A 57671-nucleotide genomic window follows, 5' to 3' on the forward strand; every position below is an offset into this window, starting at 1 on the left:
GACTTTGCTCAGATGCGTTTCCATTGCAGCGCGGGCATCAGCTTCCGATCCCGCCTCAATAGCTTCGACAATCAGGCGATGTTCGACATTCGAAGCTTCGCGGCGGCCAGACATCAGGTTGACGAGTTCAGATTGCTGGATCAGCGCCTCGCGGGCATCAGCGACAATCTTGGAGAAGACCGTGTTTCCGGAAGCCTCGGCAATCGCGCAGTGAAATTCGGAATCGAGCAATTCCCATTTCTGTGGGTCCGTCTGGCGGTCCATCTTGTCGCAAAGTTCAAGCAGGTTGGCGAGTTGTTCGGCGCTGCGTCGTAAGGCTGCCCAGCCTGCCGCCGGCACTTCGATGAACGGGCGTGCCTCGATCAGATCACGCGCGGAATAGCCGCCATAATTCAGTTCGCTCGCGGGGGAAGCATTCAGGACGTAGGTGCCACTACCTGTTCGGGTCTGGGTGAGGCCCAGTGTCTGTAGTGACCGCAGCGCCTCGCGCACGATTGGGCGGCTGACACCGAACCGGCCAGCGAGTTGAGTTTCAGAGGGCAGGCGGGTGCCCACGGCAAGGCGACCGGATGTGATGGCCGAGCGAATATCGTCGAATACAACTTCAGCCGCATTCTTTCGTGTGACCGGATGTGTGTCCGATAACCAGTCGGCCAATTCGCTCATGTCCGAACCTCCGTCAATTGCTTCGCTCCTGTCAAGCAGCTAGGCAATTTTCAGAAGGATATCAATCCCAAAGCGGTTCAAAAAGGCAGATCAAGAGACACAAAAAACTGCGCTCCGGCTGGAGCGCAGGGCTTTCCTATTGGAACTTATCAGGCCGCTGTGGCGGCCGTGTTCAACTTGTTGGCCGACAGGATGCTGATGAACGCTGCACCATAAGCTGTGAGCGGCGCCATCTTGGCAAGCGCGCTCGCAATGGCGTCATGGTGGCTCAGCTCTTCCTCGGAATCGTGGCGGAAGGATACGCAAACAGTTTCGCCATCTTCACCGATGAATTCTACCTGATAGGAATTTTCCTTGCCGCATCTTTTGACCAGAGCATCGACAATTTGCATGCAATCATTCTCCTTCCGAGCCGCATGAACGCTCTGGAATGAAGATGGTTCCATAAAATTTTATCTTTTTGTCCAATCTCAGTTCCGGCTTGACAGGCGGGCTGCACCCAGTGCCGCTGCGAACGCAATGGCAAGCATGACAAAGGTGAATTCGGCAACCGCAGACCATCCATCCGCAACCCAGAAATAGCCGCCCGCTGCACCGGCAACACTGGAGCCGAGATAGTAGGCGAGCAGATAGAGCGATGACGCATGTCCCTTTGTGTGGAGTGCCAGTCGACCGACCAGAGCGCTGGCGACCGAATGGCTGACGAAGAAGCCGACTGTCACGAGGATGATACCCACAATGATGACAGGCAGCGGTGCAAAGAGGGTCAGAAGACAGCCCGCAGCCTGTATGGCAAGCCCGATGGGAAGCACGGTGAAATAGCCGAGCCTGTCGCCCATTCTGCCAGCAAGCCATGAAGCTGCAATGCCGAACAGATAGACCGTGAAAATGGCGCCGAGCGCTGTCTGGCTGAGGCTATAAGGCGCCGTCACGAGGCGGAAACCGATATAGTTATAGATGGTGACGAATGAACCCATCACGAGAAAGCCAATGGCAAAGAGCAGTGGCAAGGCCGGGTTGCGGATGTGGCCGATCCATGCGCCGAGGTGAAACCGTGCATTGAAGCCCGGACGCGGAATGAAGTTCTGCGATGCGGGCAGCAGAAAGAGGAAACCGATGGATGCGGCAAGTCCTAGCAGCCCCATGCCTGCCAGACCGACGCGCCAGGAGAAATACTCTGCGAGCGTTCCGGCAATGACACGGCCCGCCATGCCGCCGAATGCATTGCCAGCAATATAAAGCCCCATTGAAGCGCCAAGGCCGCGCGGGTCGATTTCTTCCGCCAGATAGGTCATGGCGACCGCAGGCACACCGCCAAGCAGCAGGCCCTGCAGGGCACGGATGACGAGCAGCATATGCCAGTCCGGCACCAATGCACTGACTATCGTGCAAAGTGCTGAGCCGAGGAGCGAGACGAACATCAGTGTCCTGCGTCCGAAGCGCTCAGATACGACGGCAGCACCGAAAATTGCAAAGGCGAGAAAGCCTGTCGAAACGGAAAGCGATAAGGAACTGGCCGCGGGCGTGATGTTAAAATCATGCGCGAAAAGCGGCATGAGCGGCTGGACACAGTAAAGCAGGGAGAAGGTTGCAAAGCCGGACAGGAAGAGTGCAATGCTCGCATTGCGAAATGCCGGTGTGCCCTTGACGAGATAATGCTTTTGTTCGGTTGCCGTGGGAGCTGAAACGAGCTTGAGCTGGCTTTCCGGTGTTCTTACGCTGTCGAGGCTGCGTTCTGCGAGGCGTGACATGACTTTGCCTTTTCAAATCCTCCCGCTTTTTGATCTAGTCAAATGCCCGTCATTTGTCCAATATATGGAAGTGACGATTGCAATAGCTTTTGGATATAGCGATGGAACTACGTCATCTGCGTTATTTTCTGGCCGTGGCCGAAGAGGGCAATTTTACCCGCGCGGCTGCGAAGCTCGGTATCGGTCAGCCGCCGCTCAGCCAGCAGATACGCGACCTCGAGAACGAGATCGGGGTGGCGCTGTTTCATCGCGTGCCGCATGGAGCCGAACTGACGGCAGCCGGCACGGCTTTTCTTGGTGAAGCGAAGGCCTCCCTTGCCGCCGCCGAGAAGGCGAAGCTTGTAGCGCAGGGCACGGCGCGTGGAGAAACCGGCAGGCTCGCGCTGGGTTTCACTGCATCGTCCGCGTTCAACCCGACCGTCAGCGGTACAATCCGCAAGTTTCGGGCCAGATGGCCCGATGTCCGGCTGACCCTGACGGAGATGAACAGTCATCTTTTGATGGAAAAGCTGGTCAGGGGAGAGGTGGACGCTGCCTTCATCCGGCCCGGATTGGAAAATTCCAAGGACGTACGCATGAAGCGGCTGGCTGATGAGCCGATGCTGATCGCCCTGCCGAGCCATCATCCGCTTGCCGTTCATCCCAAGCTGCCGATTTCAGCTCTGGCAAATGAGGCATTCGTGCTTTTCCCGCGCATTGTGGGGCTTAGCCTTTACGACGATGTGGTTGAGGCTTGCCGGAATGCGGGCTTTGAAATGATCGTCGCGCAGGAAGCGCCGCAGATGCCATCCGTCGTCAATCTGGTCGCAGCCGATCTGGGCGTCTCGATTGTTCCAACCGCCATTGCGCAGATCAAGCTGGCCGGGGTGACTTATCGTCCAATCGAAGGCGAGCCTCTTCTGGCGCGGTTGGGGCTGGTTTCGATGAAGAACAACCGGTCGCCGCTCATCGATAATCTTACTAGCCTGTTACCGGATCAGTGATCTTCCGTATCGTCGTCGGAAGCGATAGGTTGCCGTCTGTGTCGGCGTTGACCGTCATTTTTGGACATGTATGATGGTTGTCGCGGCGACGTACCTGGGAGGGGACGCTGCTTTTCCATCCTTAAGATAACCGTTCACGAGGGCTCTGACGCCCACAAGCCGAACGGTCGAATTTTGCCCTATCCCGTCCGATTGGAGATTTTCGTGAAAAGACTTCTGATTACCGGTGCTGCGGGCGGACTCGGGCGCGTAATGCGAGATAAACTGGCCGGCAAAGCCGAGCTGCTGCGCCTGTCCGACGTTGCCGATCTCGGCAAAGCCAAACTCAATGAAGAGCTGGTTCAATGTGACCTCGGCGATATGGATGCAGTCATGCGTCTTGTCGAAGGTTGCGACGGTATTCTGCATCTCGGTGGTATTTCGACCGAGGCGTCTTTCAGCAAGATACTCAACGCAAATATCGTCGGGATGTACAATCTGTATGAAGCCGCGCGGGCGCATGGCCGTCCGCGTATCATTTTTGCCAGCTCAAACCATACGATCGGTTTCTATAGACAGGACGAATATATCGACGCAAAGGCGCCCACACGTCCAGACGGTCTTTACGGCATTTCAAAATGCTTCGGCGAGTCCATTGCCAGCATGTATCATGACAAGTTCGGTCAGGAGACGGCAATCGTTCGTATCGGCTCCTGTTTTGAGGAGCCGCGCAATCATCGCATGCTTTCGACCTGGATGTCATATGACGATTTCGCCGGTCTGATTGACTGTGTTTTCCGGGCGCCGATGCTGGGATGTCCCGTTATCTGGGGTGTTTCGAACAACGATTCGGTGTGGTGGGACAACAACCATGCCCGTTTTCTCGGCTGGCACCCCAAGGACAATGCGGAACGTTTCCGGGTCGAGCTGGAGAAGACAACGCCGCGGCCAGCGCCGGATTCAGCACTCGCGGTCTATCAGGGCGGTACATTTGTCGATGAACCGATCCATCAGGATGATTGATCGGAACCTTTCTGTTTAACGGCAGAAGTCTTGTAAGGTCAGGGCTCCTCCGGTTTGATAACACCTTGGAGTGCATATTTTGCTTTACGTACCTCAAAACGAAAGCTAAGCTTTTTATCGTGACGCTTTGGGAGGAGTTCACGTGCAGCCAGAACTATCGGCAAAGAGCATATTAAAGACGCAAAAAATGCGGCAGTTCGCTGTGGGCGGTTGCGCATGAGTGCGCCAGATAAAGATGACGGGCCAGCACTGTTGGAAGCTGTGTCGCTTTCCAAATCATTCGGTCCTGTTCAGGTTCTGAAAAATATCGATTTGCGCATTTTCGGCGGCGAAGTCCATGCGATCATCGGCGAGAATGGAGCCGGGAAATCGACGCTGATGAAGTTGCTTGCAGGCAATGAGCGTCCTACGAGCGGAGAAATCCGCATCGACGGCAAGCCGGTTACTTTCTCGGGGCCAGTGGAGGCCGAAGCGCAGGGCATTGTGCTGGTGCATCAGGAAATTCTCCTCGCACCCGATCTGACCGTCGCGCAGAACATCTATCTTGGTCGCGAGCTTAACCGTGGACTGGTTGTCGATGATAAATCGATGCGCGAAGGTGCGCGCAAGGCCATTCGTGATCTGGGCGCCGATATCGATCCGGATGCGGTTGTAGGCTCCCTGTCGATTGCGCAGCGCCAGTTGGTGCAGATCGCCCGCGTGTTGCTGGTGCCGCATCGTGTGGTGATTTTTGACGAACCGACCGCTTCGCTGACACCGTTCGAGACGGAAGCGCTGCTGAAAGTCATTCGCGACATTCGCGCAAAGGGCGTCGCTGTTCTCTATATTTCGCACCGCCTGCCGGAAGTGAAGGAAATATCCGATCGTGTGACCGTGCTTCGCGATGGCAAGCTTGTTTCAGCACATCTGTCTTCGGAATTGCAGCCATCGGACATGGCCCGGCTGATGGTCGGTCGTGACGTTTCAAAGCTTTATCCTGACCGCGCAAGCCAGCATGACAACGCTGCCATTCTCGAAGTCGATAACTTTAGCGTACCCGGCTACGTGCAGAATGCGAGCTTCCATCTCAACCGGGGCGAGATACTCGGCTTTGCCGGTCTGGTCGGCGCCGGACGCACGGAGCTGATGGAAGGGATCGTCGGTCTGCGACCCGGTAAGGGGGATGCACGCCACAATGGCAAGCCGGTTCATTTCCGCAATGCGCATGAAAGCCAGAAGGCGGGGATCGTTTATCTCAGCGAGGACCGGAAGGGCAAAGGGCTGCTTCTGTCCAAGGACCTGGGCGTCAATCTCACGCTAGCGTCATTGAAGAAATTCGTGAGCGGTTTGCAGATCGACCGCAACCGGGAACGCTCCGCGCTCGATGATGCGATCCGCGAGTTCGATATTCGCACGGGCCGCAAGGACATTCTGGCAGGTCAGCTTTCGGGGGGAAACCAGCAGAAGCTTTTGCTTGCCAAGATGATGATGCTCGATCCGTCCATCGTCATCATCGATGAACCGACACGCGGCATCGATGTCGGCACGAAGGAACAGATTTATCAGTTCATCGCCAATCTGGCCGATGAGGGGAAATCGATCATCGTGGTTTCGTCGGAAATGCCGGAACTGATCGGTATCTGCGACCGCATCGTCGTGATGCGGGAAGGGCGGATTGCCGGTGAGGTGACAGGCGACCGCATGACGGAACATGACATCGTCGTGCTTGCAACCGGCGTTGAAGCCGAAAATGCCGCATAAAAACAATAAAGTGGGAAGTAGATGACACAGGTTGCGACCGATAAAAGCTCAGTGGCGAGGACATCCAAGGATTGGGATTTAAGGGCAATTGCCCCGTTCATCGCGCTCGCCCTGCTGCTTGTTCTGGGCACGATTGCCAACCCGAACTTCATCAGCATCGACAATCTTCTCAATGTCGCAACGCGTAGCGCTTTTATCGCCATTATCGCGCTTGGTGCCACCTATGTGATTTCATCCGGCGGGCTCGACCTGTCCGTGGGCGCAATGGTGGCGTTCGTCGCCAGTATCATGATCCTGTTCATGAATAGTGGGGTGATTGCCGATCCGGTGATGATGCTGATTGCGGCCGTGATGCTGGCGCTGATTGTCGGTGCAGCCTGTGGCCTGTTGAATGGCCTGATAACGACGGTTGGCGGCATCGAGCCATTTATCGCCACGCTCGGCACTATGGGCATCTATCGTGGTCTCACCACATGGTTGTCGCAAGGTGGCGCGATCACCTTGCGCAATCCGGACATTCAGGCGCTTTATCGCCCGGCCTATTTTGGTTCCATTCTTGGCGTGCCGGTGCCGGTTATCGTGATTTTCGTGACGGCAGCGCTTGCGGCATTCGTCCTTTATCGGACCCGCTATGGCCGCCATGTCATTGCAGTCGGATCGAACGAGGATGTAGCACGCTATTCCGGCATTTCCGTCAAGAAAGTGCGTACTATCGCCTTCATCATTCAGGGCCTTTGCGTCGCTGTGGCCGTGCTTCTTTATGTGCCGCGTCTGGGTTCTACCTCGGCCACGACCGGCCTGATGTGGGAACTGCAGGCGATTACCGCCGTCGTTGTTGGCGGAACAGCTTTGCGCGGCGGCGTGGGCCGTATCTGGGGCACGATCTGCGGCGCATTCATTCTGGAGATCATCGGAAACATCATGATCCTGTCGAACTTCGTCAGTGAGTATCTGCTCGGGGCAATTCAGGGCGCGATTATCATCATCGCCATGCTTGTGCAGCGTTCGCTTTCGCGAAGATAGGTCTAATGCATGTCTCCCAAAAGTGGGAACCGGTTTTGGGATGAAGACATGCATGAAAACAAAAGCTTAAAGCGTGTCATACGAGTACGATAAAATGCGACGCGCTTTAAGGATTGGCGGAATTGTTGGGGCGATTCCAGCCAGAGAGGAATGAGAGCCCCGTGTTTACTGGGAGGAAGACTATGCGAGGGAATTTGATGAAGCTTGCTTTCGCCGCCTTGACGGCGGGTGCGCTTGCCTTTGGCAGCGCAGCAAGCGCACAGGACAAGAAAGTGACGATCGGCGTTTCGATCCCGGCGGCCGATCATGGCTGGACGGCAGGCGTCGTCTATCATGCCGAACGCGTGGCGAAGCTTCTGATGGCTGAGCATCCGGGCCTCAACGTCATCGTCAAGACGTCGCCCGATGCGGCATCGCAGGCCAATGCGTTGCAGGATCTGGCCGTTCAGGGCCTCGACGGGCTGGTTGTTCTGCCGACCGATCCCGATCCGCTCGTCAACGCCATCAAGGAAATCAAGGACAAGGGAACCTTTGTCGCTCTGGTCGACCGCGCACCAAGCAGCAACGACAATTCCATCCGCGATCTCTACGTGGCCGGTAACAACCCGGCGCTTGGACAGGTGGCCGGTGAATATATCAAGAAGACCACGCCCGATGCCCAGGTCGTCGTCATTCGCGGCCTGCCGATCCCGATCGATCAGCAGCGTCAGGACGGTTTCGACAAGGGCATTGAAGGCTCTAACGTGAAGGTTCTGGATCGCCAGTATGGTAACTGGAACCGCGACGATGCTTTCCGTGTCATGCAGGACTTCCTGACCAAATATCCGAAGATTGATGTGGTCTGGGCACAGGATGACGACATGCTTGTCGGCGTTCTCGAAGCCATCAAGCAGGCCAACCGCAGCGACATCCAGTATGTTGTGGGCGGTGCAGGCTCCAAGGATATGATCAAGAAGGTGATGGATGGCGACAAGCTTGTGCCGGTTGATGTGCTCTATCCGCCAGCAATGGTTTCAACTGCCATGGAACTCGCCGCCGGTCATTTCTATGACCAGATTCCTGTGAGCGGCAGCTACATCCTCGATGCAACGCTCGTCACCAAGGACAATGCGAAGGATTTCTATTTCCCGGATTCGCCGTTCTAAGGTGCTTGAATACCGTGCGCCTGTCTGGGCAGGCGCACGGTTTTTCTTTTCATTCCCGATATGCAGCGCGAAGCGCGCTCTCAAATTGCTCGATGCCGGTTGATGGCGGGGTCCGGGCAGATTCAGGAGAAATTTGATGAAGACAATCAAAGGCCCCGGGATTTTTCTTGGGCAGTTTGCAGGCGATGAAGCGCCGTTCAACACATGGGATGGCATCACCAAATGGGCTGCCGAAAAAGGCTATGCCGGGGTGCAGGTTCCCACATGGGCGAGCCAGCTGATCGATCTGAGGCAAGCTTCTGAATCGAAGGATTATTGCGACGAATTCGCCGGGGTGGCTCGCCAGAACGGTGTCGAAGTCACGGAGCTTTCGACCCACTTGCAGGGCCAGCTCGTTGCTGTGCATCCCGCCTATGATGAAGCTTTCGACGGTTTCGCAGTACCGGAAGTACGCGGCAATCCCAAGGCGCGTCAGGCTTGGGCGGTCGAGCAGGTAAAGATGGCGATCCGCGCCTCGCGCAATCTCGGCATCGGCGCGCATGCAACCTTCTCCGGCGCGCTGGCCTGGCCGTTTGTCTACCCGTGGCCGCAGCGTCCTGCTGGTCTGGTGGAAACAGCATTTGGGGAACTCGCCCGACGCTGGAAGCCGATCCTCGATCACGCTGACGAACACGGCGTCGATATATGCTATGAAATCCATCCCGGCGAAGACCTGCACGATGGTGTGACCTTCGAGATGTTTCTGGAGCAGGTCAAAAATCACCCGCGGGCCAACATGCTTTACGACCCGTCGCATTATGTCCTGCAGTGCCTCGATTATCTCGACAATATCGACATCTACAAGGACCGCATCAAGATGTTCCACGTCAAGGATGCGGAATTCAATCCGACCGGGCGGCAGGGTGTCTATGGCGGCTATCAGGGCTGGGTCAACCGTGCAGGCCGCTTCCGCTCGCTCGGTGACGGGCAGGTGGATTTTGGCGCGGTATTCTCCAAGATGGCCGCAAATGACTTTGACGGTTGGGCCGTTGTCGAATGGGAATGCGCGCTGAAGCATCCTGAAGATGGAGCGCGTGAAGGCGCGGAGTTTGTCAAGGCGCACATCATCCGCGTCACCGACAAGGCATTTGACGATTTCGCATCCGGCGGCACCGATGACGCCGCCAATCGCCGTATGCTTGGATTATGAGGACGCAATGACCATCGAAGCTAAAACTACGGAAACTGCTGCTCCCCGTATCCGCCTCGGCATGGTGGGCGGTGGGGCTGGCGCGTTTATCGGCGGCGTGCACCGCATGGCGGCGCGGCTCGACAACCGGTTCGAACTGGTGGCAGGCGCTTTGTCGTCATCAGCGGAAAAGGCGCAGGCCTCGGGGCGCGAACTGGGGCTGGCCGAAGACCGCATCTATTCCAGCTACAAGGACATGGCTATTCGTGAGGCTCGGCTGAAAAACGGCATTGAAGCCGTTTCCATCGTAACGCCGAACCACGTTCACTATGAAGCTGCCAAGGAGTTTCTGCGGCGCGGCATTCACGTCATCTGCGACAAGCCGCTGACCTCGACGCTTGCCGATGCGAAGAAGTTGAAAAAGGTCGCCGATGAAAGCGGTGCCTTGTTTGTTCTGACGCATAATTACACGGGCTATCCGATGGTGCGGCAGGCGCGCGAGATGATCGCCAATGGCGATCTTGGCGATCTTCGTGTCGTACAGGTGGAATATGCGCAGGACTGGCTGACCGAAGCGGTTGAGGCAACCGGTGCCAAGGGCGCTGTCTGGCGCACCGATCCGGCGCAATCGGGACTAGGCGGCGCGACCGGCGATATTGGCACGCACGCCTTCAATCTCGCCTCCTTCGTGACCGGCCTGGCGCTCGACAGCCTTGCGGCTGATCTCGACAGTTTTGTCGAGGGACGTCGCCTGGACGACAATGCGCATGTGATGCTCCGTTTTGCGGGCGGTGCCAAGGGCATGCTCTGGTGCAGCCAGGTTGCGCCCGGCAATGAAAATGCGCTGCGCCTGCGCGTCTATGGCACAAAGGGCGGCATTGAATGGGCGCAGGAGGACCCGAACTATCTCTGGTTCACGCCTTTTGGCGAGCAAAAGCGGCTCATCACGCGGGGCGGTGCCGGTACTGGCTCTGCGAGCGCACGCGTGACCCGCGTGCCGGCTGGGCATCCTGAAGGTTATCTGGAAGCTTTTGCTACGATCTATTCGGAAGCGGCCAATGCCATCGAAGCTCATCGCAACGGCAAAAAGCCGGATAGCGCCGTGATTTATCCAACCGTCGATGACGGATTGAAGGGCGTTGCTTTCATCGATGCCTGCGTGCGCTCGTCACAGAAAAACGGCGGCTGGGTCAAGCTTTAGAAATTGACATGGATTAAAAGAAAGGGCGCCAATGGCGCCCTTTTTTGTATCCGTCGATTTAATGGCTTCAAACGTAGCGATTGACGACGTTTTCGAGATACTCTTGGCGGCCGGATTTCGGCTGCGGATTGATGTCCTTCGTTTCGACTTCAGCTGTGATCTGGTCCAGCGAGAGGCCAGTCAAAAGCTTCTTGCCGAAATCGCCGTTCCAGCCTGCATAACGCTCATCGAGCGGCTTGGACAAGGCGCCGTCTTCAAGCATTGCGGCGGCTGCTTTCAGCCCGCGTGCACAGCAGTCCATGCCACCGATATGGCCGATCAGCAGGTCTTGCGGATCGAGCGACTGACGGCGCAGCTTGGCGTCGAAATTCGTGCCGCCGGTGGTGAAGCCGCCTGCCAGCAGGACCTGATAATAGGCGAGCGCCATTTCCGGCACATTGTTCGGGAACTGGTCCGTATCCCAGCCTGACTGATAGTCATTGCGGTTCATGTCGATGGAACCGAAAATGCCAAGTGCACGGGCAAGCGCCAGTTCATGCTCGAACGAATGACCGGCGAGAATGGCGTGGCCCTGCTCAATATTGACCTTCACTTCGCTTTCGAGGCCGTAACGCTTCAGGAAGCCATAAACCGTCGCGACGTCGTAATCATATTGATGCTTGGTCGGCTCCTGCGGCTTCGGTTCGATCAGGATCGTGCCCTTGAAACCGATCTTATGCTTGTATTCGACCACCAGATTGAGGAACCGTCCCATCTGGTCAAGTTCGCGTCCAAGATCGGTGTTGAGCAGCGTTTCATAGCCTTCGCGACCACCCCAGAGCACGTAGTTCTCACCACCGAGCCGTTTCGTTGCGTCGATGCAGCTTTTTACGGTCGCTGCGGCAAAGGCGAACACATCTGGATCGGGATTGGTTGCGGCCCCGCCCATATAGCGGCGGTTGGAAAAGAGATTGGCTGTGCCCCAGAGCAGCTTTACGCCGGTTTCGGCCTGCTTCTTCTCGAAAATATCGACGATTTCGTTGAGATATCGTGTGTTTTCCGCAAAGTTGCGTCCTTCGGGCCGCACATCGGCATCGTGGAAGCAATAATAGGGCGCGCCAAGCAGGGAGAAGAACTCGAAAGCCACGTCAGCTTTGAGCTTTGCCGCATCCAGCTCGTTGGAATACCAGGGACGGTCGAAGGTGCGTCCGCCGAACGGGTCGCCACCCTCCCAGGCAAAGCTGTGCCAGTAGGCGACTGCAAAGCGCAGATGGTCTTCCATGCGCTTGCCCAGCACGATTTCATCCGGATTATAGTGGCGAAATGCCAGCGGGCTATCACTGTCCGGCCCCTCATATTTAACCTTTTGAATGTCGCCGAAAAATCCGGTGCTCATTGTGTCCTCCCGTTCGAATGTCGTCATGTCTGATTGTTTGCGGCAGCGTCACGAACCGGCGAGGGCGTGCAGTGCCGGATAAAGGGCGTGATAGCGCTGATAGGCTTCCTCATAGGCAGGGAGCAGGGCGGCTTCCGGCTCTATCGTGCGCTCCGTACGCGGTGGCGTGCAGACGGCAAATGGATCGACGCCGGTTGCCGCAATGAGGCCCAGTCGTGCGGCACCATAAGCGCCGCCGAAGTCGCCTTCTTCCGGCAAGGCAATCGGTACATTCAACGCGGTCGCGATTGCCTTCAGCCAATAGGTGGAGCGCGAGCCACCGCCGACGGCGGTCAGCGACTTGATATCGGTGCCAGCCGATTGCAGCGCGGCGAGATTGTCACGGATAGCGAAGGCGACGCCTTCCAGAACGGCTTGCGTTAATGCGCGCTGATCGGATTCATGCTCAAGGCCTGAAAATACGCCGCGTATCTTCGCATCGTTATACGGGGTGCGTTCGCCCGAGAGATAGGGCAGGAATGTCGCGCTGCCCGGTGCATTCAGCGTGTCGCCGAGTGCCTTATCGAGTTCATGTGCCGTTTTGCCGACAAGCCGTGCATACCAGTCAAGCGCGCTTGCTGCGGACAGGATGACACCCATCTGGTGCCATGTGCCGGGCAAGGCATGACAGAAGGCATGAACCGCACTTTCAGGCTTCGGCTGATAGGCACCATTTGCGGCAAAGAGCACGCCTGATGTGCCGAGCGAAACGAAGGCATGGCCCGGCTTAACTGTGCCCATGCCGCAGGCCGAGGCGGCATTGTCGCCAGCACCGCCCGCCACGACCGGCTGACCGGCAATGCCCCATTCGGCGGCAAGTCCGGCCCGCAGCCGTCCGGTTGCGTCCGTGCCTTCGGCAAGGCGCGGCATCTGGCTCTCATCGAGGTTGGTCTTGTCCAGAAGCTCGCGCGACCAATGGCGTGCACCGGTATCCAGCCAGCTCGTGCCTGCCGAATCCGACATGTCGGAGACATATTCCCCGGTCAGCCAGAGGCGAAGGTAGTCCTTCGGCAGCAGCACCTTGCGGATGCGCGCAAAAATATCCGGTTCGTTATTGGCAACCCAGACCAGCTTCGGTGCGGTAAAACCGGGAAAGACAATATTGCCGGTGATGGCGCGAAACGCCGGATCGGCATCGAGTTTGGCCGCTTCGCGATAGCTGCGCGTATCGTTCCAGAGGATGCAGGGGTGCAATACCTGATCCTGTTCGTCCAGCAGGGTAGCGCCATGCATCTGGCCGGAAAGGCCGATACCGGCAATCGCTGAAAACTCTTTCGGATGGGCCGCGCGTAGGCCATCAATTGCAGTGCGGCAGGCCTTGATCCACTGTGCCGGGTCCTGTTCGCTCCAGCCCGGATGGGGGCGGGACACGTCCAGTTCGCCATGGGCCGAACCGATCACCGTCTGCGCGTCGTCGATCAACAGCGCCTTGACACCGGATGTTCCTAGATCGAGCCCGAGATACATATTTGCTCCTGTTGGAAAGGCGTTGTGGCCCGCGCGTCAGTCGAAATGCGGCAGGTTGTCTTTAAGGAAAATTTCGATGCGGATGTGTTCCTGTCCCGGAACGATCGCCAGACGATCCGCAGATGCTTTGAGAACCCGGATGGCGCTGCGGATTTCATGGCCCGCATCCTGCGCCAGCACCGCATGGATAATGCCATCTGTCAGCGCTTTTGAGGTCACGCTGTCGCGTTCATGCGCGATGACGAGCGGTCGATTGGATGTATGCTCAGCCAACGCCTTCACAAGACCGCTGTTGCCAGCGCCGAGGCTATAAATCCCGGCAATGTCGCTGCGCTCGTCAAGCAGCTTGCCGACAAGCTGTTCCACACGCGATCCTTCATCGAAGCCTTCCAGAACGGGCAATATCTCGCGGCCCGGAAAGTCTGCTTTCATGGCTGCCGTAAAACCGTCGAAACGTTCCTGATGATCGCGGACTTTCAACGAACCGGCGACCACCGCAAGAGCCCCCTCCGTTCCGTTGGCAAAGAGCCCCAGAAGCCGCGCTGCCGTGCGTCCGGCTGCGCCGTTATCGACGCCGACATAATGCGTTCGTGTGGAATGCCCAAGGTCGGATACGAGCGTGACGGCGTGAATGCCTTGCTCACCCAATCGGGCGCAGGCTTCGCGCACGGGATCGGTGTCGACTGCCACGAATGCAACGCCGTCGGGCTTGCGTGAGGCACATTCGTCCAGTGCTGCGACAAGTGCTGCTTCATCGAAGGCCGGAACGAGTACGACATTGACCAGCACACGCTCAGCCAAAGCCCGTTCTGTCGCGGATTGCAGTTCCGCGCGCAGGCTCAGCATGAAGGTATTTTCATTGTCCGGCAAAATAAAATCGAACTGATAAAGCCGTCCGCGCGCGAGGTTGGCAGCACCCACATCGCGCACATAGCCGAGCGTGTTCATCGCTTCCATAACCCGGTCGCGCGTCTTCGCTCTCACGCCCGGACGTTCGTTCAGCACACGGTCTACCGTGGCAAGGCTGACGCCCGCTGTTCTGGCTATATCATGGACTGTAGGTTTCATCCTCGCTCCTCGATGCGGACCATAAGATCAAAAATGAGGTACGTAAATCAAAAAATGCTTGCTATTCATTTTTCTTCACGTATCAATGGTTCCCGAGGATGGGGCAGTGTGTCTTTTGCACGCTGTCCCGATGGAGTGATCTTGGCGCAAAGCGCCTTTGGGAGGATCAGCCATTCAAGGAATAAGCAGCTCTGAAGAGGGCTGTTTTGTTGTGCCGAACTCCGGGGGCGGAATACGTTCGGGGGCGCGGTTTGGTATCAGCCGGTAGCACGCCGGTGTTGTTTGGAGGAGATTTGCATGAAACGTCGTAATTTTCTGACCGGCGCGCTGGTTGCCGCGGCTTTGGGCATTGGCGCCATGGCGTCCACGCCGGTCTATGCTTCGCCGGAAAACCCGGTCATTGGCTTTTCCATCGACGACCTTCGCGTCGAGCGCTGGGCGCGTGATCGCGACTATTTCATTGAAGCGGCAGAAAAGCTGGGCGCCAAGGTCAATGTACAGTCGGCTGACGGCAACGAGGAAAAGCAGGTCAAGCAGGTTGAAAACCTGATTGCGCAGGGTGTTGACGCCATCGTCATCGTGCCGATGAACTCCAAGGTTTTCGATGCGGTTGTGGCTGATGCCAAGGCATCCGGCATCAAGGTTCTGTCCTATGACCGTCTGATCCTCAATGCGGATATCGATGCCTATATCTCGTTCGACAATGAGCGCGTCGGCTTCATGCAGGCTGAAGCCGTTCTGAAGGCCAAGCCGGAAGGCAATTATTATCTCCTTGGCGGCTCGCCGACGGATAACAACGCCAAGCTTCTCCGTGCCGGACAGGAAAAGGCTCTGAAAGAAGCTATCGATTCAGGCAAGGTGAAGGTCATCGGCTCGCAGTGGGTGAAGGAGTGGAGCCCGACGGAAGCGCTCTCCATCATGGAAAATGCTCTGACGGCTGCACAGAACAAGATTGATGCGGTTGTTGCTTCAAACGACGGCACCGCCGGTGGCGCCATTCAGGCTCTTGCCGCGCAGGGACTGGCTGGAAAGACTGCTGTTTCCGGTCAGGATAGCGACCTTGCCGCCGTCAAGCGTCTGATTGACGGTACGCAGACCGTGACGGTCTACAAGCCGCTGAAACTCATTGCTTCGGAAGCTGCCAAGCTGACCGTCCAGATGGTCAAGGGTGAAACGCCTGAGTTCAATTCCAAGCTCGACAATGGCGGCAAGCAGGTCGACACGCTTCTGCTGACGCCGACTGCCGTGACCAAGGACAATATCGACATCTACGTTCAGGACGGCTTCTACACCAAGGAGCAGATTGAAGGGAAGTAAGCTTTTCCGGCGACTTATCCTTGAGAGAATAGTGGGGCCGGAAGTCTGGAAATCATGATCCAGCTTCTGGCCCCACCAACTTGTCGATGCTGTCTGTGACAGCGTTGTCCGGAACATTTCCGCCAGAAGATGGTGTGGTTTGAAACCGGACGGCTCATTCTGCTGCATTACTGCAAGGTCATATGCGATGTCCGAATATCTTCTAGAGATGCGCAATATCGGTAAGGACTTCAACGGCGTGAAAGCGCTTGACGGTATTTACCTGAAAGTGCGCGCGGGCGAGTGTGTCGGCCTTTGCGGTGAGAACGGCGCAGGCAAATCCACGCTGATGAAAGTGCTTTCCGGCGTTTATCCCCATGGCACCTGGAGCGGGGAAATTTTCTGGGAAGGCCAGGAACTGAAGGCGACGGGCATCCGCGATACGGAAGCCGCGGGTATCGTCATCATCCATCAGGAACTCATGATGGTGCCGCATCTCTCGGTTGCGGAAAACATCTTTCTGGGATCGGAGCCGACAAGCGGAGGCTTCATCGATTATGACCAGATGAATGCGCGCGCGACGGAACTTCTGGCGCGCCTCAAGATCCATGACATCAATGTCGCGCTTCCGGTCTATCATTATCCGGGTGGCAAGCAGCAGTTGATCGAGATCGCAAAGGCGATCAACAAGAATGCGAAGCTGCTCATTCTGGATGAGCCGACATCGGCGCTGACGGCATCCGAAACACGCGTCCTTCTCGATCTCATCAAGGACTTCAAGGCGCAAGGCATGGCCTGTGTCTACATCTCCCACAAGCTGGATGAAGTGGCCGAAATTTCCGACACGGTGACGGTCATTCGCGACGGAACGCATATCGCGACGAAGCCGATGGCGGAACTCACCACGCCAGCCATCATCACCATGATGGTGGGGCGCGAGATGAAAAACCTGTTTCCGCGCGAGCCGCACGATATTGGCGAGGTTGTTTTCGAGGCACGCAAAATCAACTGCTGGGATGTGACCAATCCGGATCGCAAGGTGGTCGACAATGTTTCATTCGCGCTGCGACGCGGTGAAATTCTCGGTATTGCCGGGCTGGTGGGCGCGGGGCGCACGGAACTGGTGTCCAGCCTGTTCGGTGTCTGGCCCGGAGCGCATGACGGTCAAGTCTTTCTGGAAGGCAAGGAGCTGAAAATCCGCACGCCGCGTGATGCGGTTCGACAGGGCATCTGCATGGTGCCGGAGGACCGAAAGAAGGATGGCATCCTGCCGATCATGCCTGTGGGCTATAATATGACGGTCTCCGTGCTGGATCGCTTTTCCTTGCGCGGATTGCTCGACAAGGAAGCGGAACTGGCCACGATCCAGCGCGAAATTCTGCGCCTCAAGGTGAAGACTGCCGATCCGATGCTGGAAATTGCGTCCCTGTCCGGTGGCAACCAGCAAAAGGCGGTGCTGTCGAAGATGATGCTGCCAGACCCCAAGGTGCTCATTCTCGATGAGCCGACGCGGGGCGTCGATGTTGGTGCGAAATATGAAATCTACAAACTGATCTTCGCACTCGCGAAACAGGGTGTCGCGGTGCTGATGGTCTCTTCCGAAATGCCGGAAGTTCTTGGCATCAGCGACCGTGTTCTCGTGATCGGCGAGGGCAGGCTGCGTGGCGATTTCCCCAATGAAAATCTTACCCAGGAGAAGGTGCTTGCCGCTGCAATCGGCAAACCGATGACCAATGCGGCCTGATCCTCGAATAACTCTTTGTTTTCACGCATTTTCCTTATGCAAAACCGCTTCACATCTTTGCTGGAAATGCTCAAATTTGACCGGTGCATGATATGACATTGACGGGCAAAAGCCTTCGGAAGTTTCTGGCGGATTATAAGATTGTCGCGCTGCTGATTGTGGTTGCGCTCATCTGGGCATTGTTTGCGATCCTTACCTATGACCCCGAAATGGGACGTTCGCAGTTCCTGACGGCACGCAACTTCTCCAATCTTCTACGCCAGATGGCCATTACCGGAATGCTCGCATCTGCGATGGTTTTCGTCATTGTTGCCGGCGAAATCGATCTTTCTGTCGGCGCACTATTAGGGCTTTTGGGCGGTGTCGCCGCTGTTCTCGATGTGATCTACGGATGGCCCTTATGGGCGACGATCAGCACGGTTCTGGTTCTCGGCGTGGCGCTTGGCGCTTTTAACGGCTGGCTGACTGCCTATCTCGGCATACCGTCCTTCATCGTCACGCTTGGCGGCCAACTTGTGTTTCGCGGCATCGTGCTCGGCATTATGGGTGGCGTCACCATTGCGCCGATCTCTCCGGAGTTCAAATATATCGGACAGGGCTATCTGCCGGGCTGGCTTGGCAATCTCTGCGCCATTGCCCTGTTCGGCGTGCTGATCCTGATGACGTTGCGTACGCGGGCCAGCAAGCGCAAGCATAATCTCCAGACACTTTCATCCGGGATGGAAGTCGCAAGGCTTCTCGGTATTGGTATCCTGATCCTCGGTTTTATCCTGATCCTCAACAGCTATCAGGGTGTGCCGGTTCCGGTGCTGATCCTGCTGGTGATCCTTGGCGTCTTCACTGTCATTGCAAAACAGACCGTGTTTGGTCGCCACATCTATGCGGTTGGTTCGAACACCGAAGCGACGCGCTTTTCCGGCGTGAACGTCAATTTCGTCAAAATGGCAGTCTTCGCACTGATGGGGTTGATGGCGGCGGTGGCTGGCCTGACAACGACCTCACGCCTCGCGGCAGGCACGCCATCGGCAGGCATGGGCGGCGAACTTGACGCCATTGCCTCCTGTTTCATCGGCGGCACCTCCATGCGCGGCGGCGTTGGTTCCGTGCTGGGTGCACTGGTCGGTGCGCTCATCATGTCGAGCCTCGACAACGGCATGTCCATGCTCGGCGTCGATACGTTCTGGCAGCAGATCATCAAGGGGAGCATTCTTGTTCTGGCTGTCTATCTCGACATCGTATCTTCCGGCACGCGGCGTGGATAAGTGCAGGTCTATATATTAGACGAATAAAATATATTGAGCCCTACCAATCAGCTGGCTAAACTGCGGCCATGACGATGCTCAAGGATATCGGCGGTCTGCTCGCTCTGACAGCCCGTCTTCTGGCACGGTTCTGGCCCCAGCTGCTGCTTATCGGTACGCTGGGCTATATTGCACGCGACTTGCTGCTCGATGCTGCGGTACGCGCGGGCGGATATTTTCCGCTCGCCGGAATGGTCGTGCTTTCGCTGGTCGTACTTGTGAAGCTGCTCGTCGTGGTGACGATGTTCGCCACGCTGCGCCCCGGATTGCCAGCGCTTGCTTCGTTGCGCCAAACCGCTACGGCAGGAACCGCACCGTCGCCCGACAATCGCAAGGCCGACCGTATGCTGATGGTGACGGCAGCCGTCATTCTGCCGTTCTTCGCCTATTACGCCGCATGGGGCTTTCTTGGCGACACAGTGCGCGAATATTCGCGGCTTGCTTTTGAGCGCACAGCCTTTGGCGAGAAGATGCACATATTCGACCTTGTGCGTTCCGGCAGCCTGATCGCGGCAATTTTCGTCTGCTGGCTGATCCGCTGGATTGCCAAACGGGCGAATGAGAAAGTCCATTCACCTTGGTTGCGGCTGTTGATTGTCGCCGCCGACGCAAGCTGGATATTCATAGGTCTGTTTGCGCTCGATAAGTGGAAGGATGATCTCATCCGCTGGATTGGGGCCGGGTCCCTGCTCGATGGTTTCGATGTCAGTGCTGCATGGTTGTCGATGAGCGCTTACGCTGCCGAAAATTTTGTGCCCGTGGAGTTTCAGCAACCGAGCTTCTGGGTACAGGCGCAGAATCTGTTCTTCTATGCGCTCTTGCCGATGGTCTGGCTGGTGATGGCGGCCATCATCTACGGCTATGATCTGTCCGCCAGGAAAGCACCGGTTCCGCCAGCCCCATCTCGCGGAACGACCTTCCGGAAGTGGTTGAGCGACTTCACTGCACATTATCTGGGCGGTTATCGCAGCCGCTACCGGCCTGTATGGACCTGCCTGAAACTTGTCGTCGGGGCAGGGCTTGGAACCCTGCTGTCGTTTATCGTTCTCTACCGTGCCATAAGCTGGACCGGCGCATGGATCTGGTACGGTACGACCCATTATCTTGGACCATACGATATCGAAATTTGGCAACGCATCGCCAATGTTCTGGCTATTCTGATCGGTAGCCCGACGGAGCTTGATGGCGGCATCCTGCTTGACGCAATACGTATCGCACTTCTGGCGGCAGTCCTCGAATATGCGTTGGTGAGCCAGAAGAACAGGGCTATTTCAGAACCAGATGCTCAGGCTGTTTCCCCAGCATAGAGAGCGATAGCGAAAGCTCTCCAACGTTTTCGGGAACAAGAAAGCTCTCGACGATACGAACCGGGGCGCTGCCATTTTCATTGGCAAGATCATAGCATTTCGGCTTGTCGGCGGCTTCCGGTTTCAGTTTTTGGATTACTTGATTGGATACATACAATGTCGACCAGCTGCGGCCTTCAGCGTCCGTCGCAGTTACGAAACAGGGTATCAACTGTTTCAACTGTTCAGTGTCCTGAATAGCCACTTCGATTTCTGCAAGTACGATACTGGTTTTTGGCAATGTGCCTGGAAACTTGTCCAATGCGACCAGTTTCCAGTTGGCACCAGCATAAGTCTGCACATCGCCACGCGGCACGACAATCGGCTCTTGCAGGTTCTGCTCGATCCAGCGCAACAAACCGCCGTCGGAACGCACGAAAACAGCAAGGGGCAGGGCGATAATCAGGAGAGCAAGGCATATCCAGAACGATTTTCGCTCGCCTGAAGAGGCTGCTTCACTCATTGGCTGACCTCCAATTGCCAGGGCATGATGGTCCCCATGCGTTTGATCGCGATTGACTGGCTGACATTGTCCTGCGCCGTGGAGTTCATGCTGATCTGCACCTGTTCTGAAAGAGGGGTCAGTGAAGATTCGGCAATGAGCAGCTTTCCACCTGCGATCTGGTCACGCGGCAATTCAAACACCATCAGTATAGGACGTGGAATCCCCGGCTCCAGCCGTTCAGAGCCGACTATACCGGGCGCATAAGTCGGGCGTTTGCTCATGGCGTAGCGGATACCGTTCGGCCCAAGCCATTCGACAGCCGCGAGGCCAAGGCTCTCGATCTTTGCTTTGGCTGCGGCCTCGATGACCAGCCATTCGCCATCCGTATTATAGGCGCGGGTGCTTCCGATGCCGGGTGTTGTCAGTTGCCGGGCTCGATAAACATTCACGATGCCGACGACGAAACGACTGGTTTCTGCTGGCTTTCCCTGCTGTCCTTCAATGGTTACGGAGGAAAAGATATCGCTGTAATAGGGGGTGGAATGCTGCATGCCGTATAGCGCGGCGACGGCCACGCACAGCATGAGAGTGCTTTTGAGCCAGCCCATCATCCTTCGCTCTCGGCAGATGACATATGAACAGGCAATTGGATGACCGCGATGGGGTCCCGATCAAGCCATGTAGAGGCCCCATAGAGATTATCCCGCTTCTTGTAGATTTCACTGCCAATGAGGAGCCGCACTTCCTGCGGCGGAGTTTCACCTTGCGGCCATTCCCATACTACGGTCAGCTTTTCCGGCATGCCGGGATTGATCGGACTCGCAATCCATTTGTCCTTGATGATGTAAACGATCGGGTCTTTCAGCGCCGGATTTGGCGGATCGAGGGTGAGGAGCCTTCGCGATGCATAGGCTGACGACGCGGAACGATTGTCGAGACTGACATCGACCATGAGGTAGTTTTTGGGCTCGTAAGGTTTCACGCCGGTCGGTGGAACAGAGCTAAAGCGCGCGCCGGTTATCGCCACGTGCCAGCGTCCAGTATCGACCGTCTCGCCGGGGCTCAGTTCCCGCATAGGCTCGGGATTGGCTGCCTCATAAATTGCCGCTGCATAGGAGAATACGCTTGCGGCGGCCGTGCCGATACCCGCAATGACGATGGCAGCCAGTCGCTGCCGGAAGCTTCGACGCTGTTCGTCCGCCATGACACCTCCCTCTGTGCTGGCGATTCAAACGACAATACAGGCCCCCGGCCAAGCCCCCGGTTCCTATAGCATATCAATGCTCCAGCGTCATCTTTTGGCTTAACCTAGGTTAACCTTCCTCGACGAACACCTCGTCGCGCTTCTTGCGTACCGATGGAAGCAGCACGACCACGAGAACGGCCGCAGCTATGGCGAGCAGAATGGCGCTGATCGGGCGGGTGAAAAAGGTTGCCGGGTCGCCGCGTGACAGGATCATGGCGCGTCGCAGATGTTCCTCCAGCAACGGGCCGAGAACGAAGCCAAGCAGCAGGGGGGCCGGTTCGCAGCGCAGTTTGGCCAGCAGATAGCCGATGAAGCCGAAGAAGGCGACTGCGTAGAGATCGTAGACATTCGAATTGACGCTATAAACGCCGATTGAACAGAAAGTCATGATAATCGGAAAAAGCACATAGTAGGGCACTGTCAGAAGCTTTACCCACAGGCCGATCAGTGGCAGGTTCAAGATGATGAGCATGAGATTGCCTATCCACATCGACGCAATCACACCCCAGAACAAGGCGGGTTGTTCTGTTGCAACATTCGGGCCTGGCACGATGCCCTGAATAATCATGGCGCCGATCATCAATGCCATGACCGGATTGGCTGGAATGCCGAGCGTGAGCATCGGAATGAAGGATGTCTGCGCACCGGCATTGTTGGCGGATTCCGGTCCTGCAACGCCTGCTATCGCGCCCTTTCCGAACTCTTCCGGCGTATCGGAAATGCGCTTTTCCACCGTGTAGGAAGCAAAAGACGCCAGAATGGCGCCACCGCCGGGCAGGATACCAAGCGCCGAACCGATGACCGTTCCGCGCAGGATTGGCGCAGTCATGCGCTTGAAATCGTCGCGCGTCGGCATCAGTCCTGTGACTTTGGCCATCAGCACTTCGCGTGCATGTTCGTTTTCGAGATTGCGCAGAATTTCAGCGATGCCGAACACGCCGACAGCAACGGCAACGAAATTGAGACCATCCGCATATTCTGTAATGCCGAGCGTGAAACGCGGTGTGCCGGTGTAGATGTCAGTACCGATAAGACCGAGCAGCAGCCCCAGTACAACCATCGCCAGAGCCTTGATGATCGAACCGTGCGCCAGTGCCACGGACGACACCAGCCCGACGACCATCAGCGAGAAATACTCAGCCGAGCCGAATTTCAGGGCGATTTCTGTGAGTGGCGGAGCGAAGATCGCCACCAGAAAGGTGGAGACAGTACCGGCGAAGAATGAACCGATTGCCGCGATTGCAAGTGCTGCACCGGCACGCCCGCGGCGCGCCATCTGGTAGCCGTCGATGGCCGTCACTGCGGACGAGGATTCTCCCGGCATGTTGATGAGAATTGCGGTTGTCGACCCGCCATATTGGGCACCGTAATAGATGCCAGCAAGCATGATCAGTGCCGAAACCGGATCGCCAATCTGGAACGTGATCGGAAGAAGCATGGCAATGGTCGCGGTAGCACCGATGCCCGGCAGAACGCCGATCAACGTGCCAAGCAATACGCCGATAAGGCAAAAGCCGAGATTGGCAAGCGTCGATGCTGTTGAGAAGCCAAGCGCAAGATTGTTGAAAAGCTCCATGCTCGTGCCCCCCTTTAGAACGGCCACCAGGGCCCGAAACGCTGATATGGCAGCGCGAGCGCGTAGCTGAAGACAATGACCGAAAAGACCGTGATTGCAGCGGCAAGAATGATCGCTGCAAGTGGTTTCATACGCATCGAGGCGAAAGAGGCGATGAGACAGGTCAGAAACAGCGACGGTACGAAGCCGAGGCCGCGCACGGTCAGGCCGAAGAATATCGGCGCAGGCAGAATAAAGAACAGGCCGCGCCAAGCGATCGGGCCGATAGGCTCGCCGGAGACACGTGTAGCCTGAATAAGGATGACCAGTCCAAGCAGGATCAGAACACCGGAAAGGACAAGTGGGAAATATCCCGGTCCCATACGTAGCGATGTGCCGAGGTCCAGACCAAGCGACTGATAGGCAAAAAAGGCGCCTGTCAGTGCGAGCAGTGCACCGCACAATCCGTTGGTCGGATCTATTGAGAATTTCCTTGAGGGCTCGTTCATGGCCAATCGTCTTTCGGATTTGCCGTTGAAAGGGCTATGCCGGAAGGTCGGCATATGACGTCGGTCGTGTATCACGTCGACTGCAGTTTGATGTGCAGCCGAAGGGAAAACGACAATCAAGGCGCGTCAAATGACATGCCCTGATTGTTTCCTGTACGATCAGTCCGCGTATTGTCCTGCAGCTTCGATAATCGGCTTCCAGCGCGCGATTTCGGATTCGAGCTTGGCCTTTAACGCGGCCGGTGTCGCATCGGATTCCGGAGACGGCTTTGTGCCGAGTTCGGCAAAACGGGCAACCACATTCTGGTCTTTCAAGGCCACCTGAAGCGACTTCGACAGACGTTCGGTGACTTCCGCCGGGGTTCCCTTGGGGGCATAGATGCCGTGCCAGATGCCCACTTCCATGCCGTCCAGACCGGCTTCCTTGGTAGTCGGAAGGTCTTTCAGTACGTCCAGACGTTCAGGCGAGGTAACGGCATAAGCCTTGATCGTGCCGGCCTGAATCTGCTTCGTCGTGTTGGTGGTCTGGTCACACATGATGTCGACCTGTCCACCGAGAAGATCGGTCATGGCCGGGCCGGTTCCCTTGTAGGGAACTGTAACGAGCGGCGTTTCAATCGCGCTCATGAACAACATGCCGCAAAGATGCGATGCCGCGCCGATACCGGCATTGGCGACCGTCGCCGTATCTTTGTTGGCCTTGGCATATTCGATCAGCCCCTTGAGATCGGTTGGCTCAAGGTCTTTGCGTGCAACAATCGTCATCGGAACTTCCGTGACAAGACCGACATATTCAAACGCGTTCAGCGTGTCATAAGCGAGCTTGCGGTAAAGCGTGGCGCTTGTGGCCATGCCGATATGGTGAAGCAGAAGCGTATAGCCATCCGGATCGGCGGTTGCGACGCGCCCGGCTCCGAGTGTTCCACCTGCGCCGCCGACATTCTCGACGATAACCTGTTGTCCGAGATCCTTGGACATGGATTCTGCCACAAGTCGCGTGACAGTATCGGTAGGCCCACCGGCTGAGAAAGGCACGACCATGGTGATCGTCCGTTCCGGATAATTTTGTGCCTGTGCGGTGAAAGCTGCGGTGGAAATAGCAAGTGTTGTCGCCAGAGCGGCGATAGTTTTCATCATAGCGTCCTCCCAGACTATGTTGCGGCGGGCGTGCCGGTATTCTGAATTTGGTTCCCCACGCCTCTTTGGGCGCTTCGGGCAATCAGATGCGATACTATTCAATGACTGCAATAAAATGTTTCTGCACCGTTGTTGCTCTTGAATTGGCAGGATTATTCGGTGCGCTTGAAAAAGAATGTAGATGTATCCCGGCGGCTTGCCAATGCCTGACCTTCAATGAAAGCGCTTGTACTACCAAAGTCTGGGTAGCTCGCTTGTCATGTTTTCGCCGTGCGTTGAGGTATCGTCTTGAAGGTTCTTTCTGATCGGGGCTAATCTTATGCAGTTTTAATTGCAGGAAGCTCAGCATTCAAGACGAGGTGATCGACGAGGCTCCTGGCCGGTGTGGTAAGTTCTTCTAAGGATTGCACCGCTATTGCCAGATTTCTTCTTGCCCAAGCATCGGAGATAGCGACCGTTGCAATGGGGAGTGTCTTTCTAAGGCGTCGGGCGGCGGTCTGCGGAATGATCGCAACACCTACGCTGGCAGCCACCATATTACCGACCCCTTCAAACGTGCGGAGTTTCGTCCTGATTTTAAGTCTGCCGCCTAGCCGGGTTGCCTGAATTTCGAGGTGCTCCTGCAGTGCGCCAGCTGATAGACCGATGAACTGTTCCTGCAGGATGTCAGAGAAACTCACGCGCTTATGTTCAGCCAGCGGATGGCTTCTGGCAGTGATCAGTACCAGCTGATCTATTGCAAAAGGAACCAGCTCCAAACCCGTAGTTTCCACCGCATCCGATAAAATTCCGATCTCAACAAAGCCGCGCAAAATGGCACGAGCAATATCGCTGCTCTGTCGTTCTTTCAACTCCACATCGATGCGAGGATTTTTTGCCATCCAGGCGGCGAGTTTTGCCGGAAGATATTCGGTGACGGTAGCGGTATTGGCCGCGACGCGAATGGCTGTGCGCATGGTTTTGGCATGTGAGCCCAATTCGCTATGCAGGTCGGCCATCTGCCGCATGACCGCTCTTGCGTGATGGACAAGGGCTTCGCCTGCTTCGGTAAGGGCAACGCCGCGTCGTCCCCGCTCCAAAAGCGAAACCTGCCCGGAGGCCTCCATATCACGCAGGCGCTCGCTTGCCGCTGGAAGCGACAGGCCGATTTCAGCCGCGCCATGAGTGATGCTGCCGGTATCGGCGACAGCGAGGAAGAGGCGAAGGTCGGTAAGATCAAAGCGCATAAGCGATGTTAGCGCGAATTCTGCCTATGGGAAAGCCGAAGGCTCTATAAGGAACTTCCGCATTCCGTCCGATGGCCAAGTCGCTATAGCAGGGACATGATTTATTCATTACCCTTGATCCTGACGATTGCGGTAACGTTCCTCGGTGCCGGCTTTGTCAAAGGCGTGACAGGAATGGGGCTGCCCACAGTCGCCATGGGCATATTGGGCGCGCTGATATCTCCGCTCTCAGCTGCAAGCCTGTTGATTATTCCGTCTTTCATCACCAATCTTTGGCAGCTTCTGGCGGGGCCTAGCTTCGGTCAGCTTATGCTTCGTCTCTGGAGCATGATGCTTGCCATTGCAGTCGGGACCATTGCGGGAACTGCGGTTCTGGTCGGGGGGAACATTGCAGTCACCACATCGATGCTGGGCTTCTCGCTCGTTATCTATGCAGCCTACACGTTGTTCGCCCGCCAGCTACAGGTGTCGGAAAAGCTTGAACGCCTGCTGTCACCTGTCATCGGGCTGCTGACCGGCTTGATTGCGGGCGCTACAGGGATATTCGTCATACCGGCTGTGCCCTATCTGCAATCGCTAGGATTCAGAAAAGATGATCTTGTGCAGTCGCTCGGGCTTTCCTTTACTGTCTCGACTGCTGCACTTGCGGTCGGGCTTTCGAGCAGGCAAGCATATTCCGGTGATCTCCTGCTGGCGTCTGTTCTGGCCATTGTTCCTTCACTGGTTGGCATGTTCCTAGGGCAGGCTTGTCGCCGCAAAATCCGACCGGAAAACTTTCGTCGATGGTTTCTGATCGGCCTTATGATCCTGGGGCTTGAAATGACATTGAGACCATTGTTCTCGATGAGTTGATGAACGGGGAACAATTTTTCCATTCCGGCAAGCGGATACGGATTTGCTTTCTTGTTCGAATCCGGCAAGGGCAGGATATTGTCTCACCCCCAAGAGAACAGTCTTTAGCTTCAACGGGTTTTCGCTGAAGCGTCCCCTATCATCGGCCTGATTGACGGAATGACCCAGAGAGATCCAGAACAACACCAGTCGCGTGCGCTCCGACTGTTCAAGCCAGTTCTTGCCGGTGCAACGCTGCGAGAACGTTCGATTGCTTGCCTCGGTGCCTTGATTGGTATCGCGCTGACCGGATTCATATCGAGCATGCTGCTGGGAAGCGGTCCGCATCTGCCTTTGATCGTAGCGCCAATCGGTGCTTCGGCGGTTCTGCTTTTCGCAGTTCCAACCAGCCCGCTGGCGCAGCCGTGGTCGATCATCGGCGGCAACACGATTTCCGCCTTTGTGGGACTGGCCGTCACCCAGTTTGTTGATGATCCGGCTTTGGCGATCGGCCTTGGCGTGGCGCTCGCGATCGCGGCAATGTCGGTTACCCGTAGCCTCCATCCGCCCGGTGGCGCAGCGGCGCTGACTGCAGTTCTGGGTGGTTCTGCGGTTGCCAAGTGGGGATTGCTGTTTCCGCTTGTGCCGGTCGCGCTGAACTCTTGCCTTCTGGTCGGCCTTGGTATCCTTTTTCACAAACTGTCGCGTCGGAAATATCCGCACGTGGCGGCGGCTGCTCCGGTAAACAAGCACAGCACCGAAGATTTGCCGCCTTCGGTCCGGATGGGTATCCGCGAGGAAGATATCGACCGCGCCTTGCTTGCACTGGATGAAAGCTTCGATATCGATCGCAACGATCTTGGACGTCTGCTGCGGCAAGTGGAGCTTGAAGTGTCCATTCGTTCCCACGGCGACCTGACCTGCGCCGACATTATGTCTCGTGATGTCGTCAGTATCGATGAAGATGCAACGGCGAGCCAGGCGCGCGACCTGATCTTGCGGCATAATCTACTGACCTTGCCGGTACACACGGCCGACGGTCGCCTGAAAGGCGTAGTCGGTTTGCGCGAATTGATGCATCCGGGTGACGATTTCAGAAACTATATCGTGGAAGCGCCCACCGCTGCGCAAGCCGATCCGGTGATGAGCCTTCTGCCCAGCCTGACCGATGGATTGGCGCATGCTGTCGTGGTTGTTGATGAAATGCGCCGCATCATCGGTTTGGTGTCGCAAAGCGATCTTCTGAGCACACTCGCGCGTTCACTTCCCGATGAAAAGCGGGTGCCTCTGAAAGCGGCATAACCTGCCGGGCCTGCGCTTCTCTATTGAATTGGAATGGTTTTCCGGGCAGGGTTTCCTGACCCGGAAATCTGCAGCAGGTGATTATGTCCGTCCAGCGCGCGAGCTTCTATATTCTACTGGCACTGGTCACCATCGCCTTTGCATGGCTGCTGTTGCCTTATTATTCGGCGGTTCTCTGGGCAGTCATTCTCGCCGTGGTGTTCTCGCCAGTACAACAACGCCTGGAACGTCTGCTCGGCGGCAGGAAAAACATTGCCGCTCTGCTTTCCGTGCTGATGTGCATCTGTCTGGTCATCATTCCAATGCTTGCGATTTTCGGTTCGCTGGTACAGGAGGGAAACTCTCTCTATCAACGCCTGAGCAGTCGCGAGTTTGATCTGAACAGCTATATCTCACGCATTCTGGGCGCCTTGCCGGATTCGTTGGAGGAGTGGCTGACCCGGTTCGAGCTGGGTGATTTCGCGGAATGGCGGGCGCGCATATCGTCTGCGATCATGCAGGGCAGTCAGCTTTTTGCCGGAAAACTGGTCAGCTTCGGCCAGAACACGCTGCAATTTTTCATAGGCTTCGGCATCATGCTCTATCTGCTGTTCTTCCTGTTTCGCGACGGTGCGGACCTTGGACGGAAGATCAGGCAGGCCATTCCGCTCAATGATGATTACACGCGGCAGTTTCTGGAAAAGTTCATCGCTGTCATCCGCGCGACGGTGAAAGGCAATATCATCATTGCCATCATTCAGGGCACGATCGGCGGTGTGACTTTCTGGTCCTTGGGCGTTGAGGCGGCTTTGCTCTGGGGCGTGTTGATGACATTCCTTTCCATGCTGCCAGCGGTCGGCGCAGCACTGGTCTGGGTGCCGGCAGCGGCCTGGTTCTTTGCAAGCGGAGAATGGATCAGCGGAGGCATTCTGGTTTTCGTGGGCGTATTCGTGATCGGACTGGTCGATAATCTCCTGCGCCCGCCTCTGGTCGGAAAAGGCACCCGCATGCCGGATTATGTCGTGCTGATCTCCACGGTTGGGGGCATTTCACTGATCGGGATCAATGGTTTTGTGGTCGGGCCGCTGATTGCCGCGATGTTCATTGCTGCGTGGTCGCTTCTGGCAGAAGAGCAGAAGGGGAATAGCTCCGCTCAACTGCCAAAGAACTAAATCTTACGCGACCTTCAGTTCCGCGATGGGAAGTCCGGTTTCGGTCATCTTGTTGTCGACACCATTTTCATCGAGAAACTGCTTCATCTCGGCATAGGTCTCGAACCATGCCCGGTTATACTTGTCGAACAACGACTGATCCCAATAGTCTTCCAGCCGGAAAGGCTTGTCGCTGAAGACGTCATAGCTCGGTATCTTGTAGGTTTCGGCAAATTCGGCTGTACGGCTGTCATAGGTGAAATAGATGGACGGCACACCGTTGGCCAGCGCCATCAGATTACCATGCAGGCGATAGCCGAGAACGAGCTGTTGCCTGCGCACCAGTTCCTCGTAATCGGCAACGACATCCGAATAGAACATACGATGGCGATAGAGGTTTTCTATTGTCTCGTCGAAATACCAGTCCGCTGTCCAGCGATGGTTCTTGAGCGCTGCAATGGCCTCCTCCTTCTGCTCCGCAGTGCCGAAGACCATTTTCTTCTCATCGATCTCGCCCTGAGCCATCAAGGTCACATCGAAGCGCTCGGCCATGGTTTTGATAAGGTCGCGGTGACGCGTCAGATATTGCTCGATATCCTGCGCATAGGCTGGTGAAACCTCTCGACGAACCGTAACGCCGACTTGAGCCACGTTTTCCAGTGGTGGCAACTTGATACGCAAATGCTGGTTGTTGCGGCGAAACGCCGTTGGACAACCGACGATGCGCACATTGCGGATGCCGATATCGTTCAGTACCTGCGCCGTGTAAGCGCCGCGCACACCGATGGATGTCGTCGAATCTGCAATGATGCGCAGGACCGCCTTGGTCTCTTCGGAAAGCTGTATTTCTCCTCTGACCGGCGCTTGTGCTCCGATACCGAATGCTATGACCGGCAGTTTAAGCCGTTGCAAGACCGGGATCGTGTCGCGCCAGTTCATATCCTTGTTGATATAGTTCGAACCGCGCAGGATCACATAATCATACTCTTCACGCAGCTGATCAATCTTCTCAGGTGAGAAATTGGTGATCGGAAGTTCTGAAGCCTTCTCGTAATTCATCAGTTTCAACGATGACTCGAACACGAAGGCATCGCCGATATTGTGATAATGATTGATGCTGCCCTGAACGTCGGTGTGACGATACCAGCGGACATTGTCGTGATCGTACACTTCTCCCGCAGGGATCATGACGAGGGCGCGTGCCATACGGTCTTCCTTCTGTTTCACTAAGGTCAAGCCAGGCTCAGCTTGCCTGAGAAAGAGCAGTTTGCGTAACTGCCGGTTTCTGTCTGCGGGGTTTTGACCCACGCAGCCGGTTGTAGAGGTCCAGATGTTCCTTTGCGCAATCGACATAGTGGACCGGATTGCGGATGGAATGATGCAGTCTATCCCATATGCTCGGCTCGCTGAGCACTTCTGTAAAACGGTCGGCCAGATCCTCGGCGCTGCGAACACGGAAATGCAGGCCGTCTTCGCCATCGCGGATTTTCTCAGCCATGCCGCCAATATTCGAGCAGATGACCGGACGGCGATGGTGCAGCGCCTCCTGAATGACAATGGGTGAATTTTCCCACCAGATTGAGGGCATGACCACCCAGTCGACCGACTGCATGAGGCGCGGCATTTCAGCATTCTGGTACGCACCATAGAAACGCACGCGCGGACCAGCCTCTTCAATCAATTTCTGCATGCGCTCCTGAAAAGCGGGCGGCTGCTTTTCCAGATTGCCGCCGAAGATCATCAGGCGGGAATCCTCGCCCCATACCTGTTCCGGCACACGCGATACGGCATCGACCAGAACGTCTATGCCCTTGAACGGGTTGATCTGACCAAAAAAGGCAAAGCGGCTGCGACGCGGGTTCGGGCCGGTTAGCTCACGCGGAGGGGTAACATCGCGGATGGCGATACCGTTCTCGATGACTGCCATCTTGTCGGGGTTGAGGCCCCATTCCAGATAGCGGTTGGCAAGGAACTCGCTCGGCGACACAAATCCGTCGGCCAGTTCCAGCATGCCGCGCACGAAACGTTCGCGCTTGAGAAAACGCGCTGGCGGTATCTGCGGAAAACAGCCGTGGCAATCAATAGGGGATGCCTCGTTGCAGAGCTTGGAGGTGCCAGCTTTGACCATCTGGCCATCATTGTTGCAGATCGACAGGAATTCATGAAACGTCACCAGAATGATGCGATCCGGCAGTGCCTCGCGGATGGCATAGAGCGTTTCAAGCCCGAGGCCGAGAACATGATGGAAATGCACGATGTCCGGATCGAAGTCGCGGACAAAGCGCAGCAGGTCACGACGGATTTCATCGGTGTTCTTGTTCGACAGATAGAAGTGATCGTATTCGTCGGCATGGAACAGGATTTCGTCGCTGGCGCGCCGCATGCTCATGAGAGCCGTCGTGCCATGCCGAGGGATCGGATGAGCGGCTCGGGCCAGATAGACTGACTGCACATCGGGAATGCTGTTCAAACCCTTGTGCAGATTGTAGGAAGCGATTTCACCACCACCGAGCGAGATCGACGGGTGAGCGTGCGAGATGACGAGAACACGGAGTTTATCGCTCATGCGGATTCCTCCACCTGTACGTTACGCCTGCCAGCGAGAATGGAGGACCACCGTGCATCGAAGACCTGCCGGTCAATGCGCTCAATGAGCGCTATGGTCGATGCCCTGTCAGTTACGGATGTATCGTCTGCTCCCAGCATCTGCGCTGATGGTAACCAATAGGAGCGCAAGCCCGATTGTTTGAGTTTCAATCCGAGATCCAGTCCCTTTTCATGGGTGCCGAGATAACCGCGCGTGAAACCGCCGACTGAAAACAGGGCTTCGCGTGGAAGAATGCAGCACTCGAACGTAGCCGTTGCGACTTCCGTCAAGGACATTCCTGAAACGGCGTCGATCGGATAACCGGCGTAGCGGCTGATCAGAGCGCGATCCGCCGACATGCCGGATTGCGGTCCTGCAACCCAGGTTCCCGCCCAGCGAATTGAATCATCCTCATAGGCAAGGGTGGGAGACAGAACGCAGTCCTTGTGCGCTTCATAGGCGCTGATGAGCTTGTTCAGCCATCCGGAGCGGCGCGGCAGCAGCGATCCCGCCAGAAATATGACCTGATCTGTCGAAACCGTGCGGGCGCCGACTTCCAGTGCATCGTAGAGGTCTTCCGACCCCGTAGCTGAAACGAGCCTGATGCGAAGGCGGTAGAAATCCGCAAGACGCCTGATTTGTACGCCGACGCGATCAATGATCTCGGTTGCAGCTGCGATTACGATTGGCGCGATGCGGGTTTCGGGATCAAGCGCGAGAAGCGCCAGCAAAGGTTCGACTTCCTCGACGCGCTCGTCGATACCGATGATGATCGCAGGCCCTATCGCATCTTCGAAGGGGCCGAGATCGACTACACCAAAGACTTCCGGCGCAGGGCGGTTGACGCCGCGCAGCAGCGGCACGAGCTGCTGGTCGACAATATGGCGCAACGCCCATGCATTTGGATCGGTCGCGCGGATTTGCCGTACGATAGCGTCACGCGAGGTGACGCGGATTGGCGTCAATGGAAAAAATGCGCGCCGTCCGTCGCTGATTGCAAGTTCTAGATAGAATGGCGACGTGCTGTCGCCTGCAAGCTCGGGTGCGAAGGCAACGAAACCATGCGCGTGACGGCTGGGGTCCAGCCCGGCATTGAATGGCGGCTGATTGTCGAATTCGTGGGTGACGTCGGGCCGGTCGATGCGGGTCCAACTGGTATCGATCTGGATTTCACCGCGATGACGGCGCAGCTTCACACTTTCCACGTGGCTATCGGGATCGAGCAGCCAGCCCGAAACCAGCATGCCGCTGCCTTCCACCCGGAAGACATTGTCTATCCCCATCCGGACAGGAAAGGGAAGGCTGGATACCGTGTCGGCACCATCGAAACGATTTGCGGCGGAACGCATGCGCAGCAGGATGTCTGTCGAGCTGCGTACCCGCGGCAGAATTGCCCGGATATGGCCCGGCGTTTCACGCGAGCCGGACAGCAGCCTGCGGTCGTAGACTTCGGTAAAACGCCAGCCCCTTCGCCCGCGAAACAGAAGCCGTTCGATATCAGTCGGTTCGACCGGTTCGTTGGCAAGAAGAAGGCCTGCAAATCCGGAAGCTTCATCATTGAGATCTGGCCGTGCGAAAACGCTGACTGCGCATTCCGCAAGTGATGGGTTCTTGCCGCTGATCAGCAGCCGGGTTACGGCGGGCGTCAGATCCTGCGCCCAGCCCTGAACGAAAATCTCGCCTTCATCGCTGCCGCCGATGAGTTCGATGCAGCCGTCAGAACGGGCTCCCGCTTGCAGCAGAACGGTGATGGCCGAAAGTTTCTTCCGGCTGATAGGGCCGGAAATCAGACCTTCCACCAGTTCATCGATGACGCCCGGCAAGCTCGGTCCGGCTAGATCGCCGATCATGGCGACAAAATCGGCAATAGAAGCGGAGCGCGATGCGAAATTGTAGCGGGCGACCTTTGCCCGGTGTTGGAACATGATCGTCTTGAGAGTGCCACGGCGCAAAGCAGCCGTTGGCACGATGGCGACGAAACCATGTGTTCCAACGGGCGAAGGCTCCCTGAGCGGCCATGTGATCAGGCTTGTCTTCACGCTCATGGCGGGGTCGCCATTCAGGAACGCTGTTACCTGATCGTTTGTTGCGCTGCCGATGCCGAGCACCAATGCCAGCGTGTCTTCGATCGCGCTGCCGACGACCATTTCACCCTCCATCATCATGGGAGGGCGATCCGGTGAACGAGTTGGTCTTGCAATCGACTGTTGCGTGATAGGTCTCTCGTCTTGCGCCATAAGGTTTTTCCTCAGGGCATGACCGCGAGGGTCAGCAATGCGCCTGCGACAAAACCCGTCAAGACGGCAGCCAGCAAGAACAGGAACTTGAGGTCGCCGCCGCTGCGCTTGCGCACGTCATCCAGACGCTGTTCCAATCCTGCGACAACGCCGTCCATGCGCATGATGTGCACGTCAAGTTCGGTCATGCGCTGATGGAGATCGGTTCGCAAACCGTCGACGGAACTTGCAATGTCGAGCAGTTCTGCCGGGGCGGCATTGCCGGATGCATCAAGGGTAGGCGCGACGCGCTGCAACGAACGTTGGTTGACTTGCAACTGGCGCTGCGCTGCCATCAGCATGTCGAGCTTGTCCAGAATGCGCGTCATCGGCGCGGCGATAAGCGCTTCGGCCGCCTGTTCGTCAGGCTTCGGTACGCGTAGCTTCTGCTCCGCGCCAGACGCATTGGCGGCGACGACAACGAGTTCGCCAGCTCGAGCAGCGGCAAACTGCGGCAGCATCACCTCAAAAGCGTGCTTGCCATCGCCGATACCGTTGCGCTTCAGATCAGGGCGATCCTTGTCGGCGGGGGCTTCAGCAATAGGCTTGTCGTCCAGCAGAACGCGGATCAGAAGCCGTTCTGTCGGAACTGATGGATCGAAGGCCCAGCCATAGAGACGGCCTTCCTCGATGGCGTCAACGCGTCCTTTCATGGCTTCGGTCCTTTGAGGCGCGGCAGTGGCATTGGATGCCGCTGCCTGTTTGGTTTCCCCCTCGGATGGAACTTTGGTCGCGATGTTCATGATTTACCTCTTATGCTGCCTCGACACGTGCGATACGCAATGTCCCGATCAGATCGAGGTAGCGTGCGGCGGTCGTGTCGATGGTGTCCGGATGACGCGCATTCTCGCTCAGAGACTGGCGCAAGTCCGGGTTTTCCGCCATTCGACGCATCGCCTGTGCGAGCGCGAGCGGATCATTCGGCGGAACGGTGAGGCCATTGACCTCATTCTCAATCATTTCGGCCATTCCGCCGATATTGCTGCATATGACAGGACGATTCTGCCCCTGTGCTTCCTGAATGACGAGCGGAGCATTTTCCCACCAGATCGACGGCATGATGGCGCAGTCGACGGACTGGATCAGCTGGGCAATGTCCTCACGACGATAAGCACCCCGACGCTGGACAAACGGCGATGTCTCGGCAAAGAGCCGGTCGATTTCGCTGACAAAGCTTTCGCTTTGGAATGGTGCTGCGCCGTGCACGCGCAATTCGAAATCGAAACCCTCGGAAATAAGCTGCTGTGCTGCTTCAAGCAGGACCGTCGCGCCCTTCCACGGATTGAGATTGCCGAAATAGCCGAAGACCGGTTTGTTGCGCTCGACCTGCCGCGTTTCGGCGGCGGGGCGCTCCGGTTGGCCATTGGGAATGACGCTGATCTGCTCTTCCGCAAGTCCCCATTCGACATAGCGTTGTTTCAGAAACTCACTCGGTGAGACGAAAGCATCGACTGCGCTGAGGAGCGATTTGATATGCCGTTCACGCAGTACGAATTTATCAAGCGCGATGTCCTTGAAACAGGCATGGCAGCGGTCAGGACCGGCCCCATGACACAGTTCCTTTCCAGTGGTACGAACCATCAGGCCATCATGGTGACAGATGGGGTAATAGTCGTGTAAAGTCAGTATGATACGGCAGTCCGGTAAAGTTCGGCGCACGATATGCGGGAATTCGACGCCGAGCAAAAGCAGATGGTGCAGATGGACGACATCAGGCCGGAAATCCTGCAGTAGTTCGACAATGTCGGGAACGATCCCGTAAAGGTCGATCTGGCTCATGTAGAAACGGTCGAAATGACCGGACCAGAGCAGGATTTCATCGCCACCATTACCGATGCTCTGAAAGCTCGTACCGGGACGGGCCTCACGATGCACCTTGTTGGTGGCACCCATGAACATGGCTTCGCAACCGGCGCGCTGATAGGCGCGGAAAAGATCGTGCGCGAAAATTTCAGTTCCGCCGGGGTGCAGAGATGGATGGTTATGGGCTGCTATGAGCACACGCTGGGCCATCAGGCAGCACCTCGCGAGGCGATGAAAAGATCCTGATAATGATCCGCTTCGATGCCGCGCCAGTGGCCGAATGATTTTGTTTCGAGCGTCAGTTTCGTGCCGGCAAGCGCACGATCCAGAAATCCGTTTTCAAACCCGACCGCCGCAAGCGGCGGCAATTCCGGTACGAACCAGCACGGTCCGTTGCCATGGCGTTCAAATGCAAGTCGTTTGTCCCGTTTGCCAAGGCGGTCGCGCGCGGCCACATCGTCCACGACGAAGGCCGTCATGAATAATTTTCCACCGGGAACGAGGACGCGAGAAATCTGATCGAGATAGGTCTTAACCTCGTCTGACGTCAGATGCGTGACCACCGATGTCATGATGATGAAGTCGAAGCTCTTGTCCGCGAAAGGCAGGACGAGATTGAGCCCGCTGACCGCCCCTTTTGGGTTATAGAGGTCGTGGGCAATATCGATGTGGCGGAACTCGAAGTTCGGATAACGCGATGTGATGTTCTGGCGACACCAGTTCACGCCGCCTGCCACGGGATCAATCCCGGAATAGCGCGCTTTTGCTGGATCGAGATATTGCGTCAGCGGCACTGCCATGCGACCGATACCCGAACCGATATCGAGCACACGGGCATCGGGTCGAAGCCCGCCCTTGCGAATGAAATGACCGAGAAATTCGGCGCCGACTGCACGATAATCCCCGTCGCCGACGAACACGCTGTTCGGGTCGGGGGAGGGCAAAAAGCGGTTCTTCAAAACAGACTGCATCAGCCAATCGATCTGCGCATCCGGTATTGCTGGTTTGGCTTCAAATTCTGGCTGTTTCAGCGCTACCACGTCCGTCAAGCGGCGCTCCTTTCAGATTTGGTCATAATCACATTGGACAGGTCGGCAGTGCCCTCCTGCTCCCGTGGCGGGACCATCAATTCGGTAATGTCATCATCCCAGCGCTGTGTGTGGAGCCAGGAATTATATTGGCTGGCGAGGCCGCGCATGTAATCCGTGCTGCGGCGGATCGAACGGCGCTCGAAATGGTAAAGTGCTACGGCGGGTTCATAGAATATCTGGAAGCCAAGTTGCCTGATCTTCAGGCAGAGATCGCTGTCCTCGTAGTCGCCGATCACATAGTCTTCCGTAAAGCCGCCGACGAGATCGAAGATATCCTTGCGTGTTATCAGGCACGCACCGGTAACCCCCGGCACCTCCCTCGAACGAAGCGCAGGCGGATAGTTGCCCGGCATACCCTTGTAATAATGGTGGTTCAGCCAGACCCCCTGACGGTCGCGGGCAAAATAAAGCCCCGCATGTTGAAGCGAGCCATCCTCGAAAAGAAGGCGAGGACCGATTGCTCCGAGCTTGGGCTGATCGAACAGAGGCTGGATCAGCTGCTGCAGCCAGCCATGTTCCGCAGGAACGACGTCGGAATTCAGCATCACGATAGTCGCTCCGGTCGCAATGCTGGCGCCTGCATTGCAGGCACGTGCATAACCACCATTGCGGTTCATGATGGCGAGCTTGAATGGCATATCGTGCAGAATGTGCAAGCCGCCCAGCATATGCTCGGTGTCGTCCTGAATTTCAGGAGAATCCAGCACGAAAATGAACTCTGCATTCTCCATCAGCCAAGGGTCCGTCGCCATCGACGAGAACTGGAAACGCAGAAAATCCAGGTTGCGGTAGAGTGGAATAACGATGGATGCGAGTGCGGAGGCGGGCGTTGTTCCGTAATCCTTCACTTCGGATATCCGCACCGTTGCGGCGAGCTTCTTCTCAACTTCGGTGAGAGCTGGTCCCAGAATATGCGAGAAGACGTGAGGCCTTGCCTGCTGCGGCGGCACGGACCGCAAGATGCGATTACGCTGCGTCGATGGCTCGAAGGGTTGCGGTGCGGGGACGAGGGGCGCGGTGGTACCGGACGCAAGACGCATCTGGAATCGTGGCTGCAAGAGCGGCCCAAGATTCTGCACCGAAGGAAGCCAGGCGACAAAGCCCGTCACATCCTGCTGTGGCGTATCTTCCCGCTTGGCAATTTTGGCTGGAAACTTGTGAAAGTTCGGCTTCAGCGACAGCGCGCTTCCGTTTTCGGGAAGATATTCGATATCGGCAAGCATGGCGGCGGGGTCATGCATCCACCCGCCAACAATCAGTCCGCCATCGAGCGCCAATGCGAGATCGATTTCCGCTGCGGGATGGGTGGCCGATTGTGCTATCTGGCGAACAGGGAGCGGAGTGCGCGTTTGCAGGTCGATGGCGACCGCAGCACCGGAAGGGCTTAGTTTGCCGAGCTGGCGAACTAAAAACTCCCGCAAAGCACCATTGCCCTGCCATTTGGTCCACCACTTGGCGAAATCTGTTTGTTCACCGGTCGTTGCCGCAAGCTTGCGAACGGCAACGCCTTTCTGGCCGGTGAACACCAGCAGCAGCGATGACGGCAGGTCTTGCGCTGCTTCCAGCAGAAAATGGCATGGCTGCCAGGCATTGCGAGCCTGCCTGCCCACCACAAATCGTGGCGGAATAACCGTGACGCTGCCGGGTGTGATGCCATAGATGGCCGAAATCTCGCCCAGCATCGGGTCGACCGCGGTTTCAAGAAGGTGATGTCCCTGAACCGGCTCGCCGCAATGCTGGGCCTCGCGCGGTTCCGGCGTCAATGCGAAAGTCAGGTCACGCACGAGGGATGCGAAAGTCTGGTTTCGCGACAGCCGGAAAGTGCTGCGCCACGTGGTCAGAATATTGGTCAGAAGCTTGATGTGGCCGGGTAAGGTGAGGTCGCTCACGACATACTCAACGTCAAAGGGAGCAAGCTCGTTAGCTGGATACACGATAGCCTGAGCCGTAGGGCCGAGAGAGCCTGCGGAGAGCGAAAGTTCGACGGGTTCTTTACCCGTGCGCATGGCCCAAAACATGCGTAGGCCGCCATTCTCGAGCGGAATGCCAACGCTCAACAGCGGAACCGGCTGGGCCGCCATTTCAAATGTACATTTGGTGGTTGTGCGAGCCGGGCCTGGGATATCCCAGATGACCACAGCGACATCGGCGCAAAGACGGCAAATAGAGAGGTTCTCGGTTTTGCTTTCAGTGTCCGCCGAATGATCGAGGTTCAATGTGAGGCCCTTTCATTCTTGCAGGAAGTTCGGCTTGCAGGAAGTTCCGGGCACGCAAAACTAGGGAAGATGCGTGCCCGGTGAAGACGAAACGTGCCCGACGGGAGGATTGCCGGGCACGCTCTCAATTGTTCAATCAGTGAACAGTGAAGTACTGGTCGGGATGAGCCTGTACATCGTCTGCATTGGTGTTCACGAGGGTAACGGAATCGCCATTGCCGAGATCGACAACGACATTGCCACCAACCTGCGTGACACGATCGGCAAGATCGTCTGCGGAAGCGATATCAAGACCATTGATACCCTTCTGAATTTGCAGAATGTCTTCGCCGGGATTGAAGTCGAGAATGACGTCGTTTCCGCCGCCACCATTGAACAGGAATGTATCGCTGCCATTTCCGCCGATGAGAACGTCGTTTCCGGCACCGCCATCGAGGATATCGCTGCCATTCCCACCGTAGAGAATGTCATTATGCGCGCCGCCAAAGAGCAGGTCGGAGCCGTTGCCGCCCTGGAGAATGTCATCTCCATTGCCGCCATACAGCACGTCGCTGCCATTGCCGCCGCTCAGGACGTCGTTTCCTTCATTACCGAAGAGAATGTCGTTCCCGTTTTCGCCGAACAGGGTGTCGTTACCCGCGCCGCCGAAAAGGATGTCACTCCCGTTACCGCCGAAGACAGTGTCGTTACCATCGCCTCCGAATACGAGATCATCACCGCCATGGGCGCGGATGAAATCGTCAAAGCGGGAGCCGAACAACACGTCGTCGTAGGCGCCGCCTTCTAAAGTGGCCATCTGCTTCTCCTTGTGTTCCTGTATGGGGTTTCCACAAGCCGGAATGCTCCGACCATTATGCTCTTAGTAGTCTGCTCTGCATTAACTGGAATTGCAACATTGGTAATTGGTATAAATTTGGCAACTATAAGTAACAAATTATTACGATTAATTTATATTACAGTTGTGTAAACAAAAATATGAGTGATATTTATAGTCATTATAATTTCTATTTAAGTTGTATTTACAGAGAAAATAGTTCTAAATTTGAAATATCGGGGTGATGAAAAGAAAAGTGAAATATTTCAATGAGATGACGCCGCGCATGAAATGTCATGCGCGGCGTCCCTTCTTTTCGGAATTTCAACCTATGATCGAGTTTTACTTTGAAATTATCTGATCATTAATCTTCACGGAATGCCCGGTTCAAACTATCTGTGATAGGTGAGACCAAGTAATCGATGGCGCGACGCTCCTTGTGCACGATGATTATCTCGGCGGGCATGCCAGGATAAAGTCGGGCAGTCGGATTTGCGGCAAGTGACGCCGGAGTAATTTCGGCTCGCGCGACGAAAAATGCGGTATCTGTCTTTTCATCGAGGGACTGATCGGCGGCAATATAGGTCAGTTTGCCGTCTAGCGGCGCCATTGAGCGCTGATTGTAGGCAGTTAACCGGATCTGTGCGCCTGCGCCAACCGAGATGCTGTCGATATCACGCGGGCTGATCTTCATTTCAACGACCAAAGGTTCGTTCTCAGGAACGATATCCATGATCGCCTCGCCCGGCGCGATGACGCCGCCCGGTGTGCGCAGCCGGATGTTCGCGACGATACCATCCTGCGGCGAGCGAACTTCCACGCGACGCATCACGTCCTTGGCGGCAACGATACGTTCCTGCACATCTGAAAGTTCGACCTGGCTGGAGGTGATCTCTCCTGCGATCTCCGACTGGAGATCGCTTTCGATCCCTGTCAGGGCGAACTCCGCACCGGCTTTCGCCTGTTCGGCTTTCGCCTTGTCACCGGCATATTCGCCGCGGTCGCCCGCAAGCTGGCTGAGGCGTGTATCGATTTCCGTGAGTTTCGATTTCTGGGCAAAGCCTTTTTCAACAAGGCTGGCAATCGCCTTGCGCTGTTCGCTGATAAGCTCGATCTGTCGGTCGGTTGCCGCTATCTGCGATGTGGAGGCCTTGGCCTGTTCAGTATATTGCTCGATGGTCTTCTGCTGGATGTCGATCTTGCTCAGTTTCTGCGCGAGTCTTTTCTGGAAAAAGATATTCTCGGCGCGAATGGCGTTCTGTGCATTCTCACCGCCATCGGCGAAACCTTCCGGAAAACTGATTTCTTTTTCGCCGGATTGCTCGGCGCGCAGGCGGGCCAGTTTTGCGATCAGGCCGATGCGCCTGCTTTCCAGAGACTGGAGATCAGAGCGTGCCTTGGTGTCGTCAAGCCGGAGCAGGGGTTGGCCAACCTTGACTATGTCGCCTTCCTGCACGAGCAGACGATCAAGAATGCCGCCTTCGAGATGGCTGATTGTCTTGCGCTTGGAATCGACAATCACCGTGCCCATTGCGACTGCCGCACTTCCCAGATTAGCGGAATAAGCCCAGGCGAAGAATCCACCGAAAGCGACACCGATTGTGGCGAGTCCTGCAATGATGAGACCGCGCAGCGGTGACCTCGAATCCTCTCGTTCCAGATCAAGCGCCCATTCAGGTTTGACACTGCCGAAACGGGTGAGGGTTTTGTGATCCGATGATTCTGCTCGCGGCGCGAGCAGGCTGGAAACACGACGAGAAATGACTGATTTACCCATCATGCGTTTGCTGCTCCCATTTGCGGGCCGTTATTGGCAGGTGTCAGTGATGCGACGACATCGGTGCGCGGACCGAACTGTGAAATCCGCCCGTTTTCAAGCACCAGCAGCTTGTCGGCGACCTGCATGATAGATGGCCGATGTGCGATCATGATGACAATGGCGCCATCGTCGCGGGCATGTTCGACGGCCCGGATCAGGGCACGTTCGCCGACGGCGTCAAGATTCGAATTCGGTTCGTCGAGAACGATCAGGCGGGGGCGGTTGTAGAGGCAGCGGGCGAGCCCGATTCTCTGACGCTGACCGCCAGAGAGGGTGAGGCGACCGTCGCCGACCGGCGTGTCATAGCCGAGCGGCATGCGTCCGATCATCTCGTGCACATCGGCAAGGCGCGCGGCTTCCAGCACGCGATGCGGGTCGCTGTCACCCATGCGGGCGATGTTGTCCTTGATGGTTCCGTCGAGCAGCGAGACTGACTGCGGCAGATAGCCGGCAATCTCACCGAACGAACCGCGTTCCCAGAGATAAACGTTATTGCCGTCGAGGAAAACGCCGCCTGACGTGGGTTTGACGATACCGATCAACAGTCGGGCCAGCGTTGATTTACCGGCAGCCGAAGGACCGACGACGCCCAGCACTTCACCTGGCGAAATCGAGAAGGAGATTCCCTTGATGATTGGAACGTCGACGCCCGGCGCTGCATAGATCAGCTTGTCGATCACGAGATCGCCGTTGGGTCGCGGTGTTGGCATGGTCTGGCGAACGGCCAGATTTTCCGAAAGCAATGACTGAACGCGTTTCCAGCTGGCAATTGCGCTGACCCACTGGCGCCAGTTTTCAACGATTCGATCGAACGGCATCAGCAAACGGCCGATGATGATGCTGGTCGCGATCATGGCACCGGGGGTGATTTCCTGCTGCATGGCAAGCAGCGTGCCGATACCGAGCGATCCAATCTGGATGATGAAACGTGCCGTGCGGGCAATCGAGGATAGGGCACGGGCGCGTGTTCCACCGAGGTCGAGTACTTCCAGCGCCTGAACCTGCATCGTTCGCCATCGACGAGCGAGCGCCGGAAGCATGCCCATGGCTTCGATGACTTCGGCGTGGCGCAAGCTGCTGCCGATTTTGGAAACCGCTTCAATGTTGGCTTGATTCGCCTCCTGAATCAGATTTCGGGTCAAAAGGTCGGTGAGCAGGCCACACGCCACCAGAATGATGACCGCGACGAGACCGATCACGCCCAACATCGGGTGAAGCAGGAACAGAACGCCGAGGAAAATCGGCGACCATGCCGCATCGAGCGGAGCATTGATGGCCGGGGATGTAAGGAAACTGCGCAACTCGTTGAGATCGCGCAACGTCTGCGTCGCTTTCGGCATCCCCTGATTCACAGAGGCCTGCACCGCTGCTGTCAGAACCGCGAGGTTCAGGCGGCGCACGAGCGCGCTGCCCATGGCCTGGAAGGAAAGCGAGCGGATATATTCCAGCACGCCGAACACCAGCATCGCACCAATGGCGAGCACAGTCAGCATGGTGAGCGTGTCCATGCTTCGGCTGTTCAGCACCCTATCATGAACCTGCAACATATAGAGAGGTACAGTGAGTTGTAGCAAATTGATACAGGCGCTCAGCAGCACTGCATAAAGTAGTCCCGACAGGAAAACGCGGCGGGCCTTGAAAATCAGGCCTTTGGGCGTAGTTACCGAATCGTCCTGCCCCTTTTTGTGCGCAGGGCTCTTGCCAATCGATTTGAATTCGCGAGTATCATTCATACGCTATCTGCCTTGGAATGGTCACAGGTGGCGGATATCCCTAAAAACTGTGTGCTAGTTCTCAAGATCAGTAAAGTAATACTGCAGAGAATGTGACAGAAAAAAGGTTCTTACGGCGGGGAAATGCGAAAGGAGCAAAGAAAATATAACTGCAAATTTCTTCAAAATTTGAAGTAAAATTGAAAATGGAGAGCAAAAGATGCAAAAACTTCTACACGAGGGAGTGGAAGTCGAAACATCAGTCGATGGCTTTACTGCCGTTGATTTTCCTGAAGTTACCGCCGAAAAACAGGAACGCAGACATCCGGTCCATACAGTCGTTATCACGCATTTCGAACTGGCCCGGATGATAGAACGAGTAAACCGCCGCTTTGTGAGCTTGCTGAAAACCGAGCTGACGAAGTTGGGCGTGGAAGATATCGGTCCGGCCCAGACCCTGGTTCTGATGGCTATCGGCGATGTCGAGCTCACTGTGGGTGAATTACTGGATCGCGGACATTACGTCGGTTCCAACATTTCCTATTATCTTAAACAGCTTACCGATGGTGGGTATGTTGATCGTGTCGCCTCGCAGAGGGACAAACGGTCTGCCCGTATCCGCCTGACGGACAAGGGTGAGCGGCTGTGTGCAAGCTTGCGGAATGCAAGCCGGGCCTACAACCATATCCTCACTCGCGATGATGACGATCTCAGAAATCTCGAGATCGCCTATCAGACTCTGCACAGACTGGAACTCGTGTGGGGTAACGCCGCACGATTTGGCATTTGATGTGTTGCGACGCTTTTCGGCCACTAGCCGAGCACGTTTCGTAACATGCGTATAGCATTTGTGCACAGGCGCGGTTTCGGCCAGTTTGCTGCTTTAGCCGAAAGTCTGGCTACCAGCGGACATGATGTAAGCCTGATCTGCGAGACAGTGGACCGTCGCCTCCCAGCGGTCCGCGTCATCCGCCACAGAGTGGAATCTGGTCCTCGCACCGGCGGTGCGATGGCCAGATATCTCGAAGTACCCGATCATCATACGAGGATCGGGTACCGTGTGGCCGAAACCCTGGAATCCATGGCTCATCAAGGCCAGGCACCTGATATCGTCATCGGTCATATTGGTTGGGGCAGCATGATGTTCGTCAAGGACGTGCTGCCGTCAGCACCAGCTCTTGGTTATTGCGAGTTCTTCTATCGCGCCAATGGTGCGGATGTAGGATTTGCGCCCGGCGACCGACCAGACATCGAAACTCGCAAGCGTCTGCGTTTGCGCAACATGGCCCAGCTCGTCACCCTTGAGGGAATCGATGGTGGGTTTAGCCCGACACACTGGCAGAAAAGCCTCTACCCGCGTTCCGTGCAGAATCGCATCGCCGTGGTGCACGAAGGGGTGGATACAAAACTCTTCTATCCAGACCGTCACGCCACGATTCAGCTACCCGATGGACGCACGCTGAAGGCAGGAGAATCGCGCGTGATTACATTCGTCGCACGCGATCTCGAACCCTATCGTGGATTTCCGCAAGCGCTCGAAGCCGCTGCCAAGGTCGTTCGGCAGAACGATGATGCGATCTTCGTGTTTGTCGGCGGTGATGGTGTCAGCTATGGAACGCCACCGCCCGGTGGCGGATCGTGGCGCGAGCATCTGGTCAAGAATTTGGATCTACCGCCGGATCGCATCGTATTTCCTGGTACAATTCCGCACGCCCAACTCCGTAAGCTCTACCAGATATCCACCGCGCATATTTATCTGACATATCCGTTCGTCCTGTCTTGGTCGGTGGTGGAAGCGATGGCCTGCGGCGCGCTTATCATCGGTTCGGACACGCCGCCCGTTCGGGAAGTGATCCGCTCCGGTCAAAACGGGCTGCTCGTGCCGTTTTTTGACTCGGATGTGTTGGCGGAAGTGATCATGAATGTCCTTCGTGACCCCGATGCATGCCTCCAGATGCGTGCAGCCGCACGCCGGACAGTCGAAAATCGGTTCAAACTGTCGGATTGTTTACAGCAGCAAAAAACCTTGATCGATGCAGTATTGAACGGGAGATAGTCAGTATGTGGCGACAATCGGGCGTTCAAACAGTGATGATGAAATATAAAATGCCGTATTTCTGCGTGTTTACGACGTAGGCGCAATATATATGCACATTGTTTCAAATTTTGAATTAAATTTGTTCCAAATATTCGCAATATTATCATATAGTTGATGCTATAATGCTGTTGACAATACATTGACTGTATTTTCTCATTGCAAGTGCAGGCCGAGACTCCCAAGTCGGCCATCACACAATGGATGATTATGTTGAGCACACCACTTCCTGCGATCTCGGCGCGGAGATCCCGCCGATATGCCATTGCTTCGATGCGTGATCGTGAAGCGCTGGAAGCGACGTCTCTGGGCGGGCTGACCACTTTTGTTGAAGGGGATGGAAAACGTCTTCGGCTGGCGAATACATTTCCGCTCATCGCAATTGCTGCTTCGCAAGAGGGCGAGGACGAACTGAAGACGGTTCTGCAACAGGTTTATCGTCTGAGCACCATTCCGGAACTTCCCGTTGTGCGAATCGATGATGCGACGGCTGAAACCGTTCCCCTGCTGGTCACCCAACTGCTTGAGAGCAGTCTGGACCGTCTTGTCGGCCACGTCAGCAAGGTTCACACCGAGCTCGCCATGCTGCGTCGCGAGCGTGAGACAATGTTTGAGAATTACCGGGCGATTGAAGACGCGTTTCACGCTCGCAACTGGGATTCCTCAACGGAAATCTTCAGTCATGCCCCTCTGGTAGACCCAAAGGATGAAGGTTTTGCACGTCTGCTGCGCGAATCGGAGATCGAGCAGCTTTTCCCGGTTTCGAGTTATGCCGTTTCCGGTTTTGCCCTGCATTTCCGTGAGTTGCCTGCTAATCGCAATGGCCAGCTGATCGTCACGCTGGACTATCTTGAAAACGGTGAAGGGATTGCTGAGTGGCTGGTGCCTTACGGTGCGCTGCATTCGGAGTGGAACTTCTTCTCGCTTCCGAAGGCGTGCGATGGCAGCCATCGCACATTGCGTCTGCGCATCTCAGCTTCGGGCGGGGTTCCACCAGAATTGTCGTTGGGCAATGTGATCGCCAATGAGCGTTATGCAGCGCGTGCGCGTATTCCACATGCTGATCTTGACATGCGCCCTCTGGCATTGCGGATATTCACCGGCCTGCCGGGCGTCCGTCCGGCATCGCTGCCGAATGCCATTGTACCGACTGCGCTGATCAATGGCCGCAAGGTTGATGATTACCGTCTGCCCGTTGAATTGCTGCGTAACGTGGCCAACGTGTCCGTCACACCTATTACGCCCGACTTTCCGACTGTGCGGTTTCTGGAACATGAAGATGCCATCGGCTGCCATCCGCTTGAGGAGGGGGTCACCGCAGCTGCAATCCGTCGTGTGGTCGCGCCGGGCACAGTACGAGTTTCAGCGCGGGCTGTGATTGATCATCCCGAAGGCCAGCCCTGCGCAGTGGGACTGCTGCTGGTCAATCTGGCGTCGGATGTGAAGGAAGAAATCGATGCGATTTCCAGCCTCGACCGCCGCCGCCAGCAGGTGTTGTTCAGCGGCTGGTCGGAAGTTGCACCCAATCGTCCGATCGACATCAACTTCATGCTTGAGGAACCGATCGACCGCACGATGGATCTCGTCGTCCTGAGCAAAGCCGCAGCAGGTTCCGTGGATTTTTCCTGGCTCAAAGTGTTCAACTTCCGGCTGGTCAAGCACATCGAGGCGCGCCCCAGTCAGGAAATAACCAAAGAGGCCGCGAATGTACGATAGGTCGAAAGATTTGATCGTTGTCGCCATGCCGCTCTATGGTCATGCGGCGCTGGCTCTCGAAGCGCTGGAAACCGTTCTCGCGTCAGAAACGGTTTTCCGCACGCAGATCGTGGTGTCCGTCGATGGTGATCCGCGCCGCGAAGTGTTTGATAGCCTGACGCTTTATGCGGCGGCTCATCCAAACATTCACATCATCTTCGGCGAGAATGCAGGGCCCGGCGGTGCGCGCAATCGTGCTGTCGACTATATTCTCGAAGAGATGCCGGATGTTAAAGCGGTTTATTTCGTTGATGCCGACAACCGGGTACAGCCCCACACCATCGATACGCTCTATCGCAAGCTTTTGGCGTCGAATGCGGGCTGGGTCTACACCAATATCGATACCTTTTCGGTCAACTGGCGCGCTCATTATGGCGACAGCTATTCGCGCCTGATCCACTGCATCACTGATAATATCTGTGATACCGGATCAATGATTTCTGCGGAGGTTTTCCGCAGCGGTGTCCGTTTTGATGATGATCGTCAAAATGGCTTTGAAGACTGGGAGTTCTGGCTGTCCGCCATTGAGGCAGGCTTTGTCGGCGCGCCTTGCCACGATACCGGCTTCGAGTATCGCCTGCGCGCGGAGAGCCGTTTCAAGGAAGCTAATCGTGACCGCTCCGGCTCGATCAATTTCCTGCGCAAACGGCACAAGGCGCTGTTCCGTCGCCCGACGCTTGTGGGGTTCGAGCATGAAGAATGTCCGCGCTATGGCGTGATCCGCGCAGGCGAGGGGACAGTCAGCCTTTTCACCGACCTCAGCCTCGGCACGAAAGATCTCAAGTTCGACGACGCAATTCGTGCCTTCTGGGGCAGTGTGTCCGAACCGGACAATTTTCACTTTCCTCCATTTCTCGCCTCGTCCAATACCGAGACGCTGAAACTTCTGGCGCGTTCACGACTGCTACCGAATATCCTGTCGCGGCTCGAAAAGCTTTCTGAACAGGCCAATATCGTCTTTGTGGAACTCACCAATGTTGAAGACGAGCGGCGCATTGACACCGAAATCATGCCTTCCGGCACGCGCCAGCCGCACGCTGATCTGATTTTCGTCTCGACGAAATTGATCAAGGACATCATCGAAAACGATGCGCTGGATTGGTTTGCATCACTGGGCACGCAGCAATTGTGGCCCACATCAGCGCGGATGAAAGTGCGTTTCCCGTTCCCGCGTGTGCGTCAGCGCCGGGCCTTGTCACGGCCTGAACAATCGATGCTCAATCTGGTGACGTCGATTGCGACGAGCCCGCTTAAGCAAAGTGCCGCCATGCGCTGGACATGGCGTCCGCGTCGCCTGCCCGCACTTTCTGAAATGTATCAGGTGCTGCGCAATGAACTTGGTGGCGGGCCGGTGCTGCCACTTGCGCATAATGCAGCAAGGAAGAAAACGGCCGCCGTTCTGGTGCCGAATGCCTCGTTCGGCGGGGCGGAGAAGGTTGCTTATGCCGCCGGGCGTGAGTTGAAAAACCAAGGATTTGAAACCCATCTCTTCGTGCTCGGCAATGAGCGGATGGATGTGCTGGACGAATTCGACCAGTCCTTCGATTATTTGCATTTCTGGAAGGATGGCATTCCCGCTTGGGGGGACACAAATCGCTTCTTGGGGCAGGATTTTATCACCGACGATCATCCGCTTGACTGGAGCATCCTGCGCGGCCAGCTTTCAGGATTCGACCTTGTCGTGAACAATCACGTCATGGCGGCGCATCCTTTGATGGGTAAACTTCGCTCTGAAGGCACGCGCACCGCCTGCTATCTGCATGTGGTGGATGAAACGGTCTTCCGCCGCCAGGCGGGGCAGCCCTATGCCGCGATTGCCTTCGAACATGCCTATGATGCATTTCTGACCTGTTCGGATCAGTTAAAAATCTATCTGCACAGCTTTGGCGTGCCGTATGAAAAAGTGTTTTCCGTGCCAAACGGAGCCAGTTTTTCAATCGATACAAAACTGCGTACACAGGTCACTGCGGCGCGCAAGCAAGGCCGCAAAGGCGAGCCGATACGAATGCTCTATATGGGGCGTCTCGATCGCCAAAAGGGTATCGACAGGCTGCATGATGCTATCGTCAAGCTGAAAGAGCAGGGTATTCCCTTCGAAGCACAGGCAATTGGCGGCGAAATCCTCTCTGATGATCCAAGCGCATCTTGGATGACGCGCTTGAAGGATGCGGGTGTGAAAGTCTCGCCCCCAGTCTTTGACGGCAAGGATATCGCGAACCATCTTGCATGGGCCGATGTTCTCCTGATGCCATCGCGCTGGGAAGGTGCGCCGCTGATGATTGCCGAAGCACAGCAGCTTGGCTGCGTGCCGGTTGCCACAGCGGTCGGCGCTGTTGATGAGCTCATCAATCATGGCCGCGATGGCATTCTCATCCGCAATGGCAATGACGCGCAGATCGTCTCTGACATGACCCGCATTCTGACCATTCTTGCACAGGATCGCGAAGCCCTGATGCGGACCGCTGAAGGTGCGCTCACCTCCGCTGCTCACCGCACATGGAGTTCGGCTTTCTCCGAATTTACCGATTGGGCGAATGAAATACGCCCCGCTTATCCGAAATCCCGGTCTTCCCAGCCGGATGTTGCAGACGCTGCCAGCACGATTACCGCTCTTCCCGGCCGTGCAGTTGCCTGATTATACCAGAAAGGTCGACCTATGAGCCGCCCAACCAATCCAAGAATCCTTGTCACGGGCATTCCGAGCCATCTGACGCGCCTTATCCAACGTGCGGATAAAGCACAGGTCCATTATTCGGAAAAACAGAGGGATTCCGAATCCAGGGATAATTTCATCCAGGAGCTGAAGAATATCAGCAATACTGGCAATTATCTGATCGGCGAAGGTGCCATGACGGCGCTTCTGCCGAGCGCCAAGCACATTCCGTTCTGGCATCTCTATAATTGCGTGAACAATGGAACGGGTCTCGAAGAGGTCAACAAGGAATTCGATATCTGCGTCTTCACCTGCGCAAACCTTCTGCGCAAAGGCCTGTCTGCGGATGCGGAAGCCCTCGTTCTGTCCAAGCTCGACATGCCGGTGGTTATGCTCGGTATAGGCATCCAGAACCGTCCTGACATTGAAGGCGAAGACGGTCTGCCAGCGGGCACGAAGAAGCTTTTGGAAGTACTCAAATCCCGCGAGCATTATTTCCTCACGCGCGGTGAAAATGCTGCCGGATATCTCCGCGATCAAGGCTTTTCCTATGTTCGTCCGGTCGGCTGTCCGTCGCTCTATTTCCGTCCGGATAATATGCGCAAGGCGATCAGCCGTCTGCCCGATGTGAAGGTGGGCGAGGGCCGTACCGTTTTCACCGGCTATATGGGTGCGGAACTTGAAACCATTGGCGACATGAACGCGCTGAGTTCGGATGACGGTCGTTCAGCCTATGTGGTTCAAGATGAGCTGCTGCACTTTGATATGCAGCTTGAATCCGATGTCAATGGCCGCGCCTACGACTCCACAACTGGCGAACTTGTCGGGCCGCTGACCTATAAGGGTTCGGACGATCTCAAGAAGAAGATCAGCGTTCACGCCTTCCTCGATACTAATCAATGGCGCGCCTGGTGCTCGACCATGGATTTCTCCTTCGGTCGCCGCTTCCATGGCAATGTTATTTCAATGCAGGCTGGTGTGCCGAGCCTGATGGTCGCCGTCGATGATCGTATGCGAGAGATGCTGAACTTCTCCGGTCTGCCGAAGATCGACGCGCGCGATCTCAATGCGGCCAATGATCGGAGGGCTTTCGTGAGCGACCACATCGCCGCGATGAATATCCCCGAAGTCATCGAAAACTACTCGGCGCGAGAACGCAATTTCCGAAGCGTGCTTTCAGAAATCGGTATTGGATAACTCCCAGTCCAACCCGGTCTGAAGCAGACTTCAGATTTTTATTGTTCGCATGTCTTTGTCCCAAAACCGGTTCCCACTTTTGGGAGACATGCCTTAACTCCAGCGAAGATGGATCACCATGCGCATAATGATCACCGGCATCCCGTCCTATTTGATGCGGACCGTCGAAAGCGTTTCAGGGGCGAGTGTCAAGCATCGCCCATATTTCGAGCCCATTCGCACCAAAAAGGATGTGATCGATCAGGTCAAGAAGATTGCCAATACGGGCAATTATCTCATCGGTGAGGGTGCAGCCAATGCAGTGCGCGGCCATGATGTAACCTATGTCCCGTTCTGGCATCTGGCCAACAGCCTCAATTCACCGGATACCTATGCGAAGCTCAACGAAAGCTTTGATCTTTGCCTGTTTGCCTCAGCCAACCTTCTGCGGCCCGGTTATGCGGCAACGACGGAATCCTTCGTTTTTGAAAAGCTGAACATGCCGATTGTGGTCATGGGCATCGGTATTCAGAAGAAGGAAAATCTGAAAGCGGAGTTGCCAGAAGGCACGCGACGGTTCCTCGAAATTCTGCGCCGCAAGGAAAGTTTCTTCCTTACGCGCGGGCATTTCACCGAAGAGTTCTTGAAAGATGCGGGCATGAAATATGTCCGCCCGACGGGTTGTCCTTCGCTCTATTATGCGCCGGATCAGATGAAGCTCTCGCTGAGCCGCCTTGCCGATCCTAGCCTTGCAGACGCGCAGAAAATTTCCTTCGGTGGCTATCTCGGCAGTGTGGCGGATACGATTGTTGATGCCCATGCACTGCTCGAAAAGGACAGCGTTGCAAGCTACGTCATTCAGGATGAGGTCATCGTCTACAACATGAACATGGCGGGTGAAGATCATTCCGAAGCCTATGATCAGGCCGCAAGCCGCATCACAGCGCCGGTCGATTACAAGCACATGGAAAAATGGCAGCGCAAGAACGAATTGCTGGTGTTCTTCGATACGCACAAATGGCGCAGCTGGATTTCCAGTCAGGATTTCGGCCTGAGCCGCCGTTTCCACGGCACTATCATCGGAATGCAGTCGGGCGTCCCGGGACTGATGATCGCTGTCGATGACCGTATGCGCGAAATGCTCGGTTTTGTCGGCTTCCCGCATATTGAAGCGAGCGTCTGGAACCGCGAGCCGCAGAAAAAAGCCTATCTGCGCGATTTCCTTTCCAGGATCGATGTGCCAGCGGCCATCAATCGTTATTCGGAATGTGAAGCCAATTTCAACGGCGCGCTGAAGGATATCGGTATCCGATGATGAAAACCTGCAAGAGCATCGGGAGTGGGGTGGTGGCAGCGGTGGCGCTTTTAGGCGGCATGTTGTTAGCAGCCCAATCTGAGAGCGCTTTTGCCGATACGCGCTTTGGCGTCAACAGGGTCAACATGGCCTGGCTCAAGCCGGCAGAGCGCGAAAAAATCTTCGACCAGATGGTAGAGAACGGTGTGGTGGCGGTTCGGCTGTCACTCACACGACCGCTCGATCAAAGCATCGATGCTGTGCGCCTTGCCCATGAGAAGGGTCTGGCCATTCTGCTCGAAATATCGCTCAACAATGCAGACTTTTATCCTGAAGGAACGAAGCCCCGTTCCGGGCGCGGGCGTATCTGGGACATGTATCGGCTTTCCGATATATCTCCCGAGCACTTTCAGCAGGCGATGGGTGACGCCTTGCAAAAGATTGATGCGCTGGGTGTGCCGCTGGTCGCGGTTGAACCCGGAAACGAGATCAACTGGGGCGCTTATAATGGCGATCTTGCCATCCTGCCCAAGGAAAAGATGAAGACTGCCCGCTCTTTAAGCGAGATGGACGAGCTTTCGCTGGTCGAAAAAGGTGCTGAAAAATACGTCGAACTTTTGCGTATTGTCCGGGCAGAGCTGGCGAAAACCAGGCATAGCACCAAGGCAAAGGTCGTATCTGCGGGCTTGTCCGATATCCCCTTCATCGATGCCGACCGGCGCGGAATAGACACTGTTGACCCCGCCGTCTTTACCGATCTCCTCAAGAAGTATGGTCTTAATGACGCTGCTGATGGCTACGGCATTCACATCTATCCCGGCAGCAGCGGCACGCGGGCTGCGCGCGCGAAGCATATCAACGGCGCACTTTCTTTCTGCGGTGGAGCAGATGGCAAGCCTTGCTGGATCACCGAATGGGGCTTCGCAAATACGTCCAAGGCCTGCCCGGCCAATGACAATAATCGCGAACAACTGGTCGAGAAAGCACGCGACCGTTTTCGGCAGATGATGGATAGCGGCCAGATAGCAGCCGCTTATTATTTTGATTGGGATGCAAGCACTTACGGTGTGTGGCGTTGCGGTTCGCTGACGCCAGCCGGTAAGGCTGCAACGGTGACGAAATGAAACTCAAGACTGTAATCATCGGTGGTTCAAACACCGTCATGCTGCCCGGTTATCTGCCGACGCTTTTATCGACGATGGCGAAACGCGGGGTGGAACTCGACATCGTCGCTGATCTCGCGGTTGGGGGCACGACGAGTGCTCTTGGCCTTTATCAGCTCAAGCAGTTTGAACAGCTCGAAGAGTGTGAGCTGTTGCTGATTGAGTACGCGATCAATGATGCCTTCGTTTATGGCGATGAACGGCGTCCATTCCGTCATTGGGCACGGTTTTACGAAGGGATCATTCGTTACGCGCTTGAACGCAACCCAAACTTGCGGATTGCAACGCTTGTGTTCGGCGCACGTAATGGCTCATTTCTGAATTCCGTTCCCTCGATTGATGCAGGCATCAACTACATTTCGCAATGGTATGGAACGATCACGGTTGATGTTTCGCGAATGCTGATGCAGCAATATGGCCGCGATGTCGTAAGCAATCCGGCTTTCTATCTCGATCAGGGTCATTATGCGCGCCCAGTTTCGACAACCATCGTTGCGAACTTGATTGCAGATGTTCTCGAACCGGCTTTGTCTGTTCCACATCGTCCAAAAGCGCTGCCGTTCGCTATCGACCCGGATCATTTTGCCAATGCGCGTGCCTTGAGCGGCGAGCAGCTTTGCAAGCGGCTGGGGCGCGTGCCGGTCCAATACAGCAATCGTCGGTTCTCGATCTCGGCGCTCGATCTTGGTGCGGACAGGATGCGCTTTGAAGTTGATAACGGACAACTGCTGGCGCTTGGCTATGTCTGTGATCCGCGCATTCCACCGCTTGATGTAACGATGGGCGGGGAGGTGCATCGCGCGGCAATGATGAAGGGCGGCGTACGCGACGGAACCTACAAGTTTCTGGTTTCGATGCTGAGCTTCGAGTTTCTTTACGGCATTAAATTGCTGGAAGCACGCGGGAATGTGGCACTTATTCTATCTGGTGCCGAAGAGGGTATGGAACATAAGCTGCATGTTCCCAAAGATAGTGCCCATCACGAGGAACTGCCTGTGGAGCCGGTGCTTCCGATAACCGGCATCCTGTTTTCCGGCAATTTGAAAGTCATGTCGCTGGAGAAGAAAGCTGCGGAAAACACCGTTCTATCAGAAGCGGCCCAGTAGCCGTTATTCTACGAAAATGTTGACGCTGGCGGCCCGTCCGGCAGCGTCAACCACGGTCAACGTTGAATATCCGGTTCCGTCCGGTTGCCAGTTTGTTGTCCGCCGCCGCTCGATCTCAGCAATGGGCTTGCCATTGGCAAGCCAGCGAAACGGTGCGCGTCCGCCCTGTAATTTCAGCACCAGCGGCGATGCATTGTCGGTCAGGGCTTTCAATTCGACATGCGCGCCATCAGGTGGAAACACGATGCGCGGTGCAGGCTCAATCGTGGCTTTGAGAACCGGCAGAGGATCGCTCGCAGACGAAAAACGTATCTGCGTCACCGGAAGATCGGCGCGTGCCGTGCGAAATGCGCCAGCAGGCGCACGCGGCAGCGGCACTGACGCAACCCCTGAACGTACAAAGGCTTCAAACAGGATTGGAGCCGCCGAAACATAGCCCGCGAGTCCCGGCACCGAGCCACCATCGGCACGCCCGACCCAGACACCCAGCACATAACGCCCGTCATAACCGACCGACCATGCATCACGATATCCATAGGACGTGCCGGTCTTGTAAGCGAGGCCGAGGCGTTTAGCACCCTGCGGCGGCACGACACCGGCCAGAATATCGCCAATCTGCCACGATGCCTGCTCGCTCAGAATAGGAGCCGATGGCTGCACCGGCTCGGTACCTTCGGTGCCGTCACGAAGGGCTGCACCGCGACCGCCATTGGCAAGGCCTGTATAAAGCTGCACCAGATCGCGCAGGCTGATGCCCGCGCCACCAAGGCCGATAGCCAGTCCCGGCGCTTCGCCTTTCGGCAGTTGCAGATTAACCGCCGCCTGACGAATGCGCGTCGTGAGCCGTGCAGGCCCGACAGCATCAAGCAGACTGATGGTCGGAACATTCAGTGACATTTGCAGCGCCTGACGGATGCTGACATCGCCCTGATAGCTCATATCAAAATTGCGTGGACGATAGCCTGCAAAATCCTGCGGGCGGTCCTCAATGATGGTTTCCTGCGCAATCAGTCCCTGCTCGAAGGCCAGCCCATAGATGAAAGGTTTTAACGTTGAACCGGGCGAGCGCACGGCGCGGGTCATATCGATCCAGCCCTGCCGCTTGCCATCAAAATAATCAGCGGAGCCGACTTCGCCTAAGATATTGCCGTTGCGACTGTCGGCCAGCACCATGGCGACCGATACTTTTGGCCCAAGCTTCGCAGCAGCTTCGCGTGCCACAACTTCAAGCCCAGCCTGCACCGACTTCTTAAGCGTCAGGTGATGCCGAGCCTCGGTCGGTGCCGGCTTCAATGCGAGATCGGCAAAGTGGGCGGCCAATGCAGGCAGCGGATGACGCGTCGCGGATATGCGCTCACGCGATGCACGTTCGGCTTCCTCGCTGGTGAAAACTGCAGAGGTTACCATGCGTGTTAACACACGATCCCGCGCGGCAACCGCGTTCTTCATCTCGCGATCCGGGCGGCGGCGTTCAGGCAATTGCGGCAGAGCCACAAGAAGTGCTGCTTCCGAAGTGGTGAGGCGAAGCGGCTCCTTGTCAAAATAGGCAAGTGATGCCGACCGCACGCCCTCCAGATTGCCGCCATAAGGTGCAAGCGTCAGATAGCGTTCAAGAATTTCAGACTTGCTTAACCGCCGTTCGATCTGGATTGCACGCGCCAGCTGTCGGAACTTGGAGCCGAAGCTGCGGCTTTCGCGAGGTTCGATCAGGCGGGCAAGTTGCATGGACAGTGTGGAGCCGCCGGAAACAATACGACCACTCCCTGCAAGCTGATAAGCGGCGCGCAACAGCGCCCAGCCATCAATACCGCCATGATCGTAGAACCGCTTGTCCTCATAGGCGATCAGCATTTTCACGAATTTCGGATCGACATCCTCAATCCGTGTATTGAGCCGCCAATAGCCGTCCGGCGTTGCATAGGCGCGGAGCAAAGCGCCGTCACGATCCATGACTTCGGTGGAAATGGTCAGCCGTTCCGGCAAAGGCGGAGGATAAGCGCGGTCGAGCCAGTCAAGCCCAGCAACCGTTCCTACAGCGGCGATGCCGAGAAACGCGGCACCGCCAATCGCTATTTTCCACCGCCTTTTCATTCGTCTGGCCGCGCTATGGCGCGGCCACCTCCATCATACCCGTTGCCGTGCGCGCTGCAAATTGCGGACGATACATATCCTCAACCGTTGCCGCCGGATGGGTGTAAAGACCCGGCGTCACCGCACGCACCACATAAGCGAGCGTGATCGGCTTCTTCTCGCCTGCGGAGCGGTCGAAAGCAGCCACAAAACGATCATTGCGGAATTCGAGGTGGGCCGCTTGCGTGCTTTCAAGCCATGGGAAATTGCCAAGATCAGCACTGGAAACAAGGCCCGGATTGTCGATCTCGAAACCAGCTGGCAGCAGATCGGTCACAAGCAGAC

The 57671-nt window shown here is 56.3% G+C and carries 47 protein-coding genes (2 of these 47 cut by a window edge); 22 read left to right on the forward strand and 25 right to left on the reverse strand.

Annotation, left to right across the window (positions count from 1 at the left end):
- The 3 genes from OANT_RS17600 to OANT_RS17610 form a co-directional block, all read right to left on the reverse strand.
- A protein-coding gene (locus OANT_RS17600) for a FadR/GntR family transcriptional regulator (protein WP_012092829.1) crosses the window boundary here: on the reverse strand, positions 1 to 666 show its 5' portion. It extends 42 nt beyond the left edge of the window; the window shows 666 of its 708 coding nt (coding positions 1-666); its start codon is at positions 664 to 666; the stop codon falls past the left edge of the window.
- A gap of 149 nt (positions 667 to 815) precedes the next feature.
- Positions 816 to 1058 carry a hypothetical protein gene (locus OANT_RS17605; RefSeq protein ID WP_010658600.1) on the reverse strand — a complete coding sequence of 81 codons (243 nt, stop codon included), beginning with the start codon at positions 1056 to 1058 and terminating at the stop codon, positions 816 to 818.
- Positions 1059 to 1136: 78 nt separating this feature from the next.
- Complete coding sequence (locus tag OANT_RS17610) at positions 1137 to 2417, reverse strand: MFS transporter (RefSeq protein ID WP_012092831.1); 1281 nt, start codon at positions 2415 to 2417, stop codon at positions 1137 to 1139.
- Positions 2418 to 2518: 101 nt separating this feature from the next.
- On the opposite strand from OANT_RS17610, the gene OANT_RS17615 reads away from it, so the two are divergent.
- From OANT_RS17615 to OANT_RS17645, 7 genes are all read left to right on the forward strand, one after another.
- A complete protein-coding gene (locus OANT_RS17615) occupies positions 2519 to 3400 on the forward strand; it encodes a LysR family transcriptional regulator (RefSeq protein WP_012092832.1) in 882 nt (293 codons plus the stop codon).
- 204 nt (positions 3401 to 3604) lie between these two features.
- Positions 3605 to 4402, forward strand: a complete 798-nt coding sequence (locus OANT_RS17620; protein WP_012092833.1) for an NAD-dependent epimerase/dehydratase family protein — start codon at positions 3605 to 3607, stop codon at positions 4400 to 4402.
- A 216-nt stretch (positions 4403 to 4618) separates the two neighbouring features.
- Positions 4619 to 6142, forward strand: a complete 1524-nt coding sequence (locus OANT_RS17625) for a sugar ABC transporter ATP-binding protein (RefSeq protein WP_012092834.1) — start codon at positions 4619 to 4621, stop codon at positions 6140 to 6142.
- A gap of 21 nt (positions 6143 to 6163) precedes the next feature.
- Complete coding sequence (locus OANT_RS17630; protein WP_010658605.1) at positions 6164 to 7165, forward strand: ABC transporter permease; 1002 nt, start codon at positions 6164 to 6166, stop codon at positions 7163 to 7165.
- A 182-nt stretch (positions 7166 to 7347) separates the two neighbouring features.
- A complete protein-coding gene (locus OANT_RS17635; RefSeq protein WP_012092835.1) occupies positions 7348 to 8310 on the forward strand; it encodes a substrate-binding domain-containing protein in 963 nt (320 codons plus the stop codon).
- 136 nt (positions 8311 to 8446) lie between these two features.
- Complete coding sequence (locus tag OANT_RS17640; RefSeq protein WP_012092836.1) at positions 8447 to 9499, forward strand: sugar phosphate isomerase/epimerase family protein; 1053 nt, start codon at positions 8447 to 8449, stop codon at positions 9497 to 9499.
- A gap of 7 nt (positions 9500 to 9506) precedes the next feature.
- Entirely contained in the window at positions 9507 to 10679 is a 1173-nt protein-coding gene (locus tag OANT_RS17645) for a Gfo/Idh/MocA family protein (RefSeq protein ID WP_012092837.1), read from the forward strand.
- 67 nt (positions 10680 to 10746) lie between these two features.
- On the opposite strand, the gene xylA is transcribed toward OANT_RS17645, so the two are convergent.
- The 3 genes from xylA to OANT_RS17660 are packed head-to-tail and all read right to left on the reverse strand — an operon-like array spanning position 10747 to position 14628.
- Positions 10747 to 12054 carry a xylose isomerase gene (xylA, locus tag OANT_RS17650; protein WP_012092838.1) on the reverse strand — a complete coding sequence of 436 codons (1308 nt, stop codon included), beginning with the start codon at positions 12052 to 12054 and terminating at the stop codon, positions 10747 to 10749.
- Positions 12055 to 12102: 48 nt separating this feature from the next.
- On the reverse strand, positions 12103 to 13560 hold the full coding sequence (gene xylB / locus OANT_RS17655) for a xylulokinase (protein ID WP_012092839.1): 1458 nt from the start codon (positions 13558 to 13560) through the stop codon (positions 12103 to 12105).
- A gap of 36 nt (positions 13561 to 13596) precedes the next feature.
- Positions 13597 to 14628, reverse strand: a complete 1032-nt coding sequence (locus OANT_RS17660; RefSeq protein WP_010658611.1) for a LacI family DNA-binding transcriptional regulator — start codon at positions 14626 to 14628, stop codon at positions 13597 to 13599.
- 297 nt (positions 14629 to 14925) lie between these two features.
- Here OANT_RS17660 and xylF point away from each other — a divergent pair, with 297 nt between their 5' ends.
- From xylF to OANT_RS17680, 4 genes are all read left to right on the forward strand, one after another.
- On the forward strand, positions 14926 to 15945 hold the full coding sequence (gene xylF / locus OANT_RS17665) for a D-xylose ABC transporter substrate-binding protein (protein WP_010658612.1): 1020 nt from the start codon (positions 14926 to 14928) through the stop codon (positions 15943 to 15945).
- Between the two features lie 187 nt (positions 15946 to 16132).
- A complete protein-coding gene (locus OANT_RS17670; protein ID WP_012092840.1) occupies positions 16133 to 17668 on the forward strand; it encodes a xylose ABC transporter ATP-binding protein in 1536 nt (511 codons plus the stop codon).
- 92 nt (positions 17669 to 17760) lie between these two features.
- Positions 17761 to 18930 carry a sugar ABC transporter permease gene (locus OANT_RS17675; protein ID WP_012092841.1) on the forward strand — a complete coding sequence of 390 codons (1170 nt, stop codon included), beginning with the start codon at positions 17761 to 17763 and terminating at the stop codon, positions 18928 to 18930.
- A gap of 68 nt (positions 18931 to 18998) precedes the next feature.
- Positions 18999 to 20276: a hypothetical protein gene (locus tag OANT_RS17680; RefSeq protein ID WP_012092842.1), complete on the forward strand. Its 1278-nt coding sequence runs from the start codon at positions 18999 to 19001 to the stop codon at positions 20274 to 20276.
- Here OANT_RS17680 and OANT_RS17685 read toward each other — a convergent pair.
- From OANT_RS17685 to OANT_RS17715, 7 genes are all read right to left on the reverse strand, one after another.
- Positions 20236 to 20778 carry a hypothetical protein gene (locus OANT_RS17685; RefSeq protein WP_012092843.1) on the reverse strand — a complete coding sequence of 181 codons (543 nt, stop codon included), beginning with the start codon at positions 20776 to 20778 and terminating at the stop codon, positions 20236 to 20238. The genes OANT_RS17680 and OANT_RS17685 overlap by 41 nt on opposite strands.
- Positions 20775 to 21368, reverse strand: a complete 594-nt coding sequence (locus tag OANT_RS17690; RefSeq protein WP_040128716.1) for a hypothetical protein — start codon at positions 21366 to 21368, stop codon at positions 20775 to 20777. The genes OANT_RS17685 and OANT_RS17690 overlap by 4 nt, the downstream gene beginning before the upstream one ends.
- On the reverse strand, positions 21368 to 21964 hold the full coding sequence (locus OANT_RS17695; protein WP_012092845.1) for a hypothetical protein: 597 nt from the start codon (positions 21962 to 21964) through the stop codon (positions 21368 to 21370). The genes OANT_RS17690 and OANT_RS17695 overlap by 1 nt, the downstream gene beginning before the upstream one ends.
- 109 nt (positions 21965 to 22073) lie before the next feature.
- The gene (locus tag OANT_RS17700) at positions 22074 to 23582 is read right to left on the reverse strand and encodes a tripartite tricarboxylate transporter permease (protein WP_010658619.1); all 1509 of its coding nucleotides are present in this window, start codon (positions 23580 to 23582) and stop codon (positions 22074 to 22076) included.
- 14 nt (positions 23583 to 23596) lie between these two features.
- Positions 23597 to 24070, reverse strand: a complete 474-nt coding sequence (locus OANT_RS17705; protein WP_010658620.1) for a tripartite tricarboxylate transporter TctB family protein — start codon at positions 24068 to 24070, stop codon at positions 23597 to 23599.
- Between the two features lie 159 nt (positions 24071 to 24229).
- Positions 24230 to 25207 carry a tripartite tricarboxylate transporter substrate-binding protein gene (locus OANT_RS17710; RefSeq protein ID WP_012092847.1) on the reverse strand — a complete coding sequence of 326 codons (978 nt, stop codon included), beginning with the start codon at positions 25205 to 25207 and terminating at the stop codon, positions 24230 to 24232.
- Between the two features lie 317 nt (positions 25208 to 25524).
- Positions 25525 to 26433 carry a LysR substrate-binding domain-containing protein gene (locus OANT_RS17715; protein ID WP_012092848.1) on the reverse strand — a complete coding sequence of 303 codons (909 nt, stop codon included), beginning with the start codon at positions 26431 to 26433 and terminating at the stop codon, positions 25525 to 25527.
- A 96-nt stretch (positions 26434 to 26529) separates the two neighbouring features.
- Here OANT_RS17715 and OANT_RS17720 point away from each other — a divergent pair, with 96 nt between their 5' ends.
- The 3 genes from OANT_RS17720 (at position 26530) to OANT_RS17730 (ending at position 29717) form a co-directional block, all read left to right on the forward strand.
- Positions 26530 to 27285 (forward strand): sulfite exporter TauE/SafE family protein, encoded by a 756-nt coding sequence (locus OANT_RS17720; protein ID WP_012092849.1) that lies wholly within the window; start codon positions 26530 to 26532, stop codon positions 27283 to 27285.
- Between the two features lie 159 nt (positions 27286 to 27444).
- Entirely contained in the window at positions 27445 to 28566 is a 1122-nt protein-coding gene (locus OANT_RS17725; protein ID WP_012092850.1) for an HPP family protein, read from the forward strand.
- A gap of 83 nt (positions 28567 to 28649) precedes the next feature.
- Positions 28650 to 29717, forward strand: coding sequence for an AI-2E family transporter (locus OANT_RS17730; RefSeq protein ID WP_012092851.1), 1068 nt, complete (start codon positions 28650 to 28652; stop codon positions 29715 to 29717).
- Positions 29718 to 29720: 3 nt separating this feature from the next.
- On the opposite strand, the gene OANT_RS17735 is transcribed toward OANT_RS17730, so the two are convergent.
- The 10 genes from OANT_RS17735 to OANT_RS17780 form a co-directional block, all read right to left on the reverse strand.
- Positions 29721 to 30902, reverse strand: coding sequence for a polysaccharide pyruvyl transferase family protein (locus OANT_RS17735; protein ID WP_040128358.1), 1182 nt, complete (start codon positions 30900 to 30902; stop codon positions 29721 to 29723).
- A gap of 37 nt (positions 30903 to 30939) precedes the next feature.
- Positions 30940 to 32262, reverse strand: a complete 1323-nt coding sequence (locus OANT_RS17740) for a glycosyltransferase family 4 protein (protein WP_012092853.1) — start codon at positions 32260 to 32262, stop codon at positions 30940 to 30942.
- Positions 32259 to 34448 (reverse strand): glycosyltransferase family 2 protein, encoded by a 2190-nt coding sequence (locus OANT_RS17745; protein WP_231771501.1) that lies wholly within the window; start codon positions 34446 to 34448, stop codon positions 32259 to 32261. The genes OANT_RS17740 and OANT_RS17745 overlap by 4 nt, the downstream gene beginning before the upstream one ends.
- Positions 34449 to 34531: 83 nt before the next feature.
- Positions 34532 to 35302 (reverse strand): hypothetical protein, encoded by a 771-nt coding sequence (locus OANT_RS17750; protein WP_012092855.1) that lies wholly within the window; start codon positions 35300 to 35302, stop codon positions 34532 to 34534.
- Between the two features lie 10 nt (positions 35303 to 35312).
- Entirely contained in the window at positions 35313 to 36572 is a 1260-nt protein-coding gene (locus OANT_RS17755) for a glycosyltransferase family 4 protein (RefSeq protein WP_012092856.1), read from the reverse strand.
- Positions 36572 to 37411 carry a class I SAM-dependent methyltransferase gene (locus OANT_RS17760; protein WP_012092857.1) on the reverse strand — a complete coding sequence of 280 codons (840 nt, stop codon included), beginning with the start codon at positions 37409 to 37411 and terminating at the stop codon, positions 36572 to 36574. The genes OANT_RS17755 and OANT_RS17760 overlap by 1 nt, the downstream gene beginning before the upstream one ends.
- Positions 37408 to 39669 (reverse strand): glycosyltransferase family 2 protein, encoded by a 2262-nt coding sequence (locus OANT_RS17765; protein WP_012092858.1) that lies wholly within the window; start codon positions 39667 to 39669, stop codon positions 37408 to 37410. Before OANT_RS17765 ends, OANT_RS17760 begins: the two co-directional genes overlap by 4 nt.
- 136 nt (positions 39670 to 39805) lie before the next feature.
- Positions 39806 to 40465 carry a calcium-binding protein gene (locus OANT_RS17770; RefSeq protein ID WP_012092859.1) on the reverse strand — a complete coding sequence of 220 codons (660 nt, stop codon included), beginning with the start codon at positions 40463 to 40465 and terminating at the stop codon, positions 39806 to 39808.
- Between the two features lie 382 nt (positions 40466 to 40847).
- Positions 40848 to 42263 carry an HlyD family type I secretion periplasmic adaptor subunit gene (locus OANT_RS17775; protein WP_010658634.1) on the reverse strand — a complete coding sequence of 472 codons (1416 nt, stop codon included), beginning with the start codon at positions 42261 to 42263 and terminating at the stop codon, positions 40848 to 40850.
- A complete protein-coding gene (locus OANT_RS17780) occupies positions 42260 to 44035 on the reverse strand; it encodes a type I secretion system permease/ATPase (protein WP_012092860.1) in 1776 nt (591 codons plus the stop codon). Before OANT_RS17780 ends, OANT_RS17775 begins: the two co-directional genes overlap by 4 nt.
- A 199-nt stretch (positions 44036 to 44234) precedes the next feature.
- Here OANT_RS17780 and OANT_RS17785 point away from each other — a divergent pair, with 199 nt between their 5' ends.
- The 8 genes from OANT_RS17785 to OANT_RS17820 all read left to right on the forward strand — a co-directional run bounded on the left by OANT_RS17785 (position 44235) and on the right by OANT_RS17820 (position 55256).
- Positions 44235 to 44804, forward strand: a complete 570-nt coding sequence (locus OANT_RS17785) for a MarR family winged helix-turn-helix transcriptional regulator (RefSeq protein WP_010658636.1) — start codon at positions 44235 to 44237, stop codon at positions 44802 to 44804.
- Positions 44805 to 44849: 45 nt separating this feature from the next.
- A complete protein-coding gene (locus OANT_RS17790; RefSeq protein WP_012092861.1) occupies positions 44850 to 46070 on the forward strand; it encodes a glycosyltransferase family 4 protein in 1221 nt (406 codons plus the stop codon).
- Between the two features lie 249 nt (positions 46071 to 46319).
- Complete coding sequence (locus tag OANT_RS17795) at positions 46320 to 47825, forward strand: DUF6212 domain-containing protein (protein ID WP_040128355.1); 1506 nt, start codon at positions 46320 to 46322, stop codon at positions 47823 to 47825.
- Positions 47815 to 50499: a glycosyltransferase gene (locus OANT_RS17800; RefSeq protein WP_012092863.1), complete on the forward strand. Its 2685-nt coding sequence runs from the start codon at positions 47815 to 47817 to the stop codon at positions 50497 to 50499. Before OANT_RS17795 ends, OANT_RS17800 begins: the two co-directional genes overlap by 11 nt.
- A 21-nt stretch (positions 50500 to 50520) precedes the next feature.
- Entirely contained in the window at positions 50521 to 51714 is a 1194-nt protein-coding gene (locus OANT_RS17805) for a polysaccharide pyruvyl transferase family protein (RefSeq protein WP_012092864.1), read from the forward strand.
- Positions 51715 to 51832: 118 nt separating this feature from the next.
- Positions 51833 to 53008, forward strand: coding sequence for a polysaccharide pyruvyl transferase family protein (locus OANT_RS17810; RefSeq protein WP_012092865.1), 1176 nt, complete (start codon positions 51833 to 51835; stop codon positions 53006 to 53008).
- Complete coding sequence (locus OANT_RS17815) at positions 53005 to 54111, forward strand: hypothetical protein (protein ID WP_012092866.1); 1107 nt, start codon at positions 53005 to 53007, stop codon at positions 54109 to 54111. The genes OANT_RS17810 and OANT_RS17815 overlap by 4 nt, the downstream gene beginning before the upstream one ends.
- The gene (locus tag OANT_RS17820) at positions 54108 to 55256 is read left to right on the forward strand and encodes a hypothetical protein (RefSeq protein WP_012092867.1); all 1149 of its coding nucleotides are present in this window, start codon (positions 54108 to 54110) and stop codon (positions 55254 to 55256) included. The genes OANT_RS17815 and OANT_RS17820 overlap by 4 nt, the downstream gene beginning before the upstream one ends.
- A 3-nt stretch (positions 55257 to 55259) precedes the next feature.
- On the opposite strand, the gene pbpC is transcribed toward OANT_RS17820, so the two are convergent.
- Together pbpC and OANT_RS17830 are read right to left on the reverse strand one after the other, a co-directional pair.
- Positions 55260 to 57347 carry a penicillin-binding protein 1C gene (pbpC, locus tag OANT_RS17825; protein WP_012092868.1) on the reverse strand — a complete coding sequence of 696 codons (2088 nt, stop codon included), beginning with the start codon at positions 57345 to 57347 and terminating at the stop codon, positions 55260 to 55262.
- A 13-nt stretch (positions 57348 to 57360) separates the two neighbouring features.
- Positions 57361 to 57671 carry the end of an alpha-2-macroglobulin family protein gene (locus OANT_RS17830; RefSeq protein ID WP_080514354.1) on the reverse strand. It continues 5194 nt past the right edge of the window, so 311 of the gene's 5505 nt are visible here — the last part of the coding sequence; its start codon lies beyond the right edge, outside the window; the stop codon is at positions 57361 to 57363.

The sequence above is a fragment of the Brucella anthropi ATCC 49188 genome, from assembly GCF_000017405.1.
GTDB lineage: Bacteria > Pseudomonadota > Alphaproteobacteria > Rhizobiales > Rhizobiaceae > Brucella > Brucella anthropi.

Excerpts from the sequence above, each read along its gene's own strand:
- OANT_RS17605 (WP_010658600.1), bottom strand. The coding sequence starts at position 1,058 with ATGCAAATTGTCGATGCTCTGGTCAAAAGATGCGGCAAGGAAAATTCC.
- OANT_RS17610 (WP_012092831.1), bottom strand. The coding sequence starts at position 2,417 with ATGTCACGCCTCGCAGAACGCAGCCTCGACAGCGTAAGAACACCGGAA.
- OANT_RS17615 (WP_012092832.1), top strand. The coding sequence starts at position 2,519 with ATGGAACTACGTCATCTGCGTTATTTTCTGGCCGTGGCCGAAGAGGGC.
- OANT_RS17625 (WP_012092834.1), top strand. The coding sequence starts at position 4,619 with ATGAGTGCGCCAGATAAAGATGACGGGCCAGCACTGTTGGAAGCTGTG.
- OANT_RS17630 (WP_010658605.1), top strand. The coding sequence starts at position 6,164 with ATGACACAGGTTGCGACCGATAAAAGCTCAGTGGCGAGGACATCCAAG.
- OANT_RS17635 (WP_012092835.1), top strand. The coding sequence starts at position 7,348 with ATGCGAGGGAATTTGATGAAGCTTGCTTTCGCCGCCTTGACGGCGGGT.
- OANT_RS17640 (WP_012092836.1), top strand. The coding sequence starts at position 8,447 with ATGAAGACAATCAAAGGCCCCGGGATTTTTCTTGGGCAGTTTGCAGGC.
- OANT_RS17645 (WP_012092837.1), top strand. The coding sequence starts at position 9,507 with ATGACCATCGAAGCTAAAACTACGGAAACTGCTGCTCCCCGTATCCGC.
- xylA (WP_012092838.1), bottom strand. The coding sequence starts at position 12,054 with ATGAGCACCGGATTTTTCGGCGACATTCAAAAGGTTAAATATGAGGGG.
- xylB (WP_012092839.1), bottom strand. The coding sequence starts at position 13,560 with ATGTATCTCGGGCTCGATCTAGGAACATCCGGTGTCAAGGCGCTGTTG.
- OANT_RS17660 (WP_010658611.1), bottom strand. The coding sequence starts at position 14,628 with ATGAAACCTACAGTCCATGATATAGCCAGAACAGCGGGCGTCAGCCTT.
- xylF (WP_010658612.1), top strand. The coding sequence starts at position 14,926 with ATGAAACGTCGTAATTTTCTGACCGGCGCGCTGGTTGCCGCGGCTTTG.
- OANT_RS17670 (WP_012092840.1), top strand. The coding sequence starts at position 16,133 with ATGTCCGAATATCTTCTAGAGATGCGCAATATCGGTAAGGACTTCAAC.
- OANT_RS17675 (WP_012092841.1), top strand. The coding sequence starts at position 17,761 with ATGACATTGACGGGCAAAAGCCTTCGGAAGTTTCTGGCGGATTATAAG.
- OANT_RS17680 (WP_012092842.1), top strand. The coding sequence starts at position 18,999 with ATGACGATGCTCAAGGATATCGGCGGTCTGCTCGCTCTGACAGCCCGT.
- OANT_RS17685 (WP_012092843.1), bottom strand. The coding sequence starts at position 20,778 with ATGAGTGAAGCAGCCTCTTCAGGCGAGCGAAAATCGTTCTGGATATGC.
- OANT_RS17690 (WP_040128716.1), bottom strand. The coding sequence starts at position 21,368 with ATGGGCTGGCTCAAAAGCACTCTCATGCTGTGCGTGGCCGTCGCCGCG.
- OANT_RS17695 (WP_012092845.1), bottom strand. The coding sequence starts at position 21,964 with ATGGCGGACGAACAGCGTCGAAGCTTCCGGCAGCGACTGGCTGCCATC.
- OANT_RS17700 (WP_010658619.1), bottom strand. The coding sequence starts at position 23,582 with ATGGAGCTTTTCAACAATCTTGCGCTTGGCTTCTCAACAGCATCGACG.
- OANT_RS17705 (WP_010658620.1), bottom strand. The coding sequence starts at position 24,070 with ATGAACGAGCCCTCAAGGAAATTCTCAATAGATCCGACCAACGGATTG.
- OANT_RS17710 (WP_012092847.1), bottom strand. The coding sequence starts at position 25,207 with ATGATGAAAACTATCGCCGCTCTGGCGACAACACTTGCTATTTCCACC.
- OANT_RS17715 (WP_012092848.1), bottom strand. The coding sequence starts at position 26,433 with ATGCGCTTTGATCTTACCGACCTTCGCCTCTTCCTCGCTGTCGCCGAT.
- OANT_RS17720 (WP_012092849.1), top strand. The coding sequence starts at position 26,530 with ATGATTTATTCATTACCCTTGATCCTGACGATTGCGGTAACGTTCCTC.
- OANT_RS17725 (WP_012092850.1), top strand. The coding sequence starts at position 27,445 with ATGACCCAGAGAGATCCAGAACAACACCAGTCGCGTGCGCTCCGACTG.
- OANT_RS17730 (WP_012092851.1), top strand. The coding sequence starts at position 28,650 with ATGTCCGTCCAGCGCGCGAGCTTCTATATTCTACTGGCACTGGTCACC.
- OANT_RS17735 (WP_040128358.1), bottom strand. The coding sequence starts at position 30,902 with ATGGCACGCGCCCTCGTCATGATCCCTGCGGGAGAAGTGTACGATCAC.
- OANT_RS17740 (WP_012092853.1), bottom strand. The coding sequence starts at position 32,262 with ATGAGCGATAAACTCCGTGTTCTCGTCATCTCGCACGCTCACCCGTCG.
- OANT_RS17745 (WP_231771501.1), bottom strand. The coding sequence starts at position 34,448 with ATGATGATGGAGGGTGAAATGGTCGTCGGCAGCGCGATCGAAGACACG.
- OANT_RS17750 (WP_012092855.1), bottom strand. The coding sequence starts at position 35,302 with ATGAACATCGCGACCAAAGTTCCATCCGAGGGGGAAACCAAACAGGCA.
- OANT_RS17755 (WP_012092856.1), bottom strand. The coding sequence starts at position 36,572 with ATGGCCCAGCGTGTGCTCATAGCAGCCCATAACCATCCATCTCTGCAC.
- OANT_RS17770 (WP_012092859.1), bottom strand. The coding sequence starts at position 40,465 with ATGGCCACTTTAGAAGGCGGCGCCTACGACGACGTGTTGTTCGGCTCC.
- OANT_RS17775 (WP_010658634.1), bottom strand. The coding sequence starts at position 42,263 with ATGATGGGTAAATCAGTCATTTCTCGTCGTGTTTCCAGCCTGCTCGCG.
- OANT_RS17780 (WP_012092860.1), bottom strand. The coding sequence starts at position 44,035 with ATGAATGATACTCGCGAATTCAAATCGATTGGCAAGAGCCCTGCGCAC.
- OANT_RS17785 (WP_010658636.1), top strand. The coding sequence starts at position 44,235 with ATGCAAAAACTTCTACACGAGGGAGTGGAAGTCGAAACATCAGTCGAT.
- OANT_RS17790 (WP_012092861.1), top strand. The coding sequence starts at position 44,850 with ATGCGTATAGCATTTGTGCACAGGCGCGGTTTCGGCCAGTTTGCTGCT.
- OANT_RS17795 (WP_040128355.1), top strand. The coding sequence starts at position 46,320 with ATGTTGAGCACACCACTTCCTGCGATCTCGGCGCGGAGATCCCGCCGA.
- OANT_RS17800 (WP_012092863.1), top strand. The coding sequence starts at position 47,815 with ATGTACGATAGGTCGAAAGATTTGATCGTTGTCGCCATGCCGCTCTAT.
- OANT_RS17805 (WP_012092864.1), top strand. The coding sequence starts at position 50,521 with ATGAGCCGCCCAACCAATCCAAGAATCCTTGTCACGGGCATTCCGAGC.
- OANT_RS17810 (WP_012092865.1), top strand. The coding sequence starts at position 51,833 with ATGCGCATAATGATCACCGGCATCCCGTCCTATTTGATGCGGACCGTC.
- OANT_RS17815 (WP_012092866.1), top strand. The coding sequence starts at position 53,005 with ATGATGAAAACCTGCAAGAGCATCGGGAGTGGGGTGGTGGCAGCGGTG.
- OANT_RS17820 (WP_012092867.1), top strand. The coding sequence starts at position 54,108 with ATGAAACTCAAGACTGTAATCATCGGTGGTTCAAACACCGTCATGCTG.
- pbpC (WP_012092868.1), bottom strand. The coding sequence starts at position 57,347 with ATGAAAAGGCGGTGGAAAATAGCGATTGGCGGTGCCGCGTTTCTCGGC.